This is a genomic window from Paragemmobacter kunshanensis (genome assembly GCF_011059185.1).
Taxonomy (GTDB): Bacteria; Pseudomonadota; Alphaproteobacteria; order Rhodobacterales; family Rhodobacteraceae; genus Paragemmobacter; species Paragemmobacter kunshanensis.
The window spans coordinates 55926-113596 of sequence record NZ_JAALFE010000009.1 but is presented as its reverse complement, the minus strand read 5'-3'; the positions used below and the strand labels follow the sequence as shown (position 1 = coordinate 113596).

Sequence of the window (57671 nt, the reverse complement as noted above, 5' to 3'; positions counted from 1 at the left end):
GCGATACCCCACCGACTCAGCAAGAGACACGGCCGAAGCGCAGAGCTTCTCCCGCAAGCTCTGCGGCAAGGCAGCCGACGGCGCCTCTTCCCAGACCTTCTGGCGGCGGCGTTGCAGCGAACATTCCCGCTCAAAGCAATGCACGGCGCGCGTGCCGTCTCCAAGGATCTGCACCTCGATATGCCGCGCGCGCTCGATCACCTTTTCCAGATACAGGCCCCCGTCCCCGAAGGCCGCCCTCGCCTCAGCGCTGGCCTGCAGCATCAGGCGGTCGAACTCCTCCATGTCATGGGCGATGCGGATGCCCCGCCCGCCCCCACCGGCGGCGGCCTTGATCATCACCGGAAACCCGATGGCAAGCGCGATGGCGCGCGCCTGTTCTGGGTCGTCCACCCGCCCGTCCGACCCCGGCACGACAGGCACGCCCGCCCGTTCCGCGGCGATCCGCGCGGCGACCTTGTCACCCATTACCCGGATCGCATCGCCCTTGGGGCCGACCCAGATCATGCCCGCCGCCTCCACTGCATCGGCGAAATCCGCGTTCTCGGCCAGAAAGCCATAGCCCGGATGCACCGCATCCGCCCCGGTCAACCGCGCCGCTTCAAGGATCGTGTCGATCTTCAGATAGGATTTTGCCGCGGCAGGCGGGCCGATCGGCACGGCCTCATCGGCCAGCTTCACCGCCAGACTGTCGGCATCGGCCATGCTGTAGACCTGCACGGTCCTGATGCCCAACTCTCTGGCCGCGCGGATGATCCGTACGGCAATCTCGCCCCGGTTGGCGATCAGAAGCTTGCGGATCGCCATTGCTCAGCCCAGATCGACAAGCGGCTGACCCGCCATCACCGGTTCCTCGTCATCGACGGGAAATCCGATGATCGTGCCGGCCTGATCCGCCTGCACCTCGTTAAAGGACTTCATCACCTCGATCAGCCCGATGACGTCACCCACGGCAACCGGGTCACCCACCTCCTTGAAGGCCGGCTTGTCGGGCGAGGGGCGCCGATAGAAGGTGCCGGGAAGGGGCGAAAGGATCTGCTTGCTCATGTCTCGGTCCTCGTCTTCGGTTGAATGGGATCAGGCCGCTACGGCGGCACGCACCGCCTCGGCCACGGCCACAGCGTTGGGCGTATCGGAATGCACGCAGATTGCATCGGCGCGGACCGCCACATCGACGCCGCCCACGCTGGTCACCTTGCCCTCGGCAACTGCGCGGCGACAATTCGCAGCCGCCAGCGCCGGATCGGTCGCCGCATGTTCGCGGGTGATGATCAGCCCGCCCTGATCGTTGTAGTCTAGGTCGGCATAGAATTCCGACACGAAGGCATGGCCCCGCGCGGTATAGATCGTCTCGTGCAGCGTCCCGGCCATACCGAACAGCGGCACGCGGAAGATGTCGGCAACATCCGCCACGGCATTGGCCACATCCTCGATCCGCGCAGCCATGCCATAAAGCGATCCGTGCGGCTTGATATGGTTCAACGCCATGCCTTCGGCCTCGAGGAACCCTTTCAGCGCCCCGATCTGATAGATCATGCAGTTGACCAGTTCCTCGCGCCCGATCTTCATCTCCCGGCGGCCAAAGCCCTGCAGATCCGGCAGGGACGGATGCGCCCCCACCTTCACGCCATGCCGCGCGGCCAGTTGCACCGTTCGCCGCATGTGGTTGAAATCGGACGCATGAAATCCGCAGGCCACATTGGCCACGTCGATCAGCGGCATGAGCCCCTCGTCATCGCCGATCCGATAGAGGCCGAACCCTTCGCCCATGTCACAGTTGATGATGGTCATGCCGTCCCCTCCTCAGCCCCTGTAATCCAGAACATAGACCCCCGACTCGTGCAGTTCGGCCGTCCAGTCCGGTTCGATCACCACGGTCGTAGTCACTTCCTCGATCACCGCGGGGCCCACGATCCGGTCCCCTGCCCCCAGCAGATCGCCCGCATAGACCGGGGCAGAGCGTGCCACCCCGTCGGCCGTGAAGATCATCTCTCGCGTCCCGACCAGCGCCTTGTCGGCGCCAGCTCCCTGCGCGATCGACATCCGCTTCGGCTTGTCCACCTGGCCCCAGATGGCGCTTTCCACATTCACGACCTCCACGACACTGCCTGGCTCGGAATAGGTATAAAGCTCTTCATGGCGCGCATGGAACGCCGACCGTAAACGTTCTAGCGCGGCTTCGTCCAGCGGGAAGGGGTCGACGTCGACGGTGCATTCATGCACCTGTCCCACATAGCGCATGTCCAGCGACCGCCGGATCGTGACGCGGTCCTCGCCGAACCCGTCGGCGGCCAGGTCCGCGATCCCTCGCGCCTCCAGCCCCCGGAACAGCCCGTCCAGCCGCTCCGCAGCCACTGCGCCCTCCAGCCGCACCGGCGCCGGAGCCATGTAGTTGTACTTCACATCCGAAATGATCTGCCCATAGGCGCAAAGGCCCGAGGCCAGTTTCGACACCAGCACCCGCCGGATGCCCATTTCCCGCGCCAGCGCCGAGATATGCGCCCCGGTCGCGCCGCCCGCGCAGTTCAGCACGAAGTCGCGCGGATCATAGCCACGCTCCACCGACACGCGGCGGATGGCGTTCACCATGTTGTTGTTCACGATAGTGAACATGCCAAAGGCCGCCTGCTCCACGGTCAAGCCCAGCGGCCGGGCCAGATGCGTCTCGATGGCCGTCCGCGCCCTGGTCACGTTCAGCGGCAAGCGTCCGCCCACCAGTCCATCGGGATTCAGATAGCCCAGCACAAGGTTGGCATCCGTCGTCGTGGGCTTCTCGCCGCCCTGATCATAGCAGGCAGGCCCCGGCTCGGATCCCGCCGATTGCGGGCCCATCTGCAACAGGCCCATGCTGTCGATCCAGCCGATGGACCCACCCCCCGCGCCCAGCGTTTCCACCTGGATCATCGGGATGCCGATGCGATAGCGCAGGAAGTCTATGTTCTTCGACACATTCGCCCGCCCGTCCCGCGTCAGCGTGATGTCGAACGAGGTGCCCCCCATGTCCACCGTGATGATGTTCTTCAAATCCCACGGCTCGCCGATATAGAGCGCCGCCTGCGGCGCAGAGGCCGGGCCGGAATTGATCGCATAGACCGATTGATCGCTGACCACCGACCCCAGAGCCAGCCCGCCATTCGACTGGAAATAGCGCACCGGGTTCTTCGCCCCCAGGCTTCGGAAGTAGCCATCCACCGCCTCTACATAGCGCGACAGGATCGGCGCCAGATAGGCGTTCACGATAGCGGTCGAGGTGCGGGTATATTCCCGCACCTGCGGGTAAAGCTGGCTGCCCACGGTTAGGCGCACATCCGGCATCATCTCGCGCACGATCTCGGCCGCGCGCATCTCATGCTCGGGATGCAGCACCGACCAGACAAAGCTGATCGCCACCGACTCCACGCCCTCGCGCAGGAAATGCGCGCAGGCCGCGCGCACATCCTCCTCGTGCAACGGGATATGCACCGCGCCAGTCGACACCACCCGCTCGCGCACCCCGCGCCGCAGATAGCGCGGCACCAGCATCCGCGCCGGAGGATATTCCGGATCATAACGATAGCCGTCTTCCTTATGGCCCAGACGGATCTCGATTGAGTCCTCATGGCCGGCCGTGGCGATCAGCCCCGTCCGCGCGCCCTTGTGCTGGATCAGCGCGTTCAGCCCCACGGTCGTGCCGTTGATGCACAGATCGGCATGCGACACGATCTCGCCCGCCTTGATGCCCGTCTCCTCCTCGATCAGGGCAAGACCGTTGCGGATGGCCTGCGTCGGGTCCTGCGGGGTGGACAGGGCCTTGAAGATGCGCACCTCCCCTTCGCGATCGGCAAGGATGAAATCCGTGAAGGTGCCGCCCGCGTCGATGCCCAAACGATATTGGTTCTGCATTTCGGTTATCCTCGGTCCGGGTTTCAGGCAGCCGCCGCTGCGCGCAGTTTCGCGGTGGCATCGGCATCGACGGTCAGGCTCTCGCGGTCCGTGATGACCACGCCGTAGTCCAGGCGCGCGCCTTCAAGGCTCACCAGACCATTGCGCACATCCTCGACCACCTTCTGCACATCCCGCTCGAACGGGTTGCCGAAACCGCCGCCGCCAGGGTTCTTGTTTGCAGCCCTTTCACCGGGCTGGATCGTCTCGATCACGTTGTTGGTGATGATCTGGGTCTGCCCGTTCCGGGTCACCTCCAGCCGCCCCACCTTCTTTTCCACCATCGCGGATTTCGCCCCCGCCGCCCCCATCGCCGGGATGCGCCGTCCCTCGCCGAAAGTGATCAGCGTCATAGGCGTGTCGAGCGGCTCCACCTCCCAGCAGGTGCCGGATCCACCCCGGTTTTTGCCCGCCCCGCCGCTGTCCTCCATCAGCGAATAACGGTGGATGATGATCGGATAGCTGTGTTCCAGCATCTCGATATCGCCGCTCGTCAGCGCCCCGAAACAGCATTCTGGCCCCACCGCATGCCAGCCATCTGCCTGCGCCGTGGCCCCCGCCCCCGAGATGATCGAGGCCAGGACCATCGTCACATATTCCTCGTCATGCCGCTTGTCCCATCCTGCGATGTTGCAGCCATTGGCATGGCCCCAGCTTGCCGAAACCTTGGCCGGCGCCGCCTGTTCAAAGGCCAGCCGCACCGCATCGGTCAGGGTCTCCATCGGCGTCGTGGTGCAGTTCATGTGCGGCGCGGGCGACTTCGCGTTGCACAGCGTCCCCTTCGGACCCATGTCGGTTGTAACGCAGCGATACAGCCCCTCGTTGTAAGGGGGCGGCAGTTGCGCGAACATCATCAGCCCCAGATAGACACCGGAATGGCTGTTTCCCTCATAGCTGTTGATGAAATAGGGAATCTGCGGAGGGCTGTTGATGGCAATATGGCACCCGTCGCCCTTGATCGTCACCGTCGCGGTGATCTCGAAATCGCCATAGCCGTGGCCGGCATCCTCCAGGATCGCCGTTCCGCTATAGGTGCCGTCCGGCACCTCGGCGATCAGCGACCGCATGTGATGCTCTGCCATGTCCAGCAATTCGGCGATGCACTCCTGCACCATTGCCTTGCCGTATTTGTCCATCAGCCGCTTCAGGTTGCGCGCACCCACCTGGCAGGCCCCGATCAGCGCGTTAAAATCACCTTCCTGATCGCGCCGCGCCCGCATGTTGGACAGCAGCAGGTTCATCACGTCGTTGCGCGGCTTGCCCTTGTCCCAGATCTTGACCGGCGGAATGCGCAGCCCCTCGGCATAGATCTCTGTTGCATTGGGGTTGTATCCCGCCGGAACCGGCCCGCCGATATCGGTCAGGTGGCCCTTGCATACCGTCCAGAAGACCAGTTCGCCCTCATAGAACACCGGCATGTACATGCAGGTGTCGATGATGTGGCTGCCGCCATAGGAGGGATCGTTGTGCAGCATCAGATCGCCGTCATGGATGTCACCGGCAAAATAGCTTGCCACCGATTTCATCGCCGGGATCAGGCTGCCCAGATGAATGGGAATGTCCTGCCCCTGCAGGATCATCTCGGGCGTATGGTTGAACAGTGCCGTCGAATAGTCATGCGCCAGGTTGAACACCGATGATCGCGCGGTCTGTTCCAGCGCCAGCGTCATCTCGCGCTGGGTCGTCTCCAGCACCCCGCGCACAACGGACAATGTGATCGGATCGACGTTTCGTGCAGCCATGTCATCCTCCTCTGGGGGATCGCCGCACAGGGATCCTCGTCGCCGCAGTCCCTGCGGACGGATCGGAATCGCTCTCCCTGTGTCGGCCGAATCCCGGCCTTGTCATTGGTTCTTGCCGACAGGTTGCAGCACCCCTGCCCCTCCGTCTTGTCACCGGGCGCACAAGGATTTGTCACTCCGCGCACCTCGGCGCGAAACTTCACCGGGCGGTCGCGCCACGGCATATCTGGATTGCATTGCGGAATTGACTCCTGTCCCGCAAAGAGGATCATTGAATACGACACGCACCCGGAAACGGTGGGCACACCCAATGACACGCAGCCTGCACAGCACGGACAGACTGCCCGCGTCGGCGCGCGCCGGGCACTGGAACGCGGTGATCGCCGAGGCGTATTTCCCGCTCGACCTGACCTTCCGCGATGCCGCACGGTTCGAAGGCCAGCTCGAACACAGCAACGTTGGCGATATCTCGCTGTCGCGCCTGTGTACCGAAGCGGTGCAGTACGAACGCCACCGCCATCACATCTCCTCCGCCACGGAAGAGCAGTACCTCATCACAATCCCACGCAAGTCGCCCGTCGATTTCCGCCAACTGGGCCGCGAGGTGCGCTGCGATCCGGGCGGCTTCATCCTGGAACGCGGCGACGAACCCTATCGCTTCTCCTATGCCAACGCGAACGACCTCTGTGTGCTCAAGATCGCAAAGCCCGTCCTCGCGACCAAGCTCCGCAATCCCGATCGCTACTGCGCCCTGGTCTTCAACGGGCGCGAAGGCATCGGCTCCCTCTTCACCACCATGGCGCAGCAGATCCAACGCCATGCCAGCTCCGATCCCAATAGCGATGCTGTCCTCAGCCGCCATCTGGTCGAACTCCTCGCCCTCGCCCTCGACCGGACGAGCGAGGTGGAACAGGGTGCCGGCTCTTCGGTGCGCGATGCCCACCGCCGGCGCGCCGAAAACGTGATCCTGCGGGATCTGTCGAACCCCGATCTCTCGCCGGAAATCATCGCCGACGCCGTGGGCATCTCGAAGCGCTACCTTCATGAACTCTTTGCCGAGGTGAACTGCACCGTCTCGCAATTCGTCCGGGAAGAACGTCTCAAGGCCGCGCGCGACCTGCTCCAGATGCCCAATCCCGGCCAGATGTCCGACATTGCATATCGCTTCGGATTTTCCGACCAGGCGCAGTTTTCGCGCCTGTTCAAGGCAAAGTTCGGCCAGACCCCGTCCGGCTATCGCGCGCAGATCACCGCGGCGTGCAACGACTGACGTCTATCCCGCCCGCCCCGCCATGGTCACGGATCCGCCCGTCTTCACCACGCGCAGGGCCAGCCCTGCGTCGTCGCGATGCGCCTGCACTTCGGCCGCCTCGCCCGCGATCAGGGGGGACAGGCCGCGATAGGAAAACACCTCCGGCACATGCCCCAGCACCTTCGTCGCAAGGTTCATCATCGCCACCGCCTGCAACGGCCCATGCACCACCAGCCCACCATAGCCCTCCACCTGTCGCGCATAATCGGCGTCATAATGGATGCGATGGCCGTTGAAGGTCATGGCCGAAAACCGGAACAGCCGCACCGGATCGGACAGTAACGCCACCGCCGCCACCGGCTGCCCAAGGTCGGGTGCCGGGGGATGATCCGGCACCGCCTGCCCCGGCACCGGATCGGCGCGATAGACAAGATCCTGCCGCTCGCTGATGCACAGCCGAGCCCCCACCCGATAGTCGTGCCGCACCGCGATGAAGATCAGTGCTCCCGTCGATCCCGTTTTCTGTGTGATCGCTTCGATCCGGCTGTCGCGCTCCACCTCATCATCCGCCTGCAGGGGATGGAGAAACCTGATCTCCCCCCCCGCCCACATCCGGCGCGGCAAGGGCAGCGCGGGCAGCGCGATCCCCGGCCGCGCATGCCCGTCCCGCCCCAGATCCTCGGGCGGCAACGCATCCGGGGCCAGGGTCCAGAACAGCCCCGGTGGCACCTCCTCCTCGCACAGCAGGTCGGGCAGCGTCGCCCGGAACTGGCCGATCAGACGCGTCGACAGCCGGTCCCTGCGGACCGTCCCCCGCCCGATCCAATCGGCATGGTCCCCGCTCATGGCAGAGGCCAGCCCGGATCGACAAGGCCCGTCGGATAGGCCAGCCCGAAATCCAGCGGCGGCTGGACCACGTATTTCCGGTCAAAGTCCAGCCAGGGATAGGGAACCCCCGACCGCACGATATAGGGCCAGTCGGGATGGGCAAAGATCGGCCTCCCTATGGCCACCATGTCGCCGGCCCCGGATGTCAGCGCGGCTTCCGCCTGCGCGCCATCGGCGATCCCCCCGTTGGTGATCACCGGCAACCCTGACGCCCGGCGTATTACCGTCGGCATCGGCGTCGGATCATCGGCAAATCGGTTGTCCAGATAGTTGAAACTTGCCCAATGCAGCGCGTCGTAATCCGACCCCGCAAGCGCCTTGCCCACCGCCTTGGCATAGGCGGTGCCGCCGGGCCAGGCCCCGGTGAAATCATCCACCCCATCCTGCGACAGCCGCAGGATGATCGCCTTGTCCGGCCCGATGGCGGCCCGGATCCTCTCGCCCACCAGCCGCGCGAACCGGACGTTGTTCTCCGGGCTGCCGCCAAATTCATCCGTGCGCAGGTTGGTCTTGGGCGTGATGAACTGCCAAAGCAGATAGCCGTTCGCGCCATGCACCTCCACGCCGTCCGCCCCCGCCTCGACGGCCCGCTTCGCCCCGGCTGCAAACCCGTCCGCAACCGCGTGGATCTCCTCCACCGTCAGCGCCCGGGCCTGGCCGAATGTCACCTTCGGCCAGGCTCCCTGAATGTTGCGGATGCCCTTTTCATAGTCATTGTCCGTATAAAGCGTCCATCCGCCGCTTTGCGTGGCCGAAGCACTGACCGGCGGCGCGCCGCCTAGAACGCGCGGATCCGACACCCGCCCCCCATGCATCAACTGGATGACAATCTTCGCCCCGTGCGCATGGACCGCCTCGCAGACCGGTCGCCAGCCGGCCACATGGGCGGCATTGGCGATGCCCGGCTGCGACAGATAGGCCCGCGACTGGAAGGCCTCCTGCTCATAGGTGCCTTCCGTGATGATCAGCCCCAAGCCACCCCGCGCGCGCCGGGCGTAATAGGCTGCCATCTCGTCCGTCGGCGTGCCATCGGCATGGGCCATCTGGCGGGTCAGCGGTGCCATGGCAATCCTGTTCCGCAGGGTCATCGGCCCCAGCGTCACGGGTGAAAACAGTGTCGGATAGGCTTCGCTCATCCTGATCTCCCTGATTTGACCCCGCTCAGATGCGCCCGTCCCAGGCGCCCGAGCGGACTAATTCCCCGATCTTGCTGCGGATCAACCGCACGACGGCCTTCGTCACCGGTGCCGCTGCCCGATGCGGCGCATGGGCCAGGATCAGCTCGCGGCTGATCACCGGATCCATGATGTGCTGCGCCCGCAGCCGCCCCTCTGCGACCTGCTCCTTCACCGCCGCCAGCGGCAGGATCGTCCGCAGACCGCCCGTACGCACCAGATCATAAATCGTGGGCAGCGTTTCCACCTCCATGCCCACGGTCAGCGTCACCTGCGCCCGCGCCGCCGCATCTTCGACCAGCAGCCGCAATCCGTGCGGGCTGCCCGGCAATACCAATTCCTCGCCCGCCACCTCTGCCATGCTCACCGCATCCGCCCGCCCGATGGGCGGTGCATCGGGGGCCGAAATCAGGAACATGTCCTCGAACAACAGATGTTCCGCATCCAGCAGCGTGCTGGACTTCATCTTGTAGAGCACCGCCAGATCGACCTTGCCCGCCGCCAGCCAGTCCGCCACATGCCCGCTGAACCCCTCCAGCACCCGCATCCGGATGCGCGGATGGTCCGCCCGGATCTGGCGAAGCAGGGGCGCCAGCAGCACCAGCCCGACCGAGGGCGGCACCGCCAGCTTCACGGTCCCGTCCAACTCGCCCGAGGCGCGGCGCATGTCCTGCCGCAAGGCCTCGCGCTGCGCGAGTATCCCCCGCGCGGCAGCAAGAAACGTCTCCCCCGCCTCGGTCAGCACCACCCCACGGCCGTTTCGATAGAACAGCGCCGTGCCCATCTCCGCCTCAAGATCGCGCACGCGGCGGCTCAATGCCGATTGCGCGACATTGTTCTGCAAGGCCGATTTCGTGAAGCTTCCGGTTTCGGCAATGCTTACGAAATACTGCAGATCGACAAATTCCAACCGCCCTACCCCGCTCCCTATGCCACGCGACGCTGGGCGCGCAGGGCCTCGGTCGCGGCTTCGTCCAACCCCCAGCCATAGCCGTTGGAGACAGGCTTGAAGACCACGCCATAAACCTCGCGCGCATGGTCTGCACTGATGAAACCATCCAGCAAATCGTCCAGCACCTTGGCCGGCGCACGCTCCAACGGGTTGCCGAACCCGCCCCCGCATGGCGACAGATAGCTGACAACATCCCCCAACTCGGCCCGCATGCCCGAGAATTTGGCATGCACATCGCGCGGCTCCTCTGCCCGCGCCGCATTGTGGATACGCACCCGCGCCGGAACGCCATCCGTCCCGCCAAAGATCCCCCAGGGCGCGTCCTCGTTCCTGTCGCTTTCATGCGTCATGAAGCCCGGAGTAAGAAAGCGCTGGGATTTCACCACGCCCATGCCCCCACGATACTTTCCCGCCCCCGGGAACACGTCGTCGCGGATCTCGTAGCGGTCGCAGATCATCGGCAGATGCATGCCCAGATCCTCCAGCGGGTTGTTGCGCGTGTTGCGCATCAATTCCTCGATCGTGTCCGGCCCATCGGAATGGGGCCGCCCCCCCATCGCCGCTTCGTTCACCTCGATCAACACCCAGTAATCCCCGCTCTCGCGCACGCCCGAATAAGAGGCAAAGGAAAGACAGGCCGCATTCCCCGCCGTCGATTTCTCCGGCAGGACCGGTGCCAGTGCCTTGATGATCAGGTCCACGACACGCTGGATCTGGTTGAACCGCGCCTCGCAGGCGGCGGGTGCGATCGGGTTGAAGATGGACCCGAGCGGCGCCGTCACCTTCACCGGCCGGAATGACCCCTCGTTCTGCGGGATGTATTCCTGATTGGTATAGGTATCCAGCAGCAACGCCCGGAAGGCGAAATAGCAGGCCACCTTGGTGGAACCCTCGAAGGGCACGTTGAAAGCCGTGGGCACCTGAGGCGAAGACCCGGTCAGGTCCACCTCCACATCATCGCCCCGCACCCGCACTGTCACCTTGATCGGCAGCCGCACGTCACGCGTCCGCCCGTCATCATCCATGAACCCTTCGGCGGTGTAATCCCCGTCGGGGATCTTGGCGATCTCGCGCCGCAACATGCGCTCGGAATAGTCCATGAGCTGCGCCGCGGCCTGTTCCACGGTGTCGCGCCCATAGGTGTCCATCAGCTCGCAATAGCGCTTCACCCCCAGTTCCGCCGCCGCGATCTGCGCTTCCAGATCGCGCATCACCAGCCCGGGCACCCGCGTATTGCCACTGATATAGCGCCAGAGCGTCTCGTTCCGGACACCCGCCTCGGCCAGCTTCAGCCCGTTCAGCAACATGCCCTCGGCAAAGACATCCGGCACGTCGATGATCAGCCCCGGCGTTGCCGCCCCGATATCCAGGTGATGCGCCGTATTGGCCGAAAATCCGACCAGCTCGCCGCGATAGAAGATCGGCATCACGATCCCGATATCGGGCGAATGGCTGGCTCCGTAATAGGGGTGGTTGTGGATCACCACATCCCCTGGCCGCCAGGAATCCTTGGGAATACTCTTCTCGATCCCGCGCAGATAGCCGGGGATCGACCCGATATGCATTGGTGTGGAATCGCTTTCGCACAGCGTATTGTAATCCAGATCGAACAACCCCGCGCCAAGGTCCTGGCTTTCGCGGATGATCGACGAATAGGACATGCGGTACAGCACGTTCCCCATCTGCTCGGCGATCGCATGCAGCGCCCCCCCGATGACCTGCAAGGTGATCGGATCAATGGTCCTGTCCATGTCCTGCCCCATATCTCAGCCCTCCTGCATGTCGCGGGCGATCACCAGATCGCCGATCTTGCGCACCGTCGCGGCATAGCCGGGCGGCACGATGGTGGTCGAATTCTGCTGCACGATCACGGCAGGCCCCACGACGACATCTGCCGCCCTTAGCTTCATCCGGTCAAAGCGCGGCGTCTGGATCGTCTCGCCGCTGTCAAAGGTGGTGAGCCGGGCGTAAAGCGCCGCCTCCGAAGGGTTCCGCCGCCCCCCGGTCTCCAGCATTGGCAGCATCAGCGTGTCAGACTCCGACGATCCGATCACCCGCAGGGTGACCATCTGCACCGCCTGATCCTCAAAGGCATGGCCATATTCCGTGCGATGCACCGCAAAGAACCGCCGCGCCATTTCCTGCGCGCTCTCCGCCGTGAAAGGCCCGTCAGGCACCGGTACCCGCAACTCGAAGCCCTGCCCGACATAGCGGCACTCGGCCACCCTCTCGAACTTCTGCCGCTCCGGCGGAATCCCGTCCGCCGCCAGCTGCGCCGCCGCCTCCTCCTTCAGCCGGTCGTAGACCCCGTTCACCGCCGCCAGTTCCGCCGCGCCCGCCGCCTGCAGAATCGCCAGCGAAGACTGGGTGAATTCATAGCGCGGCTCCGTCACCAGAAGGCCCATCGCCGCCGTGATCCCCGGATGCAAGGGCGAGATCACGTTCTTCGCCGCGATCATCTCGCCCAGCGCCACCCCATGCAGGGGCCCCGCCCCGCCAAAGGCCATCAGGCTGTAGTTCCTCGGATCAATCCCCCGCGCCACGGAATTAGAGGCAATTGCAAGCGCCATGTTGTTGTTGATGATCTTCAGAACGCCCAGCGCCGCGTCCTTCACGCTCATGCCAAGCGGCTCGGCCAGATGCATGCGGATCGCCTGCTCCGACAGGGCCGGATCAATCGCCAGCCCGCCGCCCAGGAAATGCTCGGGATCCAGCCGCCCCAGCACCACCTGTGCATCCGTCACCGTGGGATGCGTGCCGCCCTTGCCGTAACAGGCGGGCCCCGGCTCCGCCCCTGCCGATTTCGGCCCAACCCGGAACGCCCCGCCGCTGTCGACATAGGCAATGGATCCGCCCCCCGCGCCGATGGCGTCGATGTCGATCATCGGCACCAGCACGGGCAGATGAGCCACCTCCGTGTCGCGCGGATTCTTGATCGTCAGGGCCCCGTCGCGGATCACGCTGATATCGGCCGAGGTACCGCCGATATCTATCGTGATGATGTCGCGCTGATCGCAGGCAGCGCCGGTCCAGCGCCCGCCGATCACCCCCCCCGCCGGACCCGACAGCAACAGCCCCACCGGGTTCCGGCTGGCCTGCTCCACCGTGCTGATCCCGCCATTCGACTGCATGATCCGCACGATGGCCCGCACCCCGGCCCCGGCCAGACGCCGCTGCAGGTTGTCCAGATAGCGCTTGGTCTTCGGCCCGATATAGGCGTTCATAGCCGCAGTCGAGAACCGCTCGTATTCGCGGATCGTGTTCACCACTTCGGACGAGGCGCAGACAAAGGCTTCGGGCAACACCCGCCGCACGATTTCCGCCGCACGCATCTCGTGGTCGTTGTTCAGGAAGGAGAACAGGAACCCAACGACCACGGCTTCCAAGCCCCGTTCGGCGAACAGTTCCGCCGCTCGCTCCACCTGATCTTCGTCCAGCTTCATCTCCACCCGGCCGTCCGGCGGCAGGATGCGCTCGTCCACCACGATCCGGTTGCGTCGCTTGATCAGCGGTGCGCTCTGCCATGGCACGTCGAACTGCAACGAAAAATTGTGCGGCCGCTTGTGCCGGCCCATGTGCAGAATGTCGCGAAAGCCACGCGTGGTAATCATCCCCACCTCGGCCCCGTTGCGTTCGATCACGATGTTCGTCGCCACCGTCGTGCCATGAAACAGCGCGTCGATCTGGTCCGGCTGCACGCCCGCGATGGCACACAATTCAACCACACCCCGCACGACGGCGATCGACTGATCCGCGATGGTAGATGCGACCTTGTGGGTGAAGACCTGCCGCCGCGCGCCTTCGACCCGCTCCAGCACCAGGTCCGTGAACGTCCCGCCGACATCAACCCCAACGCGTATCATCCCTGTCTCCCTGTCCTGCCTCGGCTCCTGTCCCGCCTCGGCCCCGTGATCCGCAGATTGAGCCACGACTCAGCCCTTCCGCAAACAGGATTTTGCATACAGTAGACAGGGCAGCGTCGCGGATGCGCCATTCGTTACCAGCCGCACGCCGCGCGATAATCATCAATGATTCCTGAGGTTTCTTCCCAAAGCCATGCCGAACTGCGCTGCCGAATTCGTCGCTTCATATCCTGATGCGATATCTGATTTCCGCCAGCACATGTCAGGAATGTACAAAGCACACGCACAACGCCGCGCGGGGCGATCCGGTCTCTCTCCGGTCGCCCCGCGCAGCATGCCCGCGCCTCTCTGCCTTGCGCCTGTCCTGTGCGGTCTATTCCGGCGGCAGGATCGCCCCCGTCCGCTCCACGATCAGCCCATAGTGTTCCGGCCTGCGATGGCGGGCGAAGTTGAAGATCGTCTCCTTGTAGATGCGCCCCATGTCGAGATCGCATTTCGCGGTGATCACCTCGTCCTCCACGGTCACGGCCTGCGCCACGATCTCGCCCGATGGCGCGATGATGACGCTTTGCCCGCCCATCTTCGATCCTTCCTCTGTCCCGCATTTTGCGGTGCCGACAACCCAGGTCGCGTTCTGATAGGCCCCGGCCTGCATCGACAGGTGGTTGTGGAACAAGGTAAGGCTGTTCACCGCCTCGTCGCCGGTATGATCAAAAGGCGTGTTGTAGCCCAGCATGACCATGTCCACCCCCTGCAGCCCCATCACCCGATAGGTCTCGGGCCAGCGCCGATCGTTGCAGATCGCCATGCCCATCACGCCGCCAAAGCCGCGAAAGACCGGAAAGCCCAGATCGCCAGGCTCGAAATACCGCTTCTCCAGATGCTGAAACGCCCGCCCCGGCTGTGGCGCGTCATGGCCGGGCAGATGCACCTTGCGATACTTGCCGATGATCCTCCCCGTCCTGTCCACCAGGATCGACGTGTTGAAACGCCGCTTCACGCCCCCTTCGACCACCAGTTCCGCATAGCCGAGGCTGAACCCGATCCCCAGCTTCTGCGCCTCGTCGAACAGCGGCTGCGTCGCGGGCGAAGGCATCGCAGCCTCATAGAAGCTGTCCAGTTCCGCCTCGTCCTCGATCATCCAGCGCGGGAAGAAGGTGGTCAGCGCCAGTTCGGTGAATACCACCAGTTCCGCCCCCCGTCCCCGCGCCTCGCCCATCATCCCGACCAGACGCCGCACCGTATCGGCGCGGGTCTCGCTGCGTGCGATAGGCCCCATCTGCGCCGCCGCTGTTATCAGGTGTCGTGCCATCCTATCCCCCTTGCCCGAATTCTGCGCGCAACACCGCCCCGTGCTGATCCAGCGCTGGAACCGCCCCCGCGCCCGCCTCGCCATCGCTGAACCGAACACCGCGCGCCATCATCGCGACAGGCCCTGTCGGGCTCTCCACCGTGATCCGCCGCGCTTGCGGATGCACCGCCAGATCCTCCATCCCCGACAGCCGCCCGCAGGCAATCCCCGCTGCGCCCAGCCGCGCCATGGCCGCCTCGCGGTCGATCCCAGCCAGAACCGGCGCGATCAGCGCCTCCACCGCCTCCCGATGGGCCACCCGCGCCACATTGGTGGCAAAACGTGGATCATCGGCCAACTCCGCCTGCCCCAGAACCCGTGCCGCCAGCATCGCCCATTCGCGATCGCTCTGCACCGCCAGCAGAACCTGCCGCCCATCGGCACAATCGAAGGCCCCATAGGGCGCGATCGACGGATGCCGCAGCCCGACGCGCGGCGGTGTCGCCCCGCCATAGGCCGCCTGCAGATAGGGCACATTCATCCAGTCGGCCATCGTGTGGAACAGCGACACCTCCACCGCGCGACCCTCTCCGCGTATCCCCCGCGCCAGCAGCGATTGCAGCACGGCGGCAAAGGCCGTCTCACCCGCCGCGATGTCACAGACCGAAATCCCCACCCGCGCGGCGCCCTCGGGCGTACCGTTGATCGACAGAAGCCCGCTTTCGCCCTGGATCAGCATGTCATAGGCCTTCTGCTCCCGATACGGCCCCTCGTCGCCATAGCCCGAGATCGACAGATGGATCAGCCCGGGATTCCCCGCCCGCACCGCCTCGGCCCCCAGCCCCAGCCGCTCCGCCGCCCCCGGCGCAAGGTTCTGCACAAAGACATCCGCCTGCGCGACCATGCGTTTCAGCAGCGCCAGATCCTCCGCCACCCGCAGGTCCAGGCAGATCGACTCCTTCCCCCGGTTGGCCCAGACGAAATAGGCGCTTTCCCCATGTACCAGCCGGTCATAGCCCCGCGCGAAATCCCCGCCCGGACGTTCCACCTTGATCACCCGTGCGCCCGCATCCGCCAGCCGCGCCGTGCAAAGCGGGGCCGCCACCGCCTGCTCCAACGCAACCACCAGCAGTCCCTCCAGATCGCGCGCCATCAACCGCGCCCCGGACCATAGCTCTTGGGCAATCCAAGCACCTGCTCGGCGATGTGGCACAGGATCAGATTCGTGGAAATAGGGGCCACCTGATACAGCCGTGCCTCGCGGAACTTGCGCTCCACGTCATATTCCTCGGCAAAACCGAAGCCGCCATGGGTCTGAAGGCAGGCTTCCGCCGCCTCCCAGCTTGCATCGGCGGCCAGCATCTTGGCTGTATTCGCCTCTACCCCCGGATTCTGCCCTGCATCATAGATCGCCGCCGCGCGATAGACGATCGCCTCCGCTGCCGTCATATGCGCCCAGGCCCGCGCCAGCGGGAACTGAACCCCCTGATTCTGCCCGATGGGCGTGCCGAACACGACCCGCTCCCGCGCATAATCCGCGCCCTTCTGCAGGAACCACTTGGCATCCCCGATGCATTCGGCGGCAATCAGTATCCGCTCGGAATTCATCCCCGACAGGATATAGCGGAACCCCTTCCCCTCTTCCCCGATCAGGGCATCGGCTGGGATGCGCACATTGTCGAAGAAGACCTCGGTCGTGGCATGGTTCATCATCGTGCGGATGGGCCGGATGGTGATGCCGTTCCCTACCAGTCCGCGCAGGTCGACCAGAAACACCGAAAGCCCGTCCGTCCGCGACGCCGCCGCCTCGCGCGGGGTGGTGCGCGCCAGCAGGATCATCAGGTCCGAATGCTCCGCCCGGCTGGTCCAGATCTTCTGCCCGTTGATGATCCAGCCGTCGCCCTCGCGCCGCGCCACCGTCTTCAGCGACAGCGTATCCGTGCCGCTCGTGGGTTCCGTCACGCCAAAGGCCTGCAACCGCAGCGACCCGTCCGCAATCCCCGGCAGATAGGCGCGCTTCTGCGCCGCGTTGCCATGCCGCAGCAGCGTTCCCATCGTGTACATCTGCGCATGACACGCCGCCGCATTGCATCCCTGCCGATGGATCTCCTCCAGGATCACCGCCGCCGCCGTCAGCGGCAGGCCCGATCCACCATAGGCCTCGGGGATCATCGCACCCAGCCATCCCGCCCGGATCAGCGCCTGCACGAAGGCATCCGGATAGGCCCGCCGCGCATCCAGATCGCGCCAGTAGCTGCCCGGAAACTCGGCGCAGACCTTCGCCACGCCATCGCGGATCTCGGCATAATCGGCAGTCGGAGAAAAATCGGCCATCTGTCCTGCGTCCTCTCGCTTCTGCCCGATTGGTCGCAGGAATCCGTCGCAAAAGGAAATGATCAGACACGCATCCAGCTATCGCGCTGGATCATGGCCGCCTCCTTCCCGGGGGCCATGAAACGAAAAATCCGGCCTGCAAGCAGGCCGGAAGTCGGCGCGGACACCTCAGGGGAGACTTGCCCGCGCAATCAAGAAGAAGGGGGCGCGGCCTTACTGCCTCATCCCGGCCCGCAGCGCCTCGGTCGCTACCATGTCCACCGTCTCGGCCTCAGCGTCCACGATCACGCCATAGACCTCGCGCGCATGGCTGACCGAACAGAACCCGTCCAGCACATCCTCAAGCACCTTGACCGGCGGGCGTTTCAGCGGATCGCCATAACCGCCGCCATTCGGGCTGTAATAGGTCATCACGTCATCCGCCTCCACCGCCAGGCCCGAGAATTTGGAATGCATCTCCCGCGCCTCGCCCGGCCGGCCCGGATTGCTGATGGTGCAGCGCCCCACCACCCCGTCATGCCCGCCGAAGATGCCCCAGGGCGCGTCGGAATGGCGCTCGGATTCATGCGTGATGAAGGCTGGCGTCAGCACCCTCTGCGCCTTCACCACCCCGATCCCGCCGCGATACTCCCCCGCGCCGGGCGGCAGGTCGTCGCGCAACTCGTATCGGTCGCAGATCATCGGGATATGCATGGCCAGATCCTCCAGCGGGTTGTTCCGCGTATTGGCCATCAGGTTGTCGATGCTGTCGGGTCCGTCCGACCGGGGCCGCCCGCCATAGGCACCCTCGTTCACCTCAAGGAACACCCAGTAATCCCCCGAAGGCCGCACCCCCGAATAGGCGGCAAAGCTGATCGAGGCGGAAGACCCTGCGATCACCTTCTCCGGCATCACCGGGGCCAGCGCGCGGATGATAAGGTCGATCATCCGGTTGCATTGCGTGAACCGCGCCTCGGCACTGGCCGGGGCCCTGGGATTGAAGATCGACCCGAGCGGCGCCGTCACCTTGATCGGGCGGAACGATCCCTCGTTCGATGGCACCCGCAGATCCGATGTCGCCGCATCCAGCAGCAGCTTCCGGAACCCCGCATAGGCCGCCACCTTCGTCGATCCTTCGAACGGCACGTTATAGGCCGTGGGCGTCTGATCGGCGGATCCCGTGAGATCGACCTCCACCTCGTCGCCGCGCACCCGCACCGTAACCTTCACTTTCAGCCGCCGGTCACGGTTGCGCCCGTCATCATCCAGCCAGCCCTCGGCGCTGTAATCTCCGTCCGGGATTTCGCTGATCCGGGCCCGCGTCATGCGCTCGGCATAGTCCATCAACTGGGTTGCCGCGGCAAAGACCATGCCCTCGCCGTATTTCTCCAACAGCTCGACAAATCGCTTCGCCCCCAACCGGGCAGAGGCGACCTGCGCCTCGATATCCGCCACCAGCTGCCCGGCAGCGCGGCTGTTCCTGCGGATGTAGTTCCACATCGCATTGTTTGGCTCACCCTTGCGATACAGCTTCGTGCCGGCAAACAGCATCCCTTCGGCAAAGACATCCGGCACGTCGATGATCAGTCCCGGCGTCGCCGCCCCGATATCGACATGATGCGCGGTATTGCCAGCAAAGCCCACCAACCGCCCCTGAAAGAACACCGGCACCACGATCGCCAGGTCCGGCGTGTGCGAGGCACCGAAGTAAGGGTGGTTATGCACCACCACATCGCCCTCGTACCACTCGCCATCTTCCAGCGTTTCGGCGATGCCGCGCAGATAGCCGGGGATCGACCCGATATGCATCGGCGTCGATTCCGACTCGCACAGCGTGTTGAAGTTCACATCGAACAGCCCGGCCCCCAGATCCTGGCTTTCCCGGATGATCGAAGAAAACGACATGCGGTAAAGGACATGCCCCATCTCCTCGGCGATGGTCTCAAAGCTGCCCCGGATCACCTGCAGCGTGATCGGGTCCACGGCTACGGCGGCGGGGTTGGTCATCTTGTTCATCGCAAGTCCTCCTTACGCGCCGATCAGTCGGATGCGTGTGTTGCCATAGTCCAGCGTCTCGGCCACATAGCCGGGCGGAACGAGCGTCGTCGCATTGTGCTGATGCAGCAGCGCAGGCCCCGGCACGCGGTCCCCCGCATACAGCTTCGTCCGGTCATAGCGCGGCGTCTCCAGCGTGCGCCCGTCGTCAAATGTGGTGGGCCGCACGAACATCAGCGCCCGGTCGATGCTGCTGCCATCCGTCGTCGCAATGGACGGAATCTCGATCCGCCGCACCGCCGCCTGCCCGATTGCCCGCAGGGTGATCAACTCCACCTCGGCACTGCGATAGCTGTAGCCGTAATCCTGCTGATGCTGGTCGTGGAAACTGTCCGCGATCACATGGCGGTTCCCGGCGGTCACTGCCTCCTCGGGCATGGCCGCGCGCAACTCGAACCCCTGCCCGTGATAGCGGCATTCGGCAATCACGGCGATGCTCTGCTGGTCGCGCGGAATTCCGTCGCCGTCCAGTTCCGCCTGCACCCTTGCCCGCAGCGCTGCCACGGCGGCGTTGATCCGGGCGAAATCCGCCTCGCCCGCCTTCATCAGCTCAACGATCACCGCTTCGGTATGTTCGTATTGCAGGTCGGTCTTCAGCAGACCCACCGCCGCCGTGATCCCCGGCGCCACCGGCACGATCACATCCTTGCAGCTCATTGCCTCGGCCAGCGCCACCCCATGCAGGGGCCCCGCCCCGCCGAAGGGCATGATGGAGAACTCCCGCGGATCGACCCCGCGCGCCACGGAATTCGACCGGATCGCCAGGGCCATGCTGTTGTTGATGATCCGGATGATCCCCAGCGCCGCCTCCTTGACCGACAGGCCCAGCGGCCGCGCGATCCTTTCCTCGATGGCCTGATGCGACAGGCTGGCATCCAGCTTCAGGTCGCCCCCCAGCGCCATGTCCGGGTCCAGTCGCCCCAGCACGATCTGCGCATCGGTCACCGTCGGCTCCGTCCCGCCCCGGCCATAGCAGGCAGGCCCCGGCTCCGACCCGGCAGAACGCGGCCCCACATGGAACGCCCCCGCCTCGTCGATGAAGGCCACCGATCCACCGCCCGCACCGATGGTCACCAGGTCTATCATCGGCGTCAGCACGGGATGCCCGGATACATAGGTGTCGCGTGGGTTCATGATCTTGACCGCCCCGCCGGGAATGGTCGAGATGTCGGCCGATGTCCCGCCGATATCCACCGTGATGATGTTCGCCTCGCCCGCCATCGCGCCCTCGGACGCGCCACCGATCACCCCGCCCGCAGGGCCCGACATCAGGATGCGGATCGGCCGCTTCGCACAGGCTTCCACCGTGGAAACCCCGCCATTGGACTGCATGATCCGCAGCTTCGACGTCACCCCCGCCTCACGCAGGCGGCTGTCCAGATCGCGCAGATAGAAGGCTGTCTTCGGCCCGACATAGGAATTCATCGCCGCGGTCGAGAACCGCTCATATTCCCGCATCACCTTGGCCACCTCCGACGACAGCGTAACATAGGCTTCCGGCATCTCCTCCAGCACGATCTCCTTGGCGCGCACTTCATGCACGTCATTCAGAAAGGCGAACATGAAACCGATGACGACCGAGTTGATCCCCCGCTTGCGGAACACCGCGCAGGCCGCCCGAACCGCCGTCTCGTCCAGCGGCGTGGCAACCTCGCCCGTGGGCGGCAGGATACGCTCGGCGACCGAAATCCGGTTCCGCCGTTTCACCAGGGGCTGGCTCTGCCATGGCACATCGAAATGCAGCGAGAAATTAAAGGGCCGCTTGTGACGCCCGATATGCAGGATGTCGCGGAAGCCCTCCGTCGTGATCATCCCGCATTCCGCGCCGTTGTGTTCGATCGTGATGTTCGTCGCCGTGGTGGTGCCATGCACGATGGTCTCCACCTCGCTGGGCGCGATGCCCGCCATGCGGCAGATGCCCTGCACCCCTTCGACCACGCCGATGGACTGGTTCTTCAGGGTTGTCGGGACCTTGTGATAGAAAACCCCCTTCGCGCATTCCAGCACGAGGTCGGTATTGGTTCCGCCTACATCTACGCCAATTCTGGCCATCGCTCTTGCTCCTGTCGGGAAAGCCGCCTCTGACGGGCGATGAAAGGCGCCGGGCCAGGCGGCCCGGCGCCGGGGGTCACTCTGCCGCGATCTTCTGCGCGGCCAGTCCGTCGACATAGGCCACGCAGTCATCCACCGTGTGGACGTCACCGAACTTCGCGTCGATGTCGAAGAGGTTCCAGGCCACCGCGCCCGGCACCCGGTCACCGATGGCTTCCTTCACCGCGATGGTGCGGAACCCATCGGCCAGCCCGTCACAGATCGTCTGGCGCACGCAGGCGCAGGCAGTCACGCCGGTGACCAGGATCGTGTCCACATTGTTGGCCCGCAGGATGCCCGCCAGTTCCGTGCCATGGAAGGCCGACGCACGCTTCTTCAGCAGCGTATATTCCCCCTCCACCGGCGCGATGCGGCTGTCGATGGCCCAAAGCTCCTTGTCCTTCAGGTTCACCACATCGATCGGAATCTTGTTGTGCCACAGGCCCATGTCGGTGAAATCGGCATTTCGGTCGGTGATCTCGTAGGCCGTGGTCACGTGAACCACCGGCAGATGCGCCGCTCGGAACGCCTTCAGCAGCTTCTGCATGCCGGGGATGATCTCGTTATCCATCTTCTCCTGATCGCAGGTGAAGGGATTGCCCGGTCGCGTCCAGGCATTCGCCAGATCCACGCTCACCAGCGCGGGCCGCTTGCCGAATCCCACGCGGCGCTGAAAGCCGCGCTCCTTGTACAGCTTGCTCGCCGTGTCGAACGCCTGCTGCAGCAGCCGGTCCAGTTCCTTGGCGTCAACGTCGCTCATTGTCCATCTCCTGTCTGTCTTTGATGCGGCATGCGCCTTGGGCGCACCCGCCGGGGCCACGAGGTCGGCCACCCGTCAATCAAGGGATCGGCTGGCCCTGAAAGGCAAAGTGACAGGTGGATTGACCGCTGTGAAATGACGGTTCATCCTTTATTGATGCGCATGATGCATCAACCCCTACCCCGGATCGGAACCCCATGCCGCCCCTGCCCGGATTGGACAATGTCCAGACCTTCCTCGCCCTCGCCCAGGAATTGAACTTCCGCCGCACCGCCGACAGGCTGCATCTCGACCAATCCGCCCTCAGCCGACGCATCCAGAAGCTTGAACAGACCCTCGGCTTCCGCCTGCTTGATCGCACGACCCGCGAAGTATCGCTGACCGAGGCCGGCCAGCGCTTCTACGAAGACAATTCCCAACTGATGCGCGCTTATGGCGAAAGCATCCGCTCCGCCCGCCGCATCGCCGAAGGCAAGGCCGGCATCCTGCGCATCGCCTACATGGCCTTCGCGGCCACCGAACTCATGCCGTCGGCCATCGCCCGCTTCCGCCGCGCCCACCCCCATGTCGATGTCCGCCTGCAATACATCCGCACCCAGGGCCAGAAGATCGCCCTCGCCAATGGTGAAATCGACGCGGGCTACATGATCGGCCCCTTCGATCATCGCGATTACCAGTCGATCCAGCTTTCGTCGGAAACGCTCTACGTGGTCACCCCGCGCAACCACCCCCTTCTCCTGCGCCCGACCATCACCCCGGCCGACCTTTCCGACCAGGACATCATCCTGGGCGACATGCGCGAATGGGAAGAATATCGCTGGCGCCTCAACGACATGTTCTCCGGCGAAGGAATCGCGCTGCGCGTCGCGCTCGAGGCGTCCAACACCCTCGCCCTGCTTGGCCTCGTCGCGGCGGGGCTTGGCGTCACGATCTATCCCGAAAGCCTGATCGGCTTCCTCGGCCGCAATGTCGAGGTGCGCCCGATCATGCATCCCGCCTTCCGCAGCAGCACCATCCTCGTGTGGAGACGCGCCAACCGGGCGCCGCAACTGCAAGGCTTCGTGCAGATCGCACGCCAGCGCGTGTCAGGCTCGCCCAGCGGGGCCTGACGGCCCCCTACCCCCCGACCAGCCGCAGCATCGCCGCCGCCGCCGCCTCCGGCTCGCCGCGCTCGATGGCGCGGACCAGCGCCTCGTACTCCGCGGCAAGCGCCGGGGCCAGGCCCGCCGCGGGCGGGCGGCCCTCGGCATCCAGCCGCCCCAGCACATCATGCACCACCCCGAACTCCACCACCCCCGAGGCCGCCCGCAGGAACGGATTGCCCGAGGCTTCGGCCACCACGCGATGGATCTCGAACACCGCCAGCGCAAAGGGTTCCGGCTGGCCCGTCATCGCCGCCCGCTGGTGCAGCCAGTAGTTCAGCAGCCGCACATGTTCGGCATCCCGGTGCCGCGCCGCCTCGCGCGCGGCCAGGATCTCCAGCCCCGTCCGCACCGCCCGGGCCTTCTCCAGGAATTCCGGCGAGGGCCCGCTTTCCAGCTTCCAGCTCAGCACCTGCCGGTCAAACAGGTTCCAGCGCGATTGCGGCAGCACCCGCGTGCCCACCTTGGCCCGCGCCTCCACCAGCCCCTTCGCCTCCAGCGTCTTCAGCGCCTCGCGCAGCACCGTCCGCGACACGCCGAAGCGGATCATCATCTCGGCATCGCCCGGCAGCCCCGATCCCACCGGCATCTCGCCCGCCACGATGGCCCGGCCCACCTCGTTGATGACATAGGAATGATAGTTCCGCGCCGCAGGACGACCGGAGAGCGTTCGGATCAGGCTCCCGGGTTCGCTCATCGCATCAGGTCCAAGGGCTTATGTTCGTCGCGGCCCGGCGCGAAAGACCAGCCGCTGCAGCAGGATGAACATAAACAAAAGCGCGCCGACGACAATCTTGGTCCACCAACTCGACAGCGTGCCGTCAAAGACGATGTAGGTTTGCACCAATCCCTGCAACATGACACCGATGAAAGTCCCCGCAACAAAGCCATAGCCCCCGGTCAGCAGCGTGCCCCCGATGACGACGGCGGCAATGGCATCCAGTTCCACCCCCAGCGCATTCAGCGAATAGCCGGCCGAGGTATAAAGCGAGAAGACCACCCCCGACAGGCCCGCCAGAAAACCCGACAGCGCATAGATCCCGATGGTCGTGCGCGCCACCGGCACCCCCATCAGCGCTGCCGATGTCTCCGATCCGCCCAGCGCATAGACATTCGATCCGAACCGCGTGCGATGGGCCAGCAGGATCGCCACGGCAAAGACCGCCAGCATGATCATCCCCACCACCGTCAGCCGCCCCCCGCCCGGCAGCAGGACATAGCTCTTCTGGATCACCTTGTAGAAGGCATGGTCGATCCCGATCGAATCCGGCGACAGCACCGATGCCCCACCCCGCGCCAGGAACATTCCCGCCAGTGTCACGATGAAGCTTGGCACCCGCAGGTAATGGATCGCCGCCCCCATCACCGCGCCAAAGCCCGTCGCCACCCCCAAGGCGATGGCAAAGGCCAGCAGGGGATGCAGGTCCAGCCACATGATCAGGACCGCGATCAGCACCGTCGTGAAGCCGATCACCGCCCCCACCGAAAGGTCGATCCCCCCCGACAGGATGACGAAGGTCATCCCCACCGCCGCGATGCCCAGAAAGGCATTGTCGGTCAGGAAATTGCCCAGCACCCGCGTCGACAGCATCGCCGGTTGCTGCGTGACGGCCAGCAGATAGGCCAGAAGGAAGATCAGGGTCGTGGCCAGCAGGGGCCGCAGGCTGCGATTCATTTTCCCGCTCCCGACTGAAGTCCTCGCAGGCGGCGGACCAGCAGCGCCGCATGGGGCGATTGCAGGATCAGGATCGCCACGATGACCGCGGCCTTCACCACAAGGTTGAACTCGGGGCTGAAGCCCGAAATCAGGATGCCCGTGTTCATCGCCTGGATGATGATCGCCCCCAGCACCGCCATGGGGATCGAAAACCGCCCCCCCAGAAGAGACGTGCCCCCGATCACCACCGCAAGGATCGCATCCAGCTCCAGCCACAGCCCGGCATTGTTGGCATCCGCCCCGCGGATGTCGCCCGCCACGATCAGCCCCGCAATGGCGGCGCAGACCCCGGCAAAGGCATAGACGGCCACCAGAAAGGCCCCCGCCGAAAGCCCTGCGAAACGCGCGGCCGACCGGTTCACCCCCACCGCCTCGATCAGCAGGCCCAGCGCCGTGCGCCGCACGATCAGCGTGGCCGCCACCATCAGGACCAGCGCGATCACCACCGGCATGGGCAGGCCCAGAAAGGCCCCGGTCCCGATGAAGATCAGCACCGGGTCCGAAAAGGTGACGATCGTGCCCTCGGTGATCAGCTGCGCCACGCCCCGCCCCGCCACCATCAGGACCAGCGTCGCGATGATCGGCTGGATCTCCAGCACCGTCACCAGCACCCCGTTCCACAAGCCGCACAAAAGCCCCGCCGCCAGCGCGGCCAGCACCGCCACCGGCGCCGATACCCCGGCCGAGACCAGCGTCGCCGCCACCGCCCCGCTGATCGCCATCACCGCGCCCACCGAAAGGTCCACCCCCTTGGTCGCGATCACCATCGTCATGCCGATGGCCAGTATCGCCACCGGCGCGCCCCGGTTCAGCACGTCGATCAGGCTGCCGAACAGGCGGCCATCCTGCCATGTGATGCTGAAGAAGCCCGGAAACAGCAGCCAGTTCACCCCCAGCACCGCCGCCAGAGCGATCACCTGCGGCCGCATCAGGACCTGCGCCACCGGGCGCGGCCGGGGAACGGGGGGCTGCCCGTTGGGGCGAAGGTCGACAGTCTGTCGCGTCATGGGCGGGTTCCCTGCGTGCCGGCAATGGCCTGAACGATGGCGTCGGGGGCGATGTCCTGGCCGTCCAGTTCCGCCACCATCTCGCGGTCGCGCATCACGACGATGCGGTTCGAATAGGCCACCACCTCGTCCAGCTCGGACGAGATGACGAAAAGCGCCAGCCCCTCCTCGCGCAGCCGGTTGATGGTGCGCACGATCTCGGCATGCGCCCCCACGTCGATGCCGCGCGTCGGTTCGTCCAGGATCAGGAAGGTCGGGTCGATGGCCAGCCAGCGCGCCAGGATCACCTTCTGCTGGTTTCCCCCGGAAAGCAGCTTCACCGGCATGTCATGGTCCGCCGCGCGGATGTCCAGCGCCTCGGCATAGCGGCCCGCCAGTTCCACCTGATCGTCGCGGTTCAGCGCCTTGAACCAGCCCAGCTTGGCCTGCAGCGCGATGATGATGTTCTCGCGCACGGAAAGGTCGCCGAAGATGCCGTCGATCTTGCGATCCTCGGGGCAAAAGCCGAAGCCCGCCGCCACCGCCTCGGCGGGATTGCGGATCGCCACCGGCCGGCCATCCACCAGCACCTCGCCGCCCTCCGCCGCGTCCACGCCGAACATCAGCCGCGCCACTTCCGTCCGCCCCGATCCCAGCAGACCGGCCACCCTCACCACCTCGCCCTCATGCACCGCCAGGTCGAAGGGGGCCATGCCCTTGCGCCCCATCCCCCGGAATTCCACCCTGACCGCCCCCTTCGCCGCCCCGGCCAGCGCCGATCCCTGATGGTCGAAGGCCACATCCTTGCCCAGCATCATCCGCACCACATCCGTGGCATTCAGCGCCGCCAGCGGCTGTGTCGCCACCTTCCGCCCATTGCGCAGGATCGTCACCCGGTCGGCCAGATCAAAGACCTGGTCCAGGAAATGCGTGATGAAGATGATGGCCAGCCCCCGCGCCTTCAGCCCGCGCACCACCTCGAACAGGCGCAGCACCTCGTTCCGGTCAAGGCTCGCCGTCGGCTCGTCCAGCACCAGCACCTTGCCCGAAAGCTCCACCGCCCGGGCGATGGCCACGATCTGCTGCACCGCCACGGAATATTCCGAAAGCTCCGCCCGCACGTCGATCTCCAGCCCATAGCGCGCCAGAAGCCCGGCCGCCTGCGCCTCGCTCGACCGGCGGTCGATCAGGCCGAACCGCGTCGGCTGTCGGCCCAGGAACAGGTTCTCCGCCACGGAACGGTTGGGCAGCAGGTTCACCTCCTGATAGACCGTCCCGATCCCGAAGCCCTGCCCCTGCAGCGGATCGCGCAGATGGATCGGCGCGCCCTCCAGCAGCAACTCGCCCCCGTCCGGCTGATAGGCCCCGGTCAGGATCTTGATCAGCGTCGATTTCCCCGCGCCATTCTCACCCAGAAGCGCATGCACCTCGCCGCCATGCGCCGCGAAATCCACCCCGTCCAGCGCCCGGTGCTGGCCAAAGATCTTGACGATGCCGCGCGCCTCCAGAACGGGCGCGGCCCCCGCGACCCCTGTCTCCGTCATGCCCGCCCCCCTCGCTGCCGTCATCGCGACTGTCCGCCCTTCCCGCGCATAAATCAATTCCATCGGGCCGGGCACGCATACCCGGCCCGATGGCACCCCGGAGAGGAAACCTTAATATCCGAGGTCTTTGCGCCGCTCGTATTCGCCCTGCGGATCATCCGCCGGGGTATAAAGCTTCGACTCGGTGATGATGAACTTCGCAGGCTCCGTGCCCGCATCCCAATAGGCCTGCAGCGCATCGAAGGCGGGGCCTGCCATGTTCGGGGTCAGTTCCACCGTGGCATTCGCCTCGCCCGCCACCATGGCGGCAAAGATATCCGGCACCGCGTCGATGGACACGACAAGGATATCGCTGCCCGGCTTCAGCCCGGCATCCTTGATCGCCTGGATCGCACCCACGGCCATGTCATCGTTATGGGCATAGACCGCGCAGATGTTCTTGCCGCCGTCTTCCGCCTTCAGGAAGCCTTCCATCACTTCCTTGCCCTTCGACCGGGTGAAATCCCCCGTCTGGCTGCGGATGATCGCCAGGTTGGCCTTGCCCGCAATTGCCTCTTCAAAGCCCTGCTTGCGGTTGATCGCGGGCGAGGAACCGACCGTCCCCTGCAATTCCACGATGTTGCATTGCGCCTCGCCCACCGTGCCCGCCAGCCACTCGCCCGCGACGCGGCCCTCCTTCACCTGGTCCGACGCGACCGAGGTCAGATACAGATCCTCCGGCCCCTCGATCCCGCGGTCCAGCAGCACCACGGGGATCTCCGCCTCCTTCGCCTCGGTCAGCACTTCCTCCCAGCCCGTCGCCACCACCGGCGCCACAAGGATCGCATCCACCCCCTGCGCGATGAAGCCGCGGATCGCCTTGATCTGGTTTTCCTGCTTCTGCTGGGCATCGGCGAATTTCAGGTCGATCCCCCGCGCCTCGGCCTCGGCCTTGGTCACGCTGGTCTCTGCCGCGCGCCAGCCCGATTCCGAACCGATCTGCGAAAACCCGATGATCTTGCCCTGCAACCCTTCGGCATGCGCTGTCGACAGCAACAAGCCAACCATCCCCGCGCCAAGCGCGAGAGTCCTGAAAAGCGTCATGATTTCCTCCCGTTGGATCTTTTGGCCACTCTCCTCAGGGTGGCCGGGAAACGATATCAAAAGTAATACTATATGCAAGGTATCTGCGAAATGGCCCCAGCCCACAGGCTGCACCTGCAGCGCCCTTCCCCCGCCTTCCGCCCGAATCCGCGCGTTTCCGCCCCCGCCCCCGCACGCCGCAGCGCAGCACCACTCCCCCTCCCGGGCCTGCCACCCCGGCCGACGGGGCAGGCAGGACGGGCGCACAGGCATCGCCTGGGCAGCACGCACCCCCGAATCAATCCGCGCGCCCTCACCCACCGTGCCGCGCGGCTGCCCCCCCCGCGCACCCCGCACGCAAGGACCGCTCGCCCCCCGTGCCCCGACACCCGCCCCGCCACTGCAAGACATCCCGGCACAAGACACCCCTTTCACTGGAAAGCTTTCTGCCCTATATTTCCACCAGACAGGAGGAAGCATGACCCTTTCCCCCCAGATCGCCCCCATCCCCGCCCCGGGCGCCGTGCTGACCCGGGCTGCGCTGCGCGCCGCAGACAGGCTCGGCCTGTCGGGGCGGCAACTGGCCGATATCGTCGGCGTCTCCGAAGCGACCGTCTCGCGCTGGAAACGCGGCGACAGCCTGCTCGAACCGGGCTCCAAACCCTTCGAACTCGCCGCCCTTCTGGTGCGCGCCTTCCGCTCGCTCGATGCCATCACCGGCGGCGATGAAGGCGTGGCCCGGCGCTGGCTCACAGCGCCCAACACCGCGCTCGCGGCGCGGCCCCTCGATCGCATGGCACAGGTGCAGGGTCTGGTCGATGTCACCGCCTATCTGGACGCCAGACGCGCTCCGCTCTGAGGCGCGCGCCCTTTCGGGCCGCGCCTGGCGCTTCGTCGAGGCGCAGCACAGGGTCTCCACCCTGAAACTTGTCGACACGCTTGCCGAACAGGCCGTCCTCGAAGACATCCTCGATGCGACCAAGCCGCCGCTGCCCGCCGAATGCCGCGCACTCGACTACCTTCTCGCCACGCCCTTCCGCTATCGCCCCTATCCCGCAGGCTCGCGCTTCCGCCGCGCGGGCCTGACGCCCGGTGTCTGGTATGGCGCCGAAACGCCCGAGGTGGCCGCCGCCGAGATGGCCTTCTACCGCACCCTCTTCTACGCCGAAAGCCCCGCCACCCCCTTCCCCGACGATGCCGCCGAATACACCGCCTTCGCCGCCGATCTGGCCACGCCCCTCGCGCTTGACCTGACGGCAGGCCGCCTCGCCGCCGACAGTGCCCTCTGGACCCACCCCACCGACTATGCCCCCTGCCAGGCGCTCGCCGATGCCGCGCGCGGGCTGGGTGTGGGCATCCTCCGCTACCGCTCCGTCCGCGATCCGGGGGGCGGGGCGAACCTCGCCGTCCTCACCTGCCGCGCCTTCGCCGCCCCCCAGCCGACAGACCGGCAGACCTGGCGCATCCGCATCGGCCCCGCCGGCGTGCAGGCGCTGCGCGAACATCCGCGCCTCGGCCTCGAATTCCCGCCCGGCAGCTTTGCAACCGATCCGCGCCTTGCCGGCATGGCCTGGGCCCGCCCCCGCGCGCGCTAGGTCCCGCCGCTTTTCCACCTTTCCCTGCGCGCAGGGCGTAAAGTTCCGCGCCTTGCAACCGTTCAGGTGGAAAGCATCCCGGAAGGGCAGGCCCAGGCGGCCCTGCCCCCGGTCAACCAGACAGGAGGCGGCATGGACGGCGCGATGATCGACGGGCGTGAGGTGATCGGAAGCATCGTGCATCGCACGAACGGCTTCGTCTATCGGTGCCGCAATGATCGCGACTATTCCATGCTGCTGATGGAAGGCGCGGTCACCGAACTCACCGGCCATCCCTCCTCCGATTTCCTCAACCCTCCGCAGCGCTCCTATGCCGGGCTCTGCCACCCCGAAGATGCCGACAAGGTCTTTGCCGCCGTCGACGCGGCCCTGCTCGGGCGGCAGAACTGGACCGTGGACTACCGCCTCGTCCGCCCCGACGGCTCCGCCCGCTGGGTGCATGAGGTGGGCGGCGGCGTCTTCGATCCCGCGGGCGAGCTGCTCTTCCTCGAAGGCGTCGTCCTCGATTACGAGGCCCGCAAGAGGGACGAGGCCGAAAGCACCGCCCGCAACGCCGAAATCGCCGCCCATTGCCGGACGCTGGTTTCCGAAACCCGGCCCATCCTCAGCGTCCTGCGCGAACTCCGCATCCTCGCCATCAACGCCCGGATCGAGGCCGCCCGCGCCGGGCAGGCCGGGGCCGGTTTCGCCGTCGTCTCGGGCGAGGTGGGCCGCATCGCCAATGAAACCGCGGTGCGCGCCACCAAGGTGGCCGAACTGACGGAAGAGCTGCAGAAACTCCTCCGCAGCGCCGCCTGACGCCACCACCCCGGGTTGCAGGCCCGCCGCGCCGACGGTGCCGCCTGCCCCGCTGCCCCGGCTGCGCCCCCCACCGCAGGCAGAGGTTGGCCCGCCAGAACACACCATCCCTGCCCCAAGGACCGAGAGTTTCCACATCCGCGACTTAAAAAACACACACTTTCAGGTTGAACTATCCAAAAGTAAGGTCGCCATGGCTTATGGATCTTAATCTTTGCTAATGCGACAGGGACGGAAATGACACGGCGGACCAGGGTCTTCCCACCCGCCGACCAGGAATGCAGGATGACCAAAGCCCGGCCGACCATGCGCCCTCGCCGCACCGTCGCAGATCCTGCCCCTCGACCGGGACGCTGGCACCGCCGCGTCAGGGTCACGCTGGCCGCGCTGGCAGCGGTTACCGGATTTCCCCGCCTCGCAGCGGCCCAGACCGCCGTCCCTGAACACGCCCATCCCCATCTTCCCTTCTTCCTTTTCGGCGCGGCGCTCGCCCTCGGCCTGACGGCCCTTCTCCTGCGCCGCCTGCGCCAGGTCTCCGCCGCCCGCGCCCGGATCGAAGACAGCCTCCACCGCCGCCTTCGCGAACAGGATTGCCTCCACCGCGTCTTCCTCGCCACCGAAGACATGGCCCGCCCCACCGACGACATCCTTGCCGACATCGCCCGCGCGCTGTCCGACAGTTGCGGCAAGCCCGGTCAGTATCGCTTCCGCATCCGCTACATGGGCCTCTGGCACGACGACATCCCCGCCGGGATCACCCCCCTCTTCAGCCTGCCCATCCTGGTCGAGGATGTGGCCGAAGGCGAAATCGCCCTCGCCAGCCCCGACGGCGCTGTGACAAGCCTGCCCCCCGAAGAACGCCTGCTTCTCAACCTTGTCACCTCGCGCATGGCGGGCCGCGCCACCGTCGCCCGCGCCATCGCCCGCCACGCCCATAGCGAAGACCGCTTCCGCCGCACCTTCCAGCAATCGGCCCAGGCCATCGGCGTGATCCGCGACGGCATCTTCACCGATGTCAACGCCGCCGCCCATGCCATGCTGGGCCACCCGCCCGGCAGCGGCCTTGTCGGCCGCCGGATCGAGGATATCTCCCCCGACCGCCAGCCCGGCGGCGAAGCCTCGCACGACCGGATCGCCCGCCTCATGGCCGCCGCCATGGCGGGCGAAAGCACGCGTTTCGACTGGGAATATCTCCGCGCCGACGGCACGCCCCTGCTGGCCGAGGTGATCCTCACCGCCGCCCGCAACGATGGCCATGTCGACATCTACACCGCCTGGACCGACATCACCGTCAAACGCCAGGCCGAAGCCACCCTCGCCGCCCATCAGCGCACCCTGGAATCCGAGGTCGCCACAAGGACCGAGGAACTCACCCGCCTGAACGAGGAACTGGGAACCCTGCTGACCACCGCCGCCAGCGGCATCGCCCTGATGCGCGACGGGATGATCCGCACCTGCAACCCCTCGCTGGCCGAAATCCTTCTCATCCCGCGCGACCTGCTGATCGGCGCCTCGCCCGCCACCCTCTTCCGCGATGCCTCGGACTGGGCCTCGCTCCTCGAACAGGCCGAAACCGAAATGGCCCAGGGCCATATCTTCAGCACCTCGGTCGAGATCCGCCGCGGCGATGGCAGCACGCTCTGGATCGGGCTGCGCGCCAATGCCGTCGATCCCCTGCGCCCGCAGAATGGCGCGGTCCTCGTGATCGACGACATCTCGAAACAGCATCAGGCCAGCCTGCAGATGGCCGCGGCCCGCGACATCGCCGAACAGGCCGCCCGGCTGAAATCCGAATTCCTCGCCCATATGAGCCATGAGCTGCGCTCGCCCATCAATGCCGTGCTGGGCTTTACGGAACTCCTGCTCGACTCGCCGCTTTCGGAACACCAGCGCGATTATGTGCGCAAGCTGCAGGGATCGGGGCGGCATCTGCTGATGATCGTCAACGATGTGCTGGACCTGTCGCAGGTCGAGGCGGGCAAGCTGCGGATCGAAAAGACCGAATTCCGCCTCTCCTCGATCGTCAAGGCCGCCACCGACACCATCGCCGCCGCCGCCGCCGACAAGGGGATCGAACTCGTCGTGCAATGCGATCCGGCGCTTGCCACGCGCTATCTGGGCGATCCGCTGCGCATCACGCAGATCCTGATGAACTACCTCACGAATGCCCTGAAATTCACCGAACAGGGCCAGATCACCCTGCGCGTGCGCCGCTCGCAGGCGGGTCGCCTGATGTTCTCGGTCAGCGATACCGGCATCGGCCTGACCGAGGATCAGATCAGCCGCCTCTTCCAGCGCTTTTCCCAGGCCGAGGAATCGACGGCCCGCCTCTATGGCGGCACCGGTCTTGGCCTTGCGATCTGCCGCCAGCTTGCCGATCTGATGCAGGGCGATGTCGGCGTCGACAGCCGCCCGGGCCAGGGCAGCACCTTCTGGATCGACCTGCCGCTGGCCGCCCTGCCCGATGCGCAACAGGCCCCCAGGGCCGACATGCTGGCCCGCCGGCGCTTCCTCGTGATCGACGACAACCCCCATGCCGCCGCCGCCATCGCCGAACATCTGCGCGCCGCCGGGGCCATGGTCACCCTTGCCGCCCGCCTGCCCGATGCAGGCACTGCCGATTTCGATGCCATCCTGATCGACAGCCAGATGCCCGATCCCGACGGCTTCGCCACCGCCCGCCTGCTGCGCGAAAGGCACGGCACGGCCACGCCGCCGCTCCTGCTTCTGGCCCATCGCGGCGGGCAGGAAATCGTCGACCGCGCCCATGCGGCGGGCTTCCGTGATCTGCTGGTCAAGCCCGCCGAACCCGATCTGATGCTGGCCCGCCTCCTGTCGATGTTCCAGCCCGCTACCTCCACCACCCAGCCCGAGCCGCTGCCCGCCCCCGCCCCCGATGCGGGCGCCCCCTCCATCGCGCAGCGCCGCGCGCTGATCGTCGATGACAACCCGCTCAACCTCGAACTGACCGGCGCGCTTCTCGCCCGGCACGGCATGGACACCGCCACCGCCACCAACGGCGCCGAGGCGCTTCAGGCCCTGCTCGAACAGGATTTCGACCTGATCCTGATGGACAGCCAGATGCCCGTGATGAACGGCATCGAAGCCACCCGCCGCATCCGCGCCCTGCCCACGGCCAAGGCCGCCGTGCCCATCATCGGGCTGACCGGCAATGCGCTGGATGCCGACCGCGATCTCGCCTTCACCGCCGGGATGACGGATTACGTGGTCAAGCCGATCTCGCCCACCGAACTCAAGGCGATCCTCGCCCGCCATCTGGGCGTCGCCCCACCGGCAGCCGCGCCCGTCCCGCTCACCGCCGCGCGGCCCCCGGCGAAGAAGGCTCAGGCCTCATAGGGCCAGGGGGCCTGCGAGAATACCCCGCCATCCACCCACAGCGTCTGCCCGGTGACAAAGCCCGCGGCCGGCGAACACAGAAACAGCACCGGCCCCGCGATATCGGCGGGCGTGCCCACCCGGCGCAGCGGCGTGATCGGGCTCCAGGTCGCGGCATAATCCCCCGCCTCTGCCGCCGTCCGCTCGGTGGCAATCGCCCCCGGCGCCACGCAATTCACCCTGATGCCATGCGGGCCAAGCTCGCTCGCCGCGGCCTTGGTGAATTGCTCGATCCCGCCCTTCGAGGCGGTGTAATCCACCAGCTTCGGGAAGGCCAACTTGTTGCAGCCGGATCCAAGGTTCACGATGGCCCCTGCCACGCCGCCCGCAACCATCAGCCGCGCCGCGGCCTGGGTGTTCAGGAAGGTGCCGCGCAGGTTTGTCCGCATCACCGCGTCCCACTGATCCGCCCGCAGGTCCAGAAGCCCCGCCCAGGTCTGGATCCCGGCATTGTTCACCAGCACCGCAGGCGCGGCCCCCGCCCAGTCGGCGGCCCGGGCGTGAAAATCCGCCACCGCCGCCTCGTCCCCCGCATCCGCCTCCACCGCCAGGCAGCGCCGCCCCAGCGCCGCCACCTCCGCCGCCACCTCATCGGCCAGCGCGGCGCTGCCCAGATGGCTCAGCGCCACGTCATGCCCCGCCCCCGCCAGCGCCACCACCAGATGCCGCCCGATGGCCGATGTCCCGGCCGTCACAACCGCCAGCGCCATGATCCCCTCCTCAGGCCAGCATGTCCCAGATGAACCGCGCGCAGACCGTCAGCAGGAAGATCCCGAACCCCACCTCCAGCACCCGCTTGGGCAGGGTATGCGCCAGCTTCACCCCGAACCGCGTCGTCAAAAGCGTGGTCGGCACCGTCAGCGCGAAGGTCAGCAGGCTCACATAGCCCAGCGCATCGCCCGGCAGGCCCGGCTTGCCCCATCCCGCCAGCATGTAGCCCAGCGTCCCGGGCAGCGCGATCAGCACCCCCACCCCCGCCGCGGTCGAGATCGACCGCCGGATGTCATAGCCATGCAGCGTCAGCAGCAGATTGGTGATCGCCCCCCCGCCGATACCCATAAGCGCCGACAATACCCCCATCCCTCCGCCATAGGCGATCAAGGTATTCCGCCCCGGCAGCCCATCCGCCAGCCGCCATCCCTTCCCCCCGGTCAGCATCTTGGCCGCGTTGATCCCGGCCACGAAGATGAAGACCAGCTGGAACACGATCGGATCGGCATAGCGCGCGATCACCGATCCCGCGACCACGCCCAGCACCACCGGCACGGCCCAGATCCGCAACAGATCCATGTCCACCGTCCCGCGCAGGAAATGCCCCCGCGCCGAATTCAGCGAGGTCGGGATGATCACCGCCAGCGAGGTGCCCACCGCCAGCGGCATCCGCACCTCTTCGGGATAGTCCAGCACCCGGAAGAGTTCAAAGAAGATGGGCACCGAAATCGCCCCGCCCCCGATCCCGAACACCCCCGCCAAAAGCCCGATCAGCGCCCCGGCCACGATCAGCGCGCCGATGATCGGCACCAGGCTGGCCAGATCAATTCCGTCCATATCCGCGAATCCCTTCCCGCCCGGCCCGCCCTCCGCAGGCCCGCATGCCCCAGTCTTAGGCCGCCCCCCGCCCAAGGACAACCGCCCCGCCATCCTCTTGCCCGACGAACACATCACCGTCGCGCCTCCCCGTTTTCTGGCACAGAAAACGGCACGGAATTTGACGCAAATTCCGCCCCCCGACCTTTGCGCCCAGGCTTTCCCCCCGAATTCTGCGTCAGAATTCGGCGCGATTTCTGCGTCAGAAATCGCCTCCCCAGCCGCCCCCCGCCCAAGGACAACCGCCCCCACCTTGCCGAATGCCCGCCGCCCGCTAGGCTCTGGCCCGGGACAGCACGCAGGAAGGCCCGCCATGACCGTGAACACCGCCCCCGTTTCGGCCGGCGAGGCGCTCGCCCTCCTCCGGGCCGCCCATGCCGCGCAGGGATCAGGCACCCTCACCGCCGCCTGGATGCTGCATGGCCGCCCCGGCATCGGCAAATCCGACATCGTGGCCCAACTCGCGGCTGAAACCGGCGCGCAACTCTACGACCTGCGCCTCACCACGATCGAACCGCAGGACCTGCGCGGCCTGCCCTTCTACGACCACGCCACCCGCCGCACCGTCTGGTATCGCCCCGAAGACCTGCCGGATGATCCCGCCCGCCCCGCCATCCTCTTCCTCGACGAACTCACCGCCGCCGCCCCCAGCCTGCAACCCACGGTCTATGGCCTCCTTCAGGAACGCCGCGTCGGCCGCCACCACCTCCCCGCCTCCTGCTTCCTCGTCGCCGCCGGCAATGGCACTGATGACGGCGCGGTTGCCTATGAGATGGGCACCGCGCTGGCCGACCGCCTGATCCACCTCCATATCAGGGCCGAGCCTGCGGATTGGCTCGCCCGTTATGCCGTCCCGCGCAACCTTCACCCCGCCGTCATCACCTTCATCCGCACCCGCCCCGACCTCTTGGAAAATTCCGAAGACGCGCTGCGCCGCGGCCTCACCATCGCCTGCACCCCCCGCTCCTGGGTCCGCGTCTCGGATATCCTCAAGGCCATCCCCGATCCCCGCCTCCGCGCCCCCATGATCGCGGGCACCATCGGCGATGCCGCCGCCGCCGAATTCCTGCTGGTGGCCGAAGAAATCGCCGCCACCGTCCAGGTGGCCGACCTGCTGGAGGCCTCAAAGGCAAAGCGCCCCGACCTCTACCCCCAGACGATGACCGGCCTCACCGCCCTCACCTATGCCCTGATCGGCGCCGCCGACGCCGCCAGCCTGCCAAAGGTGATCGAGGTGATGGCCGACCTCCGCCACCTGCCCCGCCTGCGCCCCGATGCCCCCTTCGCCCGCCTTCCCCTGGCCGAGCTTTGCACCCACGGCTTCGAACTCCTCATCCAGAAGGCCCTGACCACGGGCCTCACCGAGGCCTTCCGCAGCTCCGCCGCCTATGCCGAATACCGGGCCGAGCGGCAGGCCCAGGGTCTTGAATGATGGGGCCCGAATGATGGGGCAGGAATGACACGCCACAGCGCCCGCGCCACCACCGCGCTCCGCGCGCTCAATGAACAGGATCCGGCCATGGCCGCACTCGCCCTCTGGTGCGATCACCGCGACCGCGACCATGGGCCAGCCGCCGAGACGACGGGCCAGACCATCCATTACGGCCCCGAATTCGCCACCCTCCCCCGGCATGAACAGATGGGCCTCGCCGCCCATCACATCCTGCATGTGGCGCTGCGCCACTCGCCCCGCCTTGCCAATCTCGCGCTGCGCATGGGCGACCGCTTCGATCCCCGCCTCTGGCAGATCGCCGCCGATGCCATCGTGAACGAAACCCTTCTCGTCGCGGGCTATGCGATCCCCCGCCCCGCCCTCACCCTGACGGGCCTTCTGGCCAGCGCGCTTGACACGGCCGCCGCCCCCCGCCAGGCGCTGGCCGATTGGGACGTGGACCGCCTCTATCACCGCCTGCGCGACACCAGCCAAGGCGCGGGCGGCGACGCGCAATCCCGCGCCCTTGCCCATGCCACCGCGCAGGGCTTCCAGCCCGATGTCAAACCCGATGCCGGCCCCGCCGACAGCGCCGAAACAAGGACCGATGCCGACTGGCACCGCCACCTCTCCCGCGCGCTGGAGGCAGGCCGCCTTGCCGGGCGCGGCATCGGCGCCGCCAACCTGCGCCTTGCCGATATCCCCAGCCCCGAAACCCCGTGGGAGGTGATCCTGCGCCGCCTCCTCACCCGTGCCACGCTGGACCGGCCCACCCCCACCCATCGCCGCCCGGCCCGCCCCTTCATCGCCGCCATGGCCGAGTCGCTGGCGACAGGCACCCCCGAACCCGCCTTCCAGCCGGGCCTCGCCCGCCATGCCCCCGCCCCCCGCGTGGTGATCGCGCTCGATACCTCCAGCAGCCTCACCGATGATGCCCTCGCGCTCCTGATGGCCGAGGTTGCGGCCATCGCCCGCCGCAGCGGGGCCGAAACCCACCTCATCCCCTTCGACGACGCCCCCGCCCCGCCGGTCCGGCTCCATCCCGCCACCGCCATGGCGCAACTGCGCGCGCTGGATGCCCCGCGCGGCGGCGGCACCGCCTTCGCCCCCGCCTTCGCGCAGGCGGCGGCCCTCGGCCCCTCCCTCCTAATCGTGCTGACGGATCTCGAGGCCCCCCTCCCCCCCAGACCGCGCTTCCCCGTCATCTGGGCCGTCCCCGACGCCCGCCACGCGCCGCGCCCGGATTGGGGAACCCTGCTCGACCTCTCCCGCTAACCGATCAGCGCCGCCAGCCGCGCATGGGCCGACACGCCCCGCACATCAAAGGCCACATCGCGCAGGCAGTCGCCCGAAGCCAGGTTGATCCGCAACAGATCGCGCTCGGTGAAATCCGCATCGAACAGCCCCGCCACCAGCGCCCGCTCCGCCTCTGACAGGGCCAGCACCTCGGGCCCCGCCTCCGCCTGCACCGAAACCAGCGTCAGGGGCGGCATCCGCCAGATCTCCGACTGTTCCACCACCAGATGCAGCCGCCCCTCCGCCAGCCCCCGCCCCGCCGCAAGCTTCGACAGCACCGCCACCGCCCGCAGGCGCAGCAGGTCCATCCCCCGCTCCACCTCGGCCGCGCTGGCCAGCGCCTTCGCCCGCGCCCGGCTCAGCCTGAGCAGCTTCGCCTCCACGAAATAGATCACGATCAGCATCGGCAGCGGCGCCTGCGCGATGGCCAGCGCATAGCGTGGAAACAGCACCGCCCCCAGCAGAAAGGGCACCAGCGCCACCAGATAGCGCAGCACCTCCACCTCGAAGATCAGCCGCAGCCACAGCCCGATCCCCGCCCCCCCGACCCCCGCCATCCGGCGCGGAAAGATCATCACCCGGCCAAAGACGCGGCGCGGCACCTGCCGCATCTCCAGCACATGGGGGTTCCAGATCGTCTCGGGCGTCAGGATGAACATGGGCGCGGGCCTCCGCAGGCAAAGCTAGCGCGCGCGGCCCCCCGAACCAGAGGCCACCCCCGCCCCCCGCTGCCCGTAGTAAAGCCCCACCACATGCTCGGCCTCGGCAAAGAACAGCCAGCGCTGCGCCAGCGCGCCCAGGAGATGCGTCAGCGCCGCCAGCACCGCCCCCGTCACCCCGCCCAGCCAGGCCAGCGCCATGGCAGGCAGCATCACCGAACAGACCATGGCGATCATCCGCACCCTTTCGGCATGCTTGCGCCCCACCACATGGATCATCTCGCGCAGCAGGTAATTCCCGCCCGTATGCGGCTGCTCAAAGACCGACACCGCCCCGATCCGGCCAAGGCCCGTGGCGCTTTCCATCGTCTCCGCCGCCCGCGCAAAGGCATGCCGCCCGAAATGCCAGTGCAGCGCCAGCACCCCCCCCAGCACGCACAGCGCCGGCAGCGCCAGCGGCGCCACCCCAGCCAGCACCACCCCCCCCGTCGCCCAATAGGCCAGAAAGACCAGCGGCACCGTCCAGTGATGCCAGCGCGGCACCGCCCGGATCTGCGCATAGATCATGGCCGAGGCAAAGACCGTCACCCCCGCCATCACCGCCCCCGCGATCCCGAAGCCCCGCCCCCAGAAGCCCTGCCCCCAGAAGCCCTGCCCCCAGTCAAACCCCAGCCAATCCGCCAAAGCCTGCGGCGCAAACAGCCCCAGCGCGATGACCGAAGCCCAGGCCTCGCGCGACAGCCAGCTTGTCCGCCATTGCGTGAAGGCCAGTAGCGCCCGCCGCGGATTGCCCAGGTGAAAGGCCGATGACACCAGCCCCGCCACCGCCATCCCGTAGCCCAGCCCCCACAGGAAGAAGGCCGCCGTGCCCGAGGCCCCGAAGACCCCCAGCAGCGCCAGAAAACCGAACCCCGCCCCCGACAGGACAGTGAACAGGATGACGGAAGGTGCCGGATGCATTCAGATCTTCCCCAGAACGCGGTCCAGCCATCCCGCCAGCCCGCCGGCCCGGATGTCAAGCAGCGGCGCAAGCAGGCTCGCCTCTTCCGGCCGGTCCTTCCGGCGCGGCGGCAGATAGCGGTTCACCGGCTTCGTCCCCATCCCCGGCATCAGCACAAACCCCTCGCGCTCCGCCGTCAGGCGGCTCACCTTGCTTTCGGGATCGGCGAAATCCCCGAAATGCCGCGCCCCGGTGGGGCAGGTGCGCACGCAGGCAGGCTCCCGGTCCTCTTCCGGCAGGGCCTCGTTATAGATCCGGTCCACGCAAAGCGTGCATTTCTTCATCACCCCCGCCGCCTGATCCAGTTCCCGCGCGCCATAGGGGCAGGCCCAGGCACACAGCCCGCAGCCGATGCAGGCATCCTCGTTCACCAGGACGATGCCATCCTCGGCCCGCTTGTAGCTCGCCCCCGTCGGGCAGACGGTGACACAGGGCGCCTCCTCGCAATGCAGGCAGGACCGGGGAAAATTGATGATCTGCGCAGGCATCTCATCAGGTTGCACGGCATAGCTGTGAACCCGGTTGAGGAAAGTCCCCGAAGGATCCGCCCCATAGGGGTTCTGATCCGACAGCGGCGCGCCATAACCCTGATCGTTCCACCCCTTGCAGGCGGTCACGCAGGCGTGACAGCCCACGCAGGTATCCAGGTCGATCACCAGACCCAGCTTTTTCTCCGTCCGCTCCGGCAATCCCGTCATGCCCGGCCCCCGTTTTCTGACGCAGAAAACGGCGCGGAATTTGACACAAATTCCGAAAGCGGACCGAAGGTCCGCTCCCCGAATTCTGCGTCAGAATTCGACGCGAAAGCTGCGTCAGTTTTCGCCTTCCTCACGCCCGCCCCCTCCCCTTCGGCACCACGCGCGGCAGCGTATCGAACACCGGCTCCGCCACGTCGCGCGGCCCCACCCGCTCCACTCGCACCCGCAGATCGAACCAGGCCGCCTGCCCCGTCACCGGGTCCGAATTGGACACCCGCCCCGCCCCCGGCAGCACTTCCGAAATCAGGTGGTTCAAAAGGAACCCCTGATTGGCCTCCGCCGCGCCTTCATCCAGCGCCCAGGCCCCCCGCCGCTTGCCGATCGCGTTCCACGTCCAGACCGTGTCCCTGTTCAAGGCCGCCATATGCGCCACAGGCACCACGATCTCGCCAGTCGGAGAGGTCACCCGCGCATAGTCCCCCTCCTCGAACCCCTGCCCCTCCCAGATCGCGGTCGGGACATAGAGGTAATTCTTCCCGTGAATCTGCCGCAGCCACGCATTCTGCGACCCCCAGCTATGATACATCGCCATGGGCCGCTGGGTGATCGCATGGACGGGGAAATCCTCCCCCGCCTCCTCCCCGAAGGGCGCGTACCAGACAGGCAACGGATCCATCGCCAGCTTCAACCGCTCCCGCAGGTGATCGGGGGGTTGCAGGAACCCCTGCCCCTCGGCCGCCAGCTGGAACTTCCGCATCGGCTCCGACCAGATCGAAAACAGATAGGGCTGCGGTGTTTCATAGAAGGACGTCGCCACCGCCCAGTCCTGATAGGCGGCATTCCACGGCTTCATATAGGCCGCCCCCTCCGGCACATGCGCCTGATAGAAACCGCCATTCTCGATATAGCGCGCCAACTGGTCGGGGTTCGCCTCGCCCCGCCCCTCGGCAGCCCCATCCGCGCCCCGGAAGCCGATCAGCGGCCCCACACCGGGCCGCCGGATATGGTTCACCATATAATCCGCATAATCCTTGAACTTCGCCGTCCCATCCGGGTTCACCATCCCCGGCAGGCCCAGCCGCACCCCAAGGTCCAGCAGCACCGACTGGAACCCCCGCACATCACGATCCGGCTCCACCACAGGCCAGCGAATCGCATCCCCCGCCGCATCCGGCTCGGATATCGGGCGATCCAGAAGGCTGATACAATCATGCCGCTCCAGATAGGTCGTATCCGGCAGGATCAGATCGGCATAGGCCACCATCTCCGACGCATAGGCGTCCGAATAGATGATGCGCGGGATCACATATTCCCCGTCCTCCCCCTTGTCCGTCAGCATCTCCATGACGCGCGCCGAATTCATCGACGAATTCCACGACATGTTCGCCATATAGAGGAACAGCGTATCCACCTTGTAAGGGTCCCCCGCATGGGCATTGGGGATGACCATATGCATCAACCCATGCGCGGAAAACGGGTTCTCCCAGGTAAACCCCTTGTCGATCCGCCAGGGCGTCCCGTCCTCCTTCAGCGCCAGGTTCTCCGGCCCCCGCACATAGCCGAGGTGAGGCCCGCTCAAAGGCTTCCCCGGCGCCGCCACGAAATGCGGCGTCGGATGCGCCTCCACGGGCTTGGGATAGGGCGGCTTCAACCGGTATCCCCCCGGCACCTCCACCGTCCCCAGCAGGATCTGCAACAGATGCAGCGCGCGGGCCGTCTGGAACCCGTTCGAATGCGCCGAAATCCCCCGCATCGCGTGAAAGGAAACAGGCCGCCCCGTCATGCTGGCATGACGGTCCCCCCGGAAATCCACCCATTCCACCGGCAACTCGAACGCCTCGTCGAACGCCACCCGCGCCATCTCGGCCGCCAGCGCCCGTATCCGCCCCGCAGGCACGCCACAGCGCGCGGCCACCGCCTCCGGCGCGTAGTCCTCGGACAGATACCGCTCCGCCATATGCTGGAACACCGTCCGATGCCCCTGCCACACCGCCCCAAGGTCCGGCTGCACCCCCGCCCCGTCCCAAGGCGCAGGCATCCCCGTCCGCTTGTCGATGACGAAGGGCTGGCTTTCGGCATTCTTCAGGATAAGCCCCTTCTCCGGCCCTTCCGCCGAATTCACCAGCAAAGGCGCATTCGTCCACCGCGCAAGGTAATCAAGGTCGATCTTCCCCGCCTCCAGCAGGCAATGGATCAGCGACAGGATCAGCAGCCCATCCGTACCGGGCGTGATCCCCACCCACTCATCCGCAACCGCATTATACCCCGTCCGCACCGGGTTCACGCCAATGACCTTCGCCCCCCGCGCCTTCAGCTTGCCGATGCCGATCTTGATGGGATTGCTGTCATGGTCCTCCGCCACCCCGAACAGCACGAAAAGCTTCGTATGCGCCCAATCCGGCTGCCCGAATTCCCAGAACGCCCCCCCGATCGTATAAATCCCCGCCGCCGCCATGTTGACGGAACAGAACCCCCCGTGGGCGGCATAATTCGGCGTGCCAAACTGTTGCGCCCACCAGCCCGTGAAACTCTGGCTCTGATCCCGCCCGGTAAAGAAGGCCAGCTTCTCCGGCGCCTCCTCCCGCAGCGGCTTCAACCACGAAACCGCCGTCTCCAGCGCCTCCTCCCACGTGATCTCCTCGAACGCCCCCGACCCGCGCGGCCCCACCCGCCGTAGCGGCGCGCGCAGACGCGACGGCGCCGTCACCTGCATGATCCCCGACGCCCCCTTGGCGCAGAGAACCCCCTTGTTCACCGGATGGTCGCGGTTCCCCTCGATATAGGTGACCTTGCCGCTCGTCAGATGCACATTGATCCCGCAGCGGCAGGCGCACATGTAGCAGGTGGTCTTCCGCACCTCGTCCGAAACCTGTCGCGACGTCTCGACCCTCGGCTGTCCCATCACGCGCCCCCCGCCATCAGATGCATGGCCTCCATCGCAATCTGACGCTCTTCCTCTGCCGCGACTATCCAGACAGCGACATCCGCCCCTTCGGGATGCAGCACCTCCGCCCCCGCCGCATTCGCCGCCGCGTCGAACCTTACGCCAGCAAAGCCCAACCCCCGCAAGATTTCCGCCCGAACGCCTGCGTCATTCTCCCCGATCCCGCCGGTGAAGCAGACGGCATCCAGCCCCCCCATCGCCGCCATCAGGCTGCCGCCATGCCGCACCGCCCAGTAACAGAAATGCGCCACCGCGAACCGCGCCTCCTCCGTTCCCGCCCGCCGCAAGGCCCGCATGTCCGACGCGCCCCCCAGCCCCAGCAACCCGCTCTCCCGGTTCAATATTCGCCCCGCCCCCGCGATCCCATGCACCTCCGCCAGCCGCAGCACGGCATTCCCGTCAATCCCCCCCGCCCGCGTCCCCATGGTCAGCCCGTCCAGCGGGGAATACCCCATCGTCGTCCCGACCGACCGCCCATCCACGATCCCGCAAGCCGACGCGCCATTGCCCAAATGGAACACAAGCATCCGCCTGGAAGCCGCCACACCCCCCATTTCTTGCACTTTTCGAACAACTGACGCGTAACTGATCCCGTGAAACCCATAGCGCCGCAGCCCCAGCGCCTCGGCCTCCGCAGGCAGCGCATAGCGCGCCGCGACCTCCGGCACCGTCGCATGGAAGGCCGTGTCGAAACTCGCAAACTGCGGCAGGTCCGGCACCAAGGCCCCCACCGCCCGCATCCCCGTCAGGTTCGCCGGATTGTGCAAAGGCGCCAGCGGCACGCAGGCCTCCACCTCCGCCATCACCGCCCCTGTCACCCGACAGGACGCGACTAGCGAAGCCCCCCCATGCACCACCCGATGCGCCGCCGCCTTCAACGACCCGACGGAAACCCCCGCCTCCTCCATCGCCTCGAAGACCAGTGCCATCGCCGCCGCATGATCCGGAACCACCCGCGCCCCGACCAGAGGCCCCACCTCCACCCGCGCCGCGCCGCCGATCTCGGTCACCCGTCCCGCCAGCACCTCGCGCAGGCCCTCATCGAACACCGCCACCTTCACGCTGGACGACCCCGCATTGACGACCAGCACCGTCATCACAGCACCGCCTTCAGCAGACCCAACCCCGCCAACCCCGCCAGCAGCAGGATCGCAAACCGCCGGAAATCCTGCGGATCGGTGTTCAGGAAATGCCGGCTTCCCAGCCAGTTGCCAAGGAACGTCAAGGGCAGCGCGATCAGCGATGCCCAAAGCGTGTCCCAGGTCACCAGCCCCGCCCACCAGTACAAGGGCGCGGAATAGAGGTCCAACAGGGGAAAATAGGCAATCAGCGTCGCCCGGAAAACCGCCGCCCGCATCGGCTGCGCGGCAAAGAAGGCCGCAATCGGCAGCCCCCCCATCCCCGGCGCATTGGCCAGCCCCGACACGACCCCCATCCCGAGGTTCGATATCCCCCGCGCCTCACGCGCCAGCCGCCAGCCCGCCAGCAGCACCCCGCACATCACCAGCACATAGGCCGAAATCACCGCCCGCGCCGCATCCTCGGATATCCCCGTCAGCGCCCAAAGGCCCAGCGGCAAGCCCACCGCCGCCCCCGCCAGCATCAGCCAGACCCGCCGCCAGTCCACATCCGCCGAAATGCCCCGCGCCGCCTGCAGCGACATGGCGGTTTCCAGGATCACCACCACCGCCACCATGTTCAGCGGGTTCATCACCAGCGATGACGCCGCAATCACGATGGCCGAATAGCCGAACCCCGAATAACCCCGGATGAAGGCCGCGCCCAGCACCGCCACCCCCATCCAGACCGTCCCGATCAGGGACAGGTCAAAGGGCATCAAACCACCTGCGGACGCATGTCCGAAGCAGAGATCCCCGCCACGGCAACAGGCTTCTTCATCGCATCCCGCCGGAACGGCTCTCCCAACTCCTGATTGATCAAGGCCTCGATCAGCGTGGTCTTGCCGTGGACCATCTGATCCTCCACGGCCTTGGCCAGCGCCTCCCGCAGTTCCTCCATCGTCCGCGCCTGCACGCCCTGCAACCCGCAGGCCCGCGCGATCCCGGCATAGCTCACCTGCGTATCGAGTTCCGTGCCCACGAAATTGTCGTCATACCACAGGGTCGAATTCCGCTTCTCCGCCCCCCACTGGTAATTGCGGAACACCACCATCGTCACCGCAGGCCATTCCGGCCGCCCGATGGCCGTCAACTCCGTCACGGCGATCCCGAACGCCCCGTCCCCGGCAAAGCCCACCACCGGCACATCCGGGCAGCCGATCTTCGCCCCCACGATGGAGGGCAGACCATAGCCACAAGGCCCGAACAGGCCGGGGGCCAAGTACTTCCGTCCCGCCTCGAAGGTCGGATAGGCATTCCCGATGGCGCAATTGTTCCCGATATCGGAGGAAATGATCGCCTCCTTCGGCAGCGCCGATTGAATCGCGCGCCAGGCCATGCGCGGGCTCATCCAATCCGGCTTCGCCGCCCGCGCGCGTTCGTTCCAGCTCGTCCCCGGATCGTCATCCTCATGGTCCATCGACGCCAGCTGCTGCGCCCAACGGCTCTTCGTGGTGGCGATCAGGTCCAGCCGCTCCTTCCGCCCCGCCTCTCCGGCGGACGAGGACAGCTTGCCCAGAATTCCCTCCGCCACCTTCTTCGCATCCCCCACGATGCCGACCGTGACCCGCTTCGTCAGCCCGATCCGCGCGGGGTTGATATCCACCTGGATGATCTTGGCCTCCTTGGGCCAGTAATCCAGCCCATAGCCGGGAAGGGTGGAAAACGGGTTCAAACGCGTCCCCAGCGCCAGCACGACGTCGGCCTTCTGGATCAACTCCATCCCCGCCTTGCTGCCATTGTATCCCAAAGGCCCCGCAAACAGCGGATGGCTGCCGGGGAAGGCGTCATTGTGCTGATAGCCCACACAGACCGGCGCCGAGAGCCGCTCCGCCAGCGCCATACTCGCCGGAATCGCCCCGCCGATCACGACCCCCGCCCCGTTCAGGATCACCGGGAAATTGGCGGATGACAGCAGCGCCGCCGCTTCCGCAATCGCCGCCTCCCCACCCGAAGGCCGCTCGAATTCCACCACCGCGGGAAGGTCGATGTCGATCACCTGCGTGAAGTAATCCCGCGGCATGTTGATCTGCGCGGGCGCCGAATGGCGCTTGGCGTTCAGGATCACGCGGTTCAACACCTCCGCCACGCGGGACGGATCGCGCACCTCCTCCTGATAGCAGACCATGTCCTTGAACAGGGCCATCTGCTCCACTTCCTGAAAGCCCCCCTGCCCGATCGTCCGGTTCGCCGCCTGCGGCGTGACGAGCAAGAGCGGCGTGTGGTTCCAATAGGCGGTCTTGACTGCCGTCACGAAATTCGTGATCCCCGGCCCGTTCTGCGCGATCATCATGCACATCCGGCCCGAGGCGCGGGTGAAGCCGTCCGCCATCATGCCGCCCGATCCCTCATGCGCGCAGTCCCAGAAGGTGATGCCCGCCTTGGGGAACAGGTCCGAAATCGGCATGAAGGCCGATCCGATGATGCCGAAGGCATTGTCGATGCCATGCATCTGCAACACCTTCACGAAAGCCTCTTCCGTCGTCATCCGCATGGGTCGTCTCCGCCTGGGGTCATCGCGCCCGAAAGGGGCGTCTCTCGCCCCTTTCTATCCGCGACCCGGCCCCGAAGCTTAGGGCCAGAAAATCGGGCCGCTTAAGTCCAGATGCCAACCCCGTCCCGGGCTTGACCCGGGACCTCCCCTCCGCCCGCCCATATGGTTAACGCACCCTGAGCCCGGCGCGCGTCTGCACCGCCGTCTGCACCGGCTGTCTGCACCGGCAGCGGCACCGTCCATCCGGGCCAAACCGGAAGATAAACCCAGCGCACGCAAGGGCTTGCAGGCCGAAGGGGGGGCAACCGCCCCCCCTTACCCCCCCGCCGCCTCACATCCCGCGCATGGCCCTGGCAACCAGGGCGATCCCTTCGGGGATCTTGCCCACGGGAATGGAACTGTAGGCCAGCCGGAAGAAGTGCCGCTCTTCGGTGCCGGGATGAAAGAACACCCGCCCCGGTTCGATCAGAACCCCTTCCGCCCGCAGGCGCAGCGCCATTTCCTCGGTATCCATATGGGGCGCCGCCTCCATCCAGAAGGAGGACCCGCCGAACCCGCCCTGCCCCGCAACCTTCAGATCGTGCTGGGAAATCGCCTCTTCCATCGCCTTGCGCCGCTTGGCGAAGGCGGCCTTCATCCGGTTCACCAGCGCGTCGTAATGCCCAAGCGACAGGAAATGCGCCGTCGTCCGCTGCAACTGCCCCGGCGGATGGCGCAGCACCTGCGCCCTGAGCGCGCGCGCCTCGCGGATGAAGGGCTCCGGCCCCACCAGCCAGCCCAGGCGAAGCCCCGGAAAGATGGATTTCGAAAAGGATCCCGCATGCACCACGCGCCCCCCGGAATCGAGCGACTTGATCGAGGGCGAAACAGGTTTCAGGAAACTCATCTCGAACTCGTAATCGTCTTCAACCACAAGGAAATTCCGCTCTTCCGCCGCCCGCAGAAGGGCTGTCCGGCGTGCCACGGGCATGGTGGCATTGGTGGGGCTCTGGTGGCTTGCGGTGGTAAAGACGACATCCACCCCCGCAGGCAGGCTGTCCACCGACAGCCCCCCCTCGTCCACCGCCACGGGCGTCACCCGTGCGCCCGCCTGCGCACACATCGCCCGGAACCCCGGATAGCCCGGATTTTCCACCACCGCATGCCCCCCGGGCCTGAGCAGCACCTGCGCCGCCAGCCACAGCGCATTCTGCGCCCCCATGGTGACCAGCACCTCCGAAGGCCGCGCCTCGATCCCCCGGCGGGGCAGGATGTTCCTGAGAAGGTATTCGATCAGCAGCGGATCGTCCCGCTCATAGCGATCCGCCGTCAGCGTCTCGAACTCCCGCCGCCCCAGCGCCTGCAGCGCGCAAAGCCGCCAGTTCTGGTGGTCGAACAGCGCCGGATCCGCCTGCCCGTAGATGAAGGGATAGGGGTAGGAGCGCCAGTCCTCGGGCCGCTCCACCCGCTCCATCCGGGAAAAGCGGCCCCCGCACAGCGCCTCCCAGTCCACGCTGCTTTCCACCTTCGGAACGGGGCGGAATTCCGGCTGCACCGGCACGCCCTCGCTGACAAAATACCCCGACCGCCCCCGCGCCGTCAGGTAATCCGCCGCGACCAGTTCGGTATAGGCCAGCGTCACGGTGATCCGGCTTACCCCCAGATGCGCCGCAAGCCCCCGCGACGAAGGCATCCTGTCCGCCGCGCGGAACCGCCCGGCCAGGATCCCTTCGGCCACCATCTGCCGGATGCGCTGCTGCAGGCTGCCACCGCCGCCTTCGGGCAGATAGAAACTCTCGACAGGTATCTCCATCCGCCGCCTCTCCGCATGATCCGGCCATAAGGCGCGCGCGCCTGCCGGGCGTCAAGCCGGGCGGCAGCCTCGGCAGGGGGCCTTCTGCCCCCCACGGCCCTGCGGGCCTCCCCCCGAGGGTATTTTTCCCAAGATGAAGCCCATGCCCCTTCATCTTGGCCCAAATACCCAGGAAACCCGAGCCGAAGCGCAGAGGCGCGCAGGCGAGACAAAAGGAAGGCGCGGCCCCTGTCCCACAGGGGCCGCGCGCAATTTCCTTGCAAGGACGATGACTTAGCCGAAGACGCGGGTCAGCGCGCCGTCAATGGCCCCGGTGATGTGGTCGATGTCATCCTTCGTCGCGATCAGCGCGGGCGACAGGCACAGCGTGTTGTTCAGCCCCGGGATCGACCGGTTGGTCACCCCGATGATCACCCCCTGCGCCATGCAATCGGCCACCACCGCCTGGCATTTCGCCTCTGGCGCGGGTTCCTTGGTCGCCCGGTCCGCCACCAGTTCGGCACCAAGGAACAGGCCCTTGCCGCGCACATCACCGATGATCCTGTGCTTCTCCATCAGCGCCTGCAGGTTCGACAGGCAATAGTCGCCCATCTTCACCGTGTTCTCCAGAAGCCCCTCGCGCTCGATGATCGCCATGTTCTCCAGCGCCGCCGCAGGCCCGCTGGTGCAGCCCCCGAAGGTCGAGATGTCGCGGAAATAGCTCATCGGATCGGTCGGGTCGTCCTTGAACATCTCGAAGACCCGCTCGGTCGTCACGGTGCAGGAAATCGCGGCATAGCCCGAGGCCACGCCCTTCGCCATGGTCACGAAATCGGGCTGGATGCCGTAATGCTGATAGCCGAACCACGTCCCCGTCCGGCCCACGCCGCAGACCACCTCGTCGATGGCCAGGAGGATGTCGTATTTGCGGCAGATCTCCTGCACCCGTTCCCAATAGCCCTTCGGCGGCACGATCACGCCGCCCCCTGCCGTTACGGGTTCAAGGATCAGGCAGCCCACCGTATCCGGGCCTTCGCGCAGGATTACCTCTTCGATGGCATCCGCCGCGCGCTCGCCATAGTTCTCCACATCCCATTGCTTGCGGTATTCAAGGCAGTGCGGCACCCGCACGAACCCGTCCGGGAAGGGGCCATATTGCATCGCCCGTTGGTCCTGCCCGGCGCTGGCCAGCGCGGCAATGGTCGTGCCGTGATAGTCGCGGTCACGATACAGGATCTTCCACTTCTTGCCGCCATGGTGACGATGCGCGATCTGGCGCACCATCTTGTAGACCTTCTCATTCGCTTCCGAACCCGAGTTCGAATAGTAGACCCGGCTCATCCCCGGCATCTTCTCGATCAGCCGCTGGGCAAAGATCGCCCCCGGCACCGACCCGGCGGCGCCTGCGAAATAGTTCATCTTGATCAGCTGGTCGCGCACCGCATTGGCGATGCTTTCGCGACCATAGCCCACATTCACCGTCCAGACCCCGCCCGAGACGGCATCGAGATGCTCTTTCCCCTTGGCATCCCAGACCTTCATCCCCTTGCCTTCCACGATCACGCGCGGGTCGATGCCGGTCTCGTATTGCTTATGCTGGCTCAGGTGATGCCAGACATGGGCGCGGTCGGCCTCGACCACTTCGCTGATGTCGTTGAAACGATCCAACCCTTCCATGGGCGCGTCCTTTCGTGAAACGGGGCAAGCCCCGCAAATCGCAGGGTCCATCTTCCCCATCATCCCCCACCGCCGCCCGCCCCGATAGGGCCAGAGCGGCGACGTTGTTAAGGCCAGATGAAACCGCCCCCGCAGGACGCCCCACCCATCCCCGGCATTTCCCCCCATCCCGGCCCTTGCGCCCGCCTGCCGTATCGCCTAATCAGGCCGCACCTCTGGGCATGGCGGGTTGGCGGAGAGGTTACGCAGCGGATTGCAAATCCGTGAAGACCGGTTCGATTCCGGTACCCGCCTCCAGGGGGCTTCCCATTCCTCGTTTCCTCCCGCAACCGGCACCGCGCCGGAACGGGACGGCTGGCCTTGGGGCTCGCGCTTTTCCCTGCGCACCCACCCGTTCTGCTGCAGGACCGCCCCGCAGAATGGCGGGCGGGCCGTCTTTCGGCCAAGGCCGGGCACAGCCCGCCACTCCATCCCGAACGAAAGTCAGCCGCCCCCATCCGGACGCGACTTGGCGCAGGGCCGCGCGCTCTGCTTCCTGGGCCAAAGGCGGCAGGACGACCGCGATTCCTCAGCCGGCCGGTCCATGCAGCCCATCCTTGCCCCCTCTTCCCCCGGCCCATGCGGCACAAAGCTTGCAGGGCGTGTCGGCACCACCTGCCGTGCTGCTGCCATTCCCGAAGGTTCGTAATGAGCACCCTGTTCCTGTCCGTCGGCACAGCAGCCGAAATTCCCGATGCGCCGGTCTGGGGACCGTCGATGTTCGGCTACCGCTATACCGGCTTCCGCCCCTTTCACCGCTTCGAGGCCCAGCTCGCCGACAACAGCATCGGCACCATGGTCTGGCCCGGCGGCTATCTTGCCGAGGCCCGCCCCGAGAGCTACGGGCTCGACATTCCGGGCCTCTTCGCCGCCGAAAGCGGCCGCCCCGGCCTGGCCGAGATCATGGCCCATGCCCAATCCATCGGCACCGGCCTGTCCATCATCCTGCCGACCGCCCGCTACATGGGCCAGGATGATCTCCTGCGCGCCGATATCCGCGCCTTCATGGGCGATCTGCTGGGCGGCACCTATGGCCCCCCGCCCGCGCAGATGACGCTGGAGATCGGCAGCGAATTCTTCGCCTCCTTCGTCGGCGATCCCGATGCCGCCAGCCACTATGGCCATATCGCGGAAATCTACGTCTCCGAACTGACCGCCGCCCTGGGCGATGATGCGCTGAACCTGATCGACTTCGATCCCGCCATCGCCGTGCAGGCCGGGCGCACGCTGGACGAAGACATGCTGATCCGCGACGAACTCAGCGATGGCTCGCTCCTCGAGGTGGATCAGATCATCCATCACCGCTTCGCCTTCAACGCGACCGGCGTCGATGGGTCCGCGGATGATTTCCATCCCGTGATCGAAGCCTGGCGCAGCGATGCCATGGCCCTGGGCGGCGACGGGCCGGATCTCTTTCTCAGCGCCTATGGCGTGGGCAGCTATACAAGGGCCGAGGCGCTGCGCGACTTCCTCGCCGCCGATCAGGCCGCGGGCGGCAGCCTGACCGAGGATCAGATTGATCTGGCGGGGCGCAGCACCACCGAATTCGAAACCTTCTGGCAAGACCAGCTTTCCCTGCGCGACTACGGCCCCGAACAGCCGCGCCTGATGCTCGAGATGCTGTCGGAATACGGCGCCGAAGGGCTTTCCGCCGCCGCCGCCTTCGGCACCGACATGATCCATCCCGGCCGCCTCAGCCTGACCGATGTCAATGGCGTCCCGCAGGATTTCATCGGTCAGGGCATGCTCGACATGCTGGCCGAAAGCGTGACGGGCACCCGCGCGCTCGGCTTCGGGCTGGACAATGACAGCGGCGACGCGGTCTGGGCCTATGGCTTCGAGAATGCCGACAAGCTGATCATCTTCCTTTCGGCCGGGGCCCGCCCCCCGGAAAGCCTGACGCTCGATTTCGCGGGCCTCGGCACCACCTACAGCCATCTCGCCGCGGATCGCCTGACCGCGACCATCCCGGTAGACTGGATGGAACGCTTCGGCCTGCCCGACAATCCCGACGTCGACGAAACGCCCGAGGCGGAAAGCTTCGCCATCGGCCAACGCAGGGCCGCCGACGTGGATCAGGGGGCCGACGGCCTCACCCTGCAGTTCGGCACCGCGCATGAGGTGATCCGTCTCGCCTTCGCCAAGACCGATGCCGGGATGCAGGACATCGCAGGGTTCAGCGACGGCCCGGTCCTTGCCCTTGCCGCCCCCGACGATGCCGATGGTCCGGATGACCTGCCGATGCTGCCCCCCGAAGAGGATGACGATCCCTCCGACGTCGATCCGGCCATGGCCGCGCCCGCCGCCTGGTCCGGTGGCGATGGCGGCGATGGCGGGGATGCGATCAGCGCGCTCCTGCTGGCCCTGCCCCTGCTCTTTCTGCTGGGCGGGGCCTGAGGCCCCCGCCTGCAAGGCGGGGGACGCCCTCCTCAGCGGGGGTCGGTCACCGCGTCGCCATTGCTGCGGTTCCAGCGGATCGACGACCACAGCGAAAGCCCGATCAGCGCCGCCCCGCCCAGGCCCGTGATCACTTCGGGGATATGCACCAGCGTCTGGCAGAACATGATCACCGACAGGATCAGGATGGCATAGAAGGCCCCGTGTTCCAGATAGCGGTATTGCGCCAACGTGCCCTTCTCGACCAGCATGATGGTCATCGACCGCACATACATCGCCCCGATCCCCAGACCAATGGCAATCACGAAGAGGTTGTTGGACAGGGCAAAGGCCCCGATCACCCCATCGAACGAGAACGAGGCGTCCAGCACTTCCAGATAGAGGAATGCCCCCAGCCCGCCCTTGGCGGCGGCGGACATGGTCTCCTGGCTCTTGTCCAGAAGGCCGCCCAGCGTCTCCACCACCAGAAAGGTGACCAGCCCGTAGATCGCCGAAGACACGAAGGCCGTGCTTTCCGCCCCGGTCAGGAATTTCGAGAAGACAAGGATCGTGACCAGGACCACCCCCACTTCCACCCCGCGGATCGTGGCGGTGGCGGCGACCTTCTCCTCGATCCAGCGCACCCAATGCACATCCTTCTCGGAATCGAAGAAGTAGGTCAGCCCCACCATCATCAGGAAGGCCCCGCCAAAGGCCGCGATGGGCAGATGCGCCTCATGCATGATGCGGCTGTATTCCTCGGGCTGGGTCGATGCCAGGACCAGCGCCTGCCAGGGCCCGATATTGGCCGCCACCACCACGATCAGCAGCGGAAAGACGATCCGCATGCCGAAGACGGCGATCAGGATGCCCCAGGTCAGGAAGGCGCGCTGCCATTCCGGCCGCATGTCCTTCAGCTTGTTCGCATTCACGATGGCATTGTCGAAGGACAGCGAAATCTCCAGCACCGCCAGCACGCAGCAGATGAAGAAGATGGAGGCCATGCCCGACAGGCTGCCCGTCGTCTGCCAGCCCAGCCAGGCCCCGAGGATCAGGCCGAAGGCTGTCACGACAAAGGCCCAACGGAAATAGGCCAGGGTTGATTTCTGCGAGGGGAGAGAGGTCATGGGAAGAACCCTGCCTTTGGGGGACGGTGGCGGACAGCAGGATGCGATGCGCAGGAAAGACGGCGCGGCCTCATCTCGGTCGGTCAGGTCCGTGCGACTGTTGCTTTCCGCGGTGCCGACATCACGAGACCGCCGCAAATGTCTCGCCAGAGGGGCCCGGTCACCAGGGTTTTGCCGCCCGCTGCCGGACGGCTGCCCGCTTCTTGCAAACTCTCGCGCGAAAAGCAACTGCCGCCTTTCACGCCCCGCCATCGCGGATCAGGTCCAGTCCAGCACGACCTTGCCCGAAAGCCCCGATTTCATCGCCATGAACCCCTCGCGGAATTCATCCACCGTGAAGCGGTGGGTGATCACCCGGCGCACATCCAGCCCGTTTTCCAGCATGGCAATCATCTTGTACCAGGTCTCAAAGATCTCGCGCCCATAGACGCCCTTGATCGTGATGGCCTTGAAGACGATCCGGCTCCAGTCCACCGGGCTTTTCCCCGGCGGTATCCCCAGCATCGCGATCCGCCCGCCCATCACCATGGCCTCGACCATCTGATCGAGCGCGGCCTGATTGCCGCTCATCTCCATCCCCACGTCAAAGCCCTCGGTCATCCGCAGCCGCGCCTTCACATCCGCCAGATGCTCCTTCGTCACATCGACCGGGGTCACATCCGCCACCTGCGCCGCCAGTTCCAGCCGCGCCGGGTTCACATCGGTGATCACCACATGCCGCGCCCCCACATGCCGCGCCACGGCGGCGGCCATGATCCCGATGGGGCCAGCCCCGGTGATCAGCACATCCTCGCCCACCAGATCGAAGGACAGCGCCGTATGCACCGCATTGCCCAGCGGATCGAGGATCGCCCCGATCTCGTCATCAATCGCATCCGGCAGCGGCACCACGTTGAAGGCGGGAAGGCGCAGGTATTCGGCGAATGCTCCCTGTTCGTTCACCCCGATCCCCCGCGTCGCCGGGTCCAGGTGGAACTTGCCCGCCCGGCTCTGCCGCGACTGCCGCCCGATCAGATGCCCCTCGCCCGAGCAGCGCTGCCCGATGGCCAGCCCCTCGACATTGCGGCCCAACTCCACGATCTCGCCCGCGAATTCATGGCCCGTGACCAAGGGGACAGGCACCGTCCGCGCCGCCCATTCATCCCAGTTCCAGATATGGATATCCGTGCCGCAAATCCCGGTCTTGCGGATGCGGATCAGCACGTCATCCGGCCCGATCTCCGGCACCGGGCGGCGCTCCATCCACAGCCCCGGCTCTGCCTTGGCCTTCACCAGCGCCTTCATCTCGTTGCTCATGCCAGCACCCCCACTGCCTTGCCCGCCGCGCGGAAGGCCTCCAGCCCGAAATCCAGATCATCCCGCGTCAGCCGCGCATTCATCTGGGTGCGGATGCGCGCCTGCCCCTGCGGCACGACCGGGAAGAAGAACCCCGCCACATGCACGCCCCGCTGCCCCAGTTCCGCCGCCATCGCCTGCGCCAGCTTCGCCTCGCCCAGCATCACCGGCACGATGGGATGCTCCCCCGGCAAGAGCCGGAACCCCGCATCCTCCAGCCCCGCCCGCCAGTAGCGCGCATTGTCGAACAACTGCGCCCGCAGGTCATCCGCCGCTTCGACGATATCCAGCGCCGCCAGCGCCGCCCCCACCACCGCAGGCGGCAAGGCGTTGGAAAACAGATAGGGCCGCGCCCGTTGCCGCAGCAGATCCACCACCGCCTGCGGCCCCGCGATATAGCCGCCCAGGGCGCCCCCCAGCGCCTTGCCCAGCGTGCCGGTCAGGATGTCCACCCCCACCCCGAAATGCGCGGGCGTCCCCCGCCCCCCCGGCCCCATGAAGCCGGTGGCATGGCAGTCATCCACCATCACCATCGCGCCGAACCGCGCCGCCAGCGCCGTGATCTCGGGCAGCTTCGCCAGATAGCCATCCATCGAAAAGACGCCATCGGTCGCGATCAGGATGAAGCGCGCCCCCTCTTCACGCGCCGTTGACAATTGCGCCTCAAGATCGCCCATGTCCGAATTCGCGTATCTGTAGCGCTTCGCCTTGCACAGCCGGATCCCGTCGATGATGCTCGCATGGTTCAGCGCATCGGAAATGACGGCATCCTCCGGCCCCAGCAGCGGCTCGAACAGGCCGCCATTGGCATCGAAACAGGCCGCGAACAGGATGCTGTCCTCCTGCCCCAGGAACCGGGCCAGACGGGTTTCCAGCGCGCGGTGAATGTCCTGCGTGCCACAGATGAATCGCACGCTGGCCATGCCATAGCCGTGATCCCGCATCGCTTCCTCTGCCGCCGCAACCAGGCGCGGATCATCGGCAAGGCCAAGATAGTTGTTGGCGCAAAGGTTGAGCATGCGCCGCCCACCCATCTCCACGCGCGCGCCCTGCGGCCCGGTGATCAGCCGCTCGCGCTTCATCAAGCCGTCGCGGTCAATGCCCGCAAGAACCGTGGTCAGATGGGAAAGAAAGGCGGCCTTGTCCGACATGGCGGATACTCCTCCGTTTTGGCGGATTTACACGCAAGCCCGCCACAATGTCAATATCGCGGAAAGGAATCCGTCAAAACGGAACCCCCCCTTCATCTTGGCCCAATTACCCAAAATCCACATCCCCACCCCGCGCAACGCCGGGCACGGGGATCAGCTTCCCTGCACGATCAGGATCGCCCGCGCCCGCCCCCCCGCGCGGATCGCATGCGGCCGGTCGGCGGCATAGCGCGCGGTATCGCCGGGCCCCAGATCCTCGGCATCCTCGCCCGATTGCACCGACAGCGCCCCCTCCACCACCGTCAGATGTTCCCGGCAGCCCGGCGAATGCGGGTCCGAGACAAGCGCCGCGCCGGGCTCGAAGGACAGGTCATAGACCTCATGCTCCCCCACGGCCTCGGCGGGGGAAAGGATGCGGATGCGC

General features: G+C 66.4%; 45 protein-coding genes and 1 tRNA gene (2 of these 46 cut by a window edge). 10 read left to right on the top strand and 36 right to left on the bottom strand.

Translation table 11 applies throughout. The features are described from left to right. The 5 genes in view from G5V65_RS10895 to capB are tightly spaced (at most 30 nt apart) and all read right to left on the bottom strand, a layout consistent with a single transcriptional unit that may run on beyond the window. Positions 1-807, bottom strand: the 5' portion of a protein-coding gene (locus tag G5V65_RS10895) for an acetyl-CoA carboxylase biotin carboxylase subunit (RefSeq protein WP_165049902.1). It extends 576 nt beyond the left edge of the window; 807 of the gene's 1383 nt are visible here — the first part of the coding sequence; the start codon lies at positions 805-807; the stop codon falls past the left edge of the window. Between the two features lie 3 nt (positions 808-810). Beyond that, on the bottom strand, positions 811-1047 hold the full coding sequence (locus G5V65_RS10890; protein WP_165049900.1) for an acetyl-CoA carboxylase: 237 nt from the start codon (positions 1045-1047) through the stop codon (positions 811-813). A gap of 30 nt (positions 1048-1077) precedes the next feature. Then, positions 1078-1791 (bottom strand): 5-oxoprolinase subunit PxpA, encoded by a 714-nt coding sequence (gene pxpA, locus G5V65_RS10885; protein WP_165049898.1) that lies wholly within the window; start codon positions 1789-1791, stop codon positions 1078-1080. Between the two features lie 12 nt (positions 1792-1803). Further along, the gene (capA, locus tag G5V65_RS10880; protein WP_165049896.1) at positions 1804-3882 is read right to left on the bottom strand and encodes a caprolactamase subunit alpha; all 2079 of its coding nucleotides are present in this window, start codon (positions 3880-3882) and stop codon (positions 1804-1806) included. A gap of 23 nt (positions 3883-3905) precedes the next feature. Then, entirely contained in the window at positions 3906-5663 is a 1758-nt protein-coding gene (gene capB, locus G5V65_RS10875; protein WP_165049894.1) for a caprolactamase subunit beta, read from the bottom strand. Between the two features lie 310 nt (positions 5664-5973). Here capB and G5V65_RS10870 point away from each other — a divergent pair, with 310 nt between their 5' ends. Continuing rightward, positions 5974-6933, top strand: a complete 960-nt coding sequence (locus G5V65_RS10870) for an AraC-like ligand-binding domain-containing protein (RefSeq protein ID WP_165049892.1) — start codon at positions 5974-5976, stop codon at positions 6931-6933. A 3-nt stretch (positions 6934-6936) separates the two neighbouring features. On the opposite strand, the gene G5V65_RS22660 is transcribed toward G5V65_RS10870, so the two are convergent. The 11 genes from G5V65_RS22660 to G5V65_RS10815 all read right to left on the bottom strand — a co-directional run bounded on the left by G5V65_RS22660 (position 6937) and on the right by G5V65_RS10815 (position 22303). Continuing rightward, entirely contained in the window at positions 6937-7761 is an 825-nt protein-coding gene (locus G5V65_RS22660) for an FAS1-like dehydratase domain-containing protein (RefSeq protein WP_165049890.1), read from the bottom strand. Continuing rightward, a complete protein-coding gene (locus G5V65_RS10860) occupies positions 7758-8939 on the bottom strand; it encodes an oxidoreductase (protein ID WP_165049888.1) in 1182 nt (393 codons plus the stop codon). The genes G5V65_RS22660 and G5V65_RS10860 overlap by 4 nt, the downstream gene beginning before the upstream one ends. A 25-nt stretch (positions 8940-8964) precedes the next feature. Continuing rightward, entirely contained in the window at positions 8965-9888 is a 924-nt protein-coding gene (locus G5V65_RS10855) for a LysR family transcriptional regulator (RefSeq protein ID WP_165049886.1), read from the bottom strand. Between the two features lie 17 nt (positions 9889-9905). Further along, positions 9906-11681: a hydantoinase B/oxoprolinase family protein gene (locus G5V65_RS10850; RefSeq protein ID WP_241250528.1), complete on the bottom strand. Its 1776-nt coding sequence runs from the start codon at positions 11679-11681 to the stop codon at positions 9906-9908. 15 nt (positions 11682-11696) lie between these two features. Next, the gene (locus G5V65_RS10845; RefSeq protein WP_165049881.1) at positions 11697-13793 is read right to left on the bottom strand and encodes a hydantoinase/oxoprolinase family protein; all 2097 of its coding nucleotides are present in this window, start codon (positions 13791-13793) and stop codon (positions 11697-11699) included. Positions 13794-14166: 373 nt separating this feature from the next. Continuing rightward, positions 14167-15105, bottom strand: coding sequence for an N-carbamoyl-D-amino-acid hydrolase (locus G5V65_RS10840; RefSeq protein WP_165049879.1), 939 nt, complete (start codon positions 15103-15105; stop codon positions 14167-14169). 1 nt (position 15106) lies between these two features. After that, positions 15107-16237: a CaiB/BaiF CoA transferase family protein gene (locus G5V65_RS10835; protein WP_165049877.1), complete on the bottom strand. Its 1131-nt coding sequence runs from the start codon at positions 16235-16237 to the stop codon at positions 15107-15109. After that, positions 16237-17418, bottom strand: coding sequence for an acyl-CoA dehydrogenase family protein (locus G5V65_RS10830; RefSeq protein ID WP_165049876.1), 1182 nt, complete (start codon positions 17416-17418; stop codon positions 16237-16239). Before G5V65_RS10830 ends, G5V65_RS10835 begins: the two co-directional genes overlap by 1 nt. A gap of 213 nt (positions 17419-17631) precedes the next feature. Then, a complete protein-coding gene (locus tag G5V65_RS10825) occupies positions 17632-19413 on the bottom strand; it encodes a hydantoinase B/oxoprolinase family protein (RefSeq protein WP_206526763.1) in 1782 nt (593 codons plus the stop codon). 12 nt (positions 19414-19425) lie between these two features. Next, entirely contained in the window at positions 19426-21504 is a 2079-nt protein-coding gene (locus G5V65_RS10820) for a hydantoinase/oxoprolinase family protein (protein ID WP_165049875.1), read from the bottom strand. A 76-nt stretch (positions 21505-21580) separates the two neighbouring features. After that, positions 21581-22303 carry an isochorismatase family protein gene (locus tag G5V65_RS10815; RefSeq protein WP_165049873.1) on the bottom strand — a complete coding sequence of 241 codons (723 nt, stop codon included), beginning with the start codon at positions 22301-22303 and terminating at the stop codon, positions 21581-21583. 197 nt (positions 22304-22500) lie between these two features. Here G5V65_RS10815 and G5V65_RS10810 point away from each other — a divergent pair, with 197 nt between their 5' ends. Further along, a complete protein-coding gene (locus tag G5V65_RS10810; protein WP_165049870.1) occupies positions 22501-23412 on the top strand; it encodes a LysR family transcriptional regulator in 912 nt (303 codons plus the stop codon). Positions 23413-23419: 7 nt separating this feature from the next. Here G5V65_RS10810 and G5V65_RS10805 read toward each other — a convergent pair whose 3' ends face one another. The 5 genes from G5V65_RS10805 to ytfQ all read right to left on the bottom strand — a co-directional run bounded on the left by G5V65_RS10805 (position 23420) and on the right by ytfQ (position 28775). Beyond that, positions 23420-24142, bottom strand: coding sequence for a FadR/GntR family transcriptional regulator (locus G5V65_RS10805; RefSeq protein ID WP_165049868.1), 723 nt, complete (start codon positions 24140-24142; stop codon positions 23420-23422). 18 nt (positions 24143-24160) lie between these two features. Then, a complete protein-coding gene (gene yjfF / locus G5V65_RS10800) occupies positions 24161-25120 on the bottom strand; it encodes a galactofuranose ABC transporter, permease protein YjfF (protein WP_165049867.1) in 960 nt (319 codons plus the stop codon). Beyond that, complete coding sequence (locus tag G5V65_RS10795) at positions 25117-26169, bottom strand: ABC transporter permease (protein ID WP_165049865.1); 1053 nt, start codon at positions 26167-26169, stop codon at positions 25117-25119. The genes yjfF and G5V65_RS10795 overlap by 4 nt, the downstream gene beginning before the upstream one ends. After that, positions 26166-27692 carry a sugar ABC transporter ATP-binding protein gene (locus G5V65_RS10790; RefSeq protein ID WP_165049863.1) on the bottom strand — a complete coding sequence of 509 codons (1527 nt, stop codon included), beginning with the start codon at positions 27690-27692 and terminating at the stop codon, positions 26166-26168. Before G5V65_RS10790 ends, G5V65_RS10795 begins: the two co-directional genes overlap by 4 nt. A 111-nt stretch (positions 27693-27803) precedes the next feature. Next, a complete protein-coding gene (gene ytfQ, locus G5V65_RS10785) occupies positions 27804-28775 on the bottom strand; it encodes a galactofuranose ABC transporter, galactofuranose-binding protein YtfQ (RefSeq protein WP_165049861.1) in 972 nt (323 codons plus the stop codon). A gap of 457 nt (positions 28776-29232) precedes the next feature. Here ytfQ and G5V65_RS10780 point away from each other — a divergent pair, with 457 nt between their 5' ends. The 4 genes from G5V65_RS10780 (at position 29233) to G5V65_RS10765 (ending at position 34504) form a co-directional block, all read left to right on the top strand. Continuing rightward, the gene (locus G5V65_RS10780) at positions 29233-29613 is read left to right on the top strand and encodes an antitoxin Xre/MbcA/ParS toxin-binding domain-containing protein (RefSeq protein WP_165049858.1); all 381 of its coding nucleotides are present in this window, start codon (positions 29233-29235) and stop codon (positions 29611-29613) included. After that, positions 29573-30349 (top strand): RES family NAD+ phosphorylase, encoded by a 777-nt coding sequence (locus G5V65_RS10775; protein ID WP_165049857.1) that lies wholly within the window; start codon positions 29573-29575, stop codon positions 30347-30349. Before G5V65_RS10780 ends, G5V65_RS10775 begins: the two co-directional genes overlap by 41 nt. Positions 30350-30415: 66 nt before the next feature. Beyond that, entirely contained in the window at positions 30416-31147 is a 732-nt protein-coding gene (locus G5V65_RS22655; protein ID WP_343162841.1) for a PAS domain-containing protein, read from the top strand. A gap of 285 nt (positions 31148-31432) precedes the next feature. Continuing rightward, positions 31433-34504, top strand: a complete 3072-nt coding sequence (locus G5V65_RS10765) for a response regulator (RefSeq protein WP_165049855.1) — start codon at positions 31433-31435, stop codon at positions 34502-34504. Here the strand turns inward: G5V65_RS10765 and G5V65_RS10760 are convergent. After that, complete coding sequence (locus G5V65_RS10760) at positions 34492-35253, bottom strand: SDR family NAD(P)-dependent oxidoreductase (RefSeq protein ID WP_206526762.1); 762 nt, start codon at positions 35251-35253, stop codon at positions 34492-34494. The genes G5V65_RS10765 and G5V65_RS10760 overlap by 13 nt on opposite strands. Positions 35254-35263: 10 nt before the next feature. After that, entirely contained in the window at positions 35264-36091 is an 828-nt protein-coding gene (locus G5V65_RS10755; RefSeq protein ID WP_165049853.1) for a sulfite exporter TauE/SafE family protein, read from the bottom strand. Positions 36092-36443: 352 nt separating this feature from the next. Between G5V65_RS10755 and G5V65_RS10750 the strand changes: the two genes are divergently transcribed. Together G5V65_RS10750 and G5V65_RS10745 are read left to right on the top strand one after the other, a co-directional pair. Further along, complete coding sequence (locus tag G5V65_RS10750; RefSeq protein ID WP_165049851.1) at positions 36444-37562, top strand: AAA family ATPase; 1119 nt, start codon at positions 36444-36446, stop codon at positions 37560-37562. A 24-nt stretch (positions 37563-37586) separates the two neighbouring features. After that, positions 37587-38837 (top strand): vWA domain-containing protein, encoded by a 1251-nt coding sequence (locus G5V65_RS10745; protein ID WP_165049848.1) that lies wholly within the window; start codon positions 37587-37589, stop codon positions 38835-38837. Here the strand turns inward: G5V65_RS10745 and G5V65_RS10740 are convergent. The 9 genes from G5V65_RS10740 to tpa all read right to left on the bottom strand — a co-directional run bounded on the left by G5V65_RS10740 (position 38834) and on the right by tpa (position 51219). After that, a complete protein-coding gene (locus tag G5V65_RS10740) occupies positions 38834-39517 on the bottom strand; it encodes a hypothetical protein (protein WP_165049846.1) in 684 nt (227 codons plus the stop codon). The genes G5V65_RS10745 and G5V65_RS10740 overlap by 4 nt on opposite strands. 24 nt (positions 39518-39541) lie before the next feature. After that, positions 39542-40477: a dimethyl sulfoxide reductase anchor subunit family protein gene (locus tag G5V65_RS10735; protein ID WP_165049844.1), complete on the bottom strand. Its 936-nt coding sequence runs from the start codon at positions 40475-40477 to the stop codon at positions 39542-39544. Further along, the gene (locus tag G5V65_RS10730; protein ID WP_165049842.1) at positions 40478-41215 is read right to left on the bottom strand and encodes a 4Fe-4S dicluster domain-containing protein; all 738 of its coding nucleotides are present in this window, start codon (positions 41213-41215) and stop codon (positions 40478-40480) included. A gap of 130 nt (positions 41216-41345) precedes the next feature. Continuing rightward, positions 41346-44117, bottom strand: a complete 2772-nt coding sequence (locus G5V65_RS10725) for a molybdopterin-dependent oxidoreductase (protein ID WP_165049839.1) — start codon at positions 44115-44117, stop codon at positions 41346-41348. Continuing rightward, entirely contained in the window at positions 44117-45256 is a 1140-nt protein-coding gene (locus G5V65_RS10720) for an acetate/propionate family kinase (protein WP_165049837.1), read from the bottom strand. The genes G5V65_RS10725 and G5V65_RS10720 overlap by 1 nt, the downstream gene beginning before the upstream one ends. Continuing rightward, positions 45256-45996 (bottom strand): sulfite exporter TauE/SafE family protein, encoded by a 741-nt coding sequence (locus tag G5V65_RS10715; RefSeq protein WP_165049835.1) that lies wholly within the window; start codon positions 45994-45996, stop codon positions 45256-45258. Before G5V65_RS10715 ends, G5V65_RS10720 begins: the two co-directional genes overlap by 1 nt. After that, positions 45996-47771 (bottom strand): sulfoacetaldehyde acetyltransferase, encoded by a 1776-nt coding sequence (xsc, locus tag G5V65_RS10710; RefSeq protein WP_165049833.1) that lies wholly within the window; start codon positions 47769-47771, stop codon positions 45996-45998. Before xsc ends, G5V65_RS10715 begins: the two co-directional genes overlap by 1 nt. A 331-nt stretch (positions 47772-48102) precedes the next feature. Next, a complete protein-coding gene (gene pdxR, locus G5V65_RS10705; protein WP_165049830.1) occupies positions 48103-49563 on the bottom strand; it encodes a MocR-like pyridoxine biosynthesis transcription factor PdxR in 1461 nt (486 codons plus the stop codon). 273 nt (positions 49564-49836) lie between these two features. After that, a complete protein-coding gene (gene tpa / locus G5V65_RS10700; protein ID WP_165049828.1) occupies positions 49837-51219 on the bottom strand; it encodes a hypotaurine--pyruvate aminotransferase Tpa in 1383 nt (460 codons plus the stop codon). Between the two features lie 223 nt (positions 51220-51442). Between tpa and G5V65_RS10695 the strand changes: the two genes are divergently transcribed. Together G5V65_RS10695 and G5V65_RS10690 are read left to right on the top strand one after the other, a co-directional pair. Continuing rightward, positions 51443-51516, top strand: a tRNA-Cys gene (locus G5V65_RS10695). A 390-nt stretch (positions 51517-51906) separates the two neighbouring features. Then, positions 51907-53655, top strand: a complete 1749-nt coding sequence (locus G5V65_RS10690; protein ID WP_165049825.1) for a hypothetical protein — start codon at positions 51907-51909, stop codon at positions 53653-53655. Between the two features lie 32 nt (positions 53656-53687). On the opposite strand, the gene G5V65_RS10685 is transcribed toward G5V65_RS10690, so the two are convergent. From G5V65_RS10685 to G5V65_RS10670, 4 genes are all read right to left on the bottom strand, one after another. Beyond that, entirely contained in the window at positions 53688-54761 is a 1074-nt protein-coding gene (locus G5V65_RS10685) for a DUF475 domain-containing protein (RefSeq protein ID WP_165049823.1), read from the bottom strand. Positions 54762-55019: 258 nt separating this feature from the next. Further along, a complete protein-coding gene (tdh, locus tag G5V65_RS10680) occupies positions 55020-56045 on the bottom strand; it encodes an L-threonine 3-dehydrogenase (RefSeq protein ID WP_206526768.1) in 1026 nt (341 codons plus the stop codon). A gap of 8 nt (positions 56046-56053) precedes the next feature. After that, entirely contained in the window at positions 56054-57247 is a 1194-nt protein-coding gene (locus tag G5V65_RS10675) for a glycine C-acetyltransferase (RefSeq protein ID WP_165049819.1), read from the bottom strand. A 153-nt stretch (positions 57248-57400) separates the two neighbouring features. Beyond that, positions 57401-57671: the 3' end of a helix-turn-helix domain-containing protein gene (locus tag G5V65_RS10670; RefSeq protein WP_165049816.1), read on the bottom strand. It continues 284 nt past the right edge of the window; the window shows 271 of its 555 coding nt (coding positions 285-555); its start codon lies off the right edge, out of view; the stop codon is at positions 57401-57403.

Bases quoted from the DNA above. Each gene is read 5' to 3' on its own strand.
- G5V65_RS10725 (WP_165049839.1), bottom strand. From the start codon at position 44,117: ATGGGACAGCCGAGGGTCGAGACGTCGCGACAGGTTTCGGACGAGGTG.
- ytfQ (WP_165049861.1), bottom strand. From the start codon at position 28,775: ATGACGCTTTTCAGGACTCTCGCGCTTGGCGCGGGGATGGTTGGCTTG.
- G5V65_RS10815 (WP_165049873.1), bottom strand. From the start codon at position 22,303: ATGAGCGACGTTGACGCCAAGGAACTGGACCGGCTGCTGCAGCAGGCG.
- G5V65_RS10805 (WP_165049868.1), bottom strand. From the start codon at position 24,142: ATGAGCGAACCCGGGAGCCTGATCCGAACGCTCTCCGGTCGTCCTGCG.
- xsc (WP_165049833.1), bottom strand. From the start codon at position 47,771: ATGCGGATGACGACGGAAGAGGCTTTCGTGAAGGTGTTGCAGATGCAT.
- G5V65_RS10765 (WP_165049855.1), top strand. From the start codon at position 31,433: ATGACCAAAGCCCGGCCGACCATGCGCCCTCGCCGCACCGTCGCAGAT.
- G5V65_RS10755 (WP_165049853.1), bottom strand. From the start codon at position 36,091: ATGGACGGAATTGATCTGGCCAGCCTGGTGCCGATCATCGGCGCGCTG.
- G5V65_RS10795 (WP_165049865.1), bottom strand. From the start codon at position 26,169: ATGACGCGACAGACTGTCGACCTTCGCCCCAACGGGCAGCCCCCCGTT.
- G5V65_RS10690 (WP_165049825.1), top strand. From the start codon at position 51,907: ATGAGCACCCTGTTCCTGTCCGTCGGCACAGCAGCCGAAATTCCCGAT.
- G5V65_RS10740 (WP_165049846.1), bottom strand. From the start codon at position 39,517: ATGTTCATCCTGACGCCCGAGACGATCTGGAACCCCCATGTGCTGGAG.
- G5V65_RS10845 (WP_165049881.1), bottom strand. From the start codon at position 13,793: ATGATACGCGTTGGGGTTGATGTCGGCGGGACGTTCACGGACCTGGTG.
- yjfF (WP_165049867.1), bottom strand. From the start codon at position 25,120: ATGAATCGCAGCCTGCGGCCCCTGCTGGCCACGACCCTGATCTTCCTT.
- G5V65_RS10790 (WP_165049863.1), bottom strand. From the start codon at position 27,692: ATGACGGAGACAGGGGTCGCGGGGGCCGCGCCCGTTCTGGAGGCGCGC.
- G5V65_RS10735 (WP_165049844.1), bottom strand. From the start codon at position 40,477: ATGCATCCGGCACCTTCCGTCATCCTGTTCACTGTCCTGTCGGGGGCG.
- G5V65_RS10715 (WP_165049835.1), bottom strand. From the start codon at position 45,996: ATGCCCTTTGACCTGTCCCTGATCGGGACGGTCTGGATGGGGGTGGCG.
- G5V65_RS10835 (WP_165049877.1), bottom strand. From the start codon at position 16,237: ATGGCGCGCGATCTGGAGGGACTGCTGGTGGTTGCGTTGGAGCAGGCG.
- G5V65_RS10745 (WP_165049848.1), top strand. From the start codon at position 37,587: ATGACACGCCACAGCGCCCGCGCCACCACCGCGCTCCGCGCGCTCAAT.
- G5V65_RS10780 (WP_165049858.1), top strand. From the start codon at position 29,233: ATGACCCTTTCCCCCCAGATCGCCCCCATCCCCGCCCCGGGCGCCGTG.
- G5V65_RS10825 (WP_206526763.1), bottom strand. From the start codon at position 19,413: ATGAACAAGATGACCAACCCCGCCGCCGTAGCCGTGGACCCGATCACG.
- G5V65_RS10840 (WP_165049879.1), bottom strand. From the start codon at position 15,105: ATGGCACGACACCTGATAACAGCGGCGGCGCAGATGGGGCCTATCGCA.
- G5V65_RS10830 (WP_165049876.1), bottom strand. From the start codon at position 17,418: ATGGCCGATTTTTCTCCGACTGCCGATTATGCCGAGATCCGCGATGGC.
- G5V65_RS10810 (WP_165049870.1), top strand. From the start codon at position 22,501: ATGCCGCCCCTGCCCGGATTGGACAATGTCCAGACCTTCCTCGCCCTC.
- G5V65_RS10685 (WP_165049823.1), bottom strand. From the start codon at position 54,761: ATGACCTCTCTCCCCTCGCAGAAATCAACCCTGGCCTATTTCCGTTGG.
- tdh (WP_206526768.1), bottom strand. From the start codon at position 56,045: ATGAAGGCGCTGGTGAAGGCCAAGGCAGAGCCGGGGCTGTGGATGGAG.
- tpa (WP_165049828.1), bottom strand. From the start codon at position 51,219: ATGGAAGGGTTGGATCGTTTCAACGACATCAGCGAAGTGGTCGAGGCC.
- capA (WP_165049896.1), bottom strand. From the start codon at position 3,882: ATGCAGAACCAATATCGTTTGGGCATCGACGCGGGCGGCACCTTCACG.
- G5V65_RS10860 (WP_165049888.1), bottom strand. From the start codon at position 8,939: ATGAGCGAAGCCTATCCGACACTGTTTTCACCCGTGACGCTGGGGCCG.
- G5V65_RS10750 (WP_165049851.1), top strand. From the start codon at position 36,444: ATGACCGTGAACACCGCCCCCGTTTCGGCCGGCGAGGCGCTCGCCCTC.
- G5V65_RS22660 (WP_165049890.1), bottom strand. From the start codon at position 7,761: ATGAGCGGGGACCATGCCGATTGGATCGGGCGGGGGACGGTCCGCAGG.
- pdxR (WP_165049830.1), bottom strand. From the start codon at position 49,563: ATGGAGATACCTGTCGAGAGTTTCTATCTGCCCGAAGGCGGCGGTGGC.
- G5V65_RS10870 (WP_165049892.1), top strand. From the start codon at position 5,974: ATGACACGCAGCCTGCACAGCACGGACAGACTGCCCGCGTCGGCGCGC.
- G5V65_RS10760 (WP_206526762.1), bottom strand. From the start codon at position 35,253: ATGGCGCTGGCGGTTGTGACGGCCGGGACATCGGCCATCGGGCGGCAT.
- G5V65_RS10820 (WP_165049875.1), bottom strand. From the start codon at position 21,504: ATGGCCAGAATTGGCGTAGATGTAGGCGGAACCAATACCGACCTCGTG.
- G5V65_RS10720 (WP_165049837.1), bottom strand. From the start codon at position 45,256: ATGACGGTGCTGGTCGTCAATGCGGGGTCGTCCAGCGTGAAGGTGGCG.
- pxpA (WP_165049898.1), bottom strand. From the start codon at position 1,791: ATGACCATCATCAACTGTGACATGGGCGAAGGGTTCGGCCTCTATCGG.
- G5V65_RS10730 (WP_165049842.1), bottom strand. From the start codon at position 41,215: ATGACGGGATTGCCGGAGCGGACGGAGAAAAAGCTGGGTCTGGTGATC.
- capB (WP_165049894.1), bottom strand. From the start codon at position 5,663: ATGGCTGCACGAAACGTCGATCCGATCACATTGTCCGTTGTGCGCGGG.
- G5V65_RS10675 (WP_165049819.1), bottom strand. From the start codon at position 57,247: ATGTCGGACAAGGCCGCCTTTCTTTCCCATCTGACCACGGTTCTTGCG.
- G5V65_RS10775 (WP_165049857.1), top strand. From the start codon at position 29,573: ATGTCACCGCCTATCTGGACGCCAGACGCGCTCCGCTCTGAGGCGCGC.
- G5V65_RS10890 (WP_165049900.1), bottom strand. From the start codon at position 1,047: ATGAGCAAGCAGATCCTTTCGCCCCTTCCCGGCACCTTCTATCGGCGC.
- G5V65_RS10850 (WP_241250528.1), bottom strand. From the start codon at position 11,681: ATGGACAGGACCATTGATCCGATCACCTTGCAGGTCATCGGGGGGGCG.